Source organism: Collinsella sp. AF16-8 (genome assembly GCF_003462695.1).
Taxonomy (GTDB): domain Bacteria; phylum Actinomycetota; class Coriobacteriia; order Coriobacteriales; family Coriobacteriaceae; genus Collinsella.
Genome location: NZ_QRXX01000002.1, coordinates 244,879 through 302,549, shown reverse-complemented (window position 1 = coordinate 302,549; position 57,671 = coordinate 244,879). Strand labels below are relative to the sequence as shown.

Here is a 57,671-nt window from a genome sequence, read left to right as displayed (position 1 = left end):
GCACGTAGTGCGCAGCGGGGGTTCTTTCATGTCCGAGGACGTCCGCGAAGGTTAGCCCTCAGATCCTGCGGTGGGAGACCTAGGCCTCGTTGTACACCGTCTTGAGCTTCAACAGGTGAGCGTAGCGGTCCATAGCGGCCTGCTCGTTCTCCTTGAAGAGCTCCTCGGCGCGCTCGGGGAAGGAACGCGTCAGCGAAGCGTAACGGGCCTCGTTCATCAGGAACTCCTGATAACCGCCCGCGGGCTCCTTGGAATCGAGCGAGAACTTCTTGCCGGCAGCAGCCTCGGGGTTGAAGCGGAAGAGGTTCCAGTAACCGCACTCGACAGCCTTCTTCATCTCGGCCTGGCAGTTCTGCATGCCGCCCTTCTTGATGGAGTGCATCTCGCAGGGGCTGTAGCCGATGATGAGGGACGGGCCGTCGTAGGCCTCGGCCTCGTGGATGGCCTTGAGGGTCTGAGCCGGGTTGGCGCCCATGGCAACCTGTGCCACGTAGACGTAGCCGTAGCTCATGGCGATCTCGGCCAGAGACTTCTTCTTGGTCACCTTACCGGCGGCGGCGAACTGAGCGACCTGGCCCAAGTTCGAGGCCTTGGAGGCCTGACCACCGGTGTTGGAGTAAACCTCGGTGTCGAAGACGAAGACGTTGACGTTGTGGCCGGAAGCCAGGACGTGGTCCAGGCCACCGAAGCCGATGTCGTAGGCCCAGCCGTCGCCGCCGAAGATCCAGAAGGACTTCTTGGTGAGGTAAGCCTTGTCGGCGAGGATCGCCTTGGAAGCGTCGCAGCCGCACTTCTCGAGCTCGGCAACGTAGGCAGCGGCAGCGGTCTTGGAGACCTCGGCGTCGTTGACGGAGTCGATCCAAGCCTGACCGGCGGCCTTGAGCTCATCGGACGGACCATCGGCAGCGATGATGTCCTGGGTAGCGGCGATCAGCTTGTGCTGAACGGCCTCATAGCCAACGGCCATGCCCAGACCGTGCTCGGCATTGTCCTCGAACAGGGAGTTGTTCCACGCCGGGCCGTGACCGTCCTTGTCCTTGCAGTAAGGAGCGGTGGCAGCGGGGTTACCCCAAATGGAGGAGCAGCCGGTGGCGTTGGAGATGAACATGCGGTCGCCGGCGACCTGGGTCACCAGACGTGCATAGGCGGTCTCGGCACAGCCGGCGCAGGAGCCGGAGAACTCCAGGTAGGGCTGCTTAAACTGGCTGCCCTTGACGTTGGCCGCGATGAGCTCCTTCTTCTCGGAGACGTTCTCGACCATGTAGTCCCAAACGGGCTGCTGGTCCATCTCCTGCTCGGTGGGAACCATCTCGAGGGCGCCCTTGGGGCAGACCTTGACGCAGTTGGTGCAACCCATGCAGTCGAGCGGGGACACAGCCATGGTGAACTTCATGCCCTTGGCCTTGGGGCCCATGGCGTCGAGCGTGCGGGTAGCCTCGGGCGCGGCGGCAGCCTCGTCCTCGGTCATCGCGAACGGACGGATGGTGGCATGCGGGCACACGTAGGCGCACTGGTTGCACTGGATGCACTTGGTCTCGTCCCAGTGGGGAACGACCACGGCGACGCCGCGCTTCTCGTATGCGGAGGCACCCAGCTCAAACTGGCCGTCGGCGCAACCGACGAAGGCGGAAACGGGCAGGCTGTCGCCATCCATGCGATCGATGGGCTCGAGCAGGTTCTTGACCTGCTGGGCGATGGCGGACTTGGTCTCCTCGGAGAGCTCGACGGGAGCGGCATCCTCGGCGGTAGCCCAGTCGGCCGGAACCTCGAACTTACGGAAAGCAGTAGCGCCGGCATCGATGGCCTTGTGGTTGGCGTCGACGATAGCCTGGCCCTTCTTCATGTAGGACTTGGTAGCCGCGTCCTTCATGTACTGCAGGGCGTTCTCGGCGGGCAGGACCTTGGCCAGCGCGAAGAAGGCGGACTGGAGCACCGTGTTGGTGCGCTTGCCCATGCCGACCTTGGCCGCCAGGTCGATAGCGTCGATCAGGTAGACGTTGACGTTGTTGTTCGCGATGTAGCGCTTGGCCACGGCGGGCATGTGCTCGGCGAACTCCTCGTCGCTCCACTGGCAGTTGACCAGGAAGGTGCCGCCCGGCTTGACGTCGCGGACCATCTTGAAGCCCTTAACGATGTAGCTGGGGTTGTGGCAAGCGACAAAGTCGGCCTTGGTCACGTAGTACGGCGAACGGATCGGAGAATCACCAAAGCGCAGGTGCGAAACGGTGACGCCGCCGGTCTTCTTGGAGTCGTACTGGAAGTAGGCCTGAACGTACTTGTCGGTGTGGTCGCCGATGATCTTGATCGAGTTCTTGTTGGCGCCGACGGTACCGTCGCCACCCAGACCCCAGAACTTGCACTCGATGGTGCCGGGGGCTGCGGTGTTGGGCGCATCCTCGGCCTCGGGCAGGCTCAGGTTGGTCACGTCATCGACAATGCCGATGGTGAACTCGCGCTTGGGCTCGTCCTTCTTGAGCTCCTCGAAGACAGCGAACGCGGACGCGGGAGGCGTGTCCTTGCTGCCCAGGCCATAACGGCCGCCGACGACCTTGATGCCCGTCTTGCCGGCCTCGTAGAGAGCGGAGACGACGTCCTGGTAGAGCGGCTCGCCGATGGAACCCGGCTCCTTGGTGCGGTCCATGACGGCAATCTTCTTGACGGTCTCGGGGAGAACGTCGACAAAGTGCTTGATGGAGAACGGACGGAACAGGCGAACCTTGACCAGGCCGACCTTCTCGCCGTGAGCGTTGAGGTAGTCGATGACTTCCTCGAGCACGTCGCAGAAGGAGCCCATGCACACGACGACGCGATCGGCATCGGGAGCGCCGTAGTAGTTGAACAGGCCGTAATCGGTGCCGAGCTTCTCGTTGATCTTCTTCATGTAGCCCTCGACGACGGCGGGAAGCTCGTCGTAGACCTTGTTGCAGGCCTCGCGGTTCTGGAAGAAGATGTCGCCGTTCTCGTGGCTACCGCGGGTGTGCGGGTGCTCAGGGTTGAGCGCGTGGTCGCGGAAAGCCTGGACAGCGTCCATGTCGCACATCTCGGCCAGATCCTTGTAGTCCCACATGGCGACCTTCTGGATCTCGTGGCTGGTGCGGAAGCCGTCGAAGAAGTTAAGGAACGGAGTCTTGCCCTCGATGGCGGCAAGGTGGGCCACCGGCGAGAGGTCCATGACCTCCTGGACGTTGCCCTCGGCGAGCATGGCGAAGCCGGTCTGACGGCAGGCCATGACGTCGGAGTGATCGCCAAAAATGTTCAGGGCGTGGGAAGCGACGCAACGCGCGGAGACGTGGAAGACGCCCGGGAGCTGCTCGCCCGCGATCTTGTACATGTTCGGGATCATCAGGAGCAGACCCTGAGAAGCCGTGTAGGTGGTGGTCAGAGCACCGGCGCCCAGCGAACCGTGAACGGTACCGGCTGCACCTGCCTCGGACTCCATCTCGACGACCTTGACCGGGGTGCCGAAGATATTCTTGCGACCCTGGGCCGCCCACTGGTCGACATGGTCGGCCATCGGGCTGGACGGCGTAATGGGATAGATTCCCGCTACCTCGGTGTACGCATACGAAACATATGCGGCCGCCTCGTTGCCGTCCATAGACTTAAACTTACGCGCCATATACCCCTCTCCTCTCATATAGGTATACAGGCCCCGGCGATCGCCGGGATGTTGGCGTGATGGGATTTTCGCTGTTGCTTCCAATCATCTGGCAGGCAGGCTCAGCAGCAGGTACATGGCGTGGAGAGAAGGCATGCCGAGGCGAGGAGGGCTGCACGCGCTCCACAAGCCCAGCTACCCGTCTTGCACATGACCGAGCGCCGCAAAGGCCGCATGCCGGATGCTCCCGGGCACGCCCCGGCGATGGGAAGCGCCCGCAACGGAAATCCGCATGCGGGTTTATTGTACCCCGCCGTCAAGTGTAATTTCGGCAAATATAGGCGGGCGGTAAAGGTTTACCTCGGGTGACTGCCGGGAGCAAAATGATCCCTTGGGGACGGAGGGACCATTTGGCGGGACTGGCTAGAGGGCACCGAAGAGGACGGCGTAGGTAGTGGATTCGCCGAGCTTGAGCTCGTCGCCGGGATTGAGTTGGGCGGAACGGCCGGGCTCGACCTGAATGCAGACGCGCGTGGCCCCGTTTACCACCACGGTTCCGTTGGTGGACGACAAGTCCTCGACGTGCCAGATATTTTGAGCATCGCACCAGATATGGGCATGGCGGGCCGAGACATCGTCGCCGACGTCGGTAATATCGCCCTCACCAGTGGCCAGCGCGCCAATCTCAACACCCTGCTCGCTCGGCTGAATCCAACGCGGGGCGCTCACGACAAAACTGTTTTGCACGCGCAGCAAGCCCAAGGGATGCGCCGGGGCGGGTTCGCGCTCGCCCGCGGTCATCGACATGCCAAGCGAACGCGGCGTGGAGGTGCCTCCGCCACAGGTCGCGTGCGCGTAGTCGATGGCATAGTTCACCGAGGACCGCACATCCGCCGAACAACCGACGGCGACAAACAGCACCAGCACGGCCTCGGCGCGCTCGGCGGGCATGAGTTCCGCCGCCTGGGACAGGCGATCGAGCGCGTTGCGATAGAGATTCGTGTCCTGGTGGCACTCTTCGAGCGCGCGCACCATCGGTTCACCTGCAGGACCGCACACCATATTGATCACAGCCGTGGAGTCCATGGGATTGCGCTGGCGCAGGGCCAGTTGCGACATAATACGCGCAGCCGAGGTACCGTATTCGGCAAAGTAGCGCTGCTGAAGCGTGCCGACCGGCGCGCGAACGATAAAGCGGGAAACCCAAGAGCGATCGGCGGCTCGGCTCTGCGGGCTGCGGCCGTCGGCGAGCGGACGGGACGAAAGCACCAAGCCGCACAGCTCGATATGGCTCAGATGCGCCGCGCGCTTAAAGATGTCAAACATGGCCCCGCATGGGGTGAGCTCAACTTGAGATGCCATGACCTAGGCCTCCTTGGTCGTAGAAATAGAATCGGACGATACTTCGACAGGTCCGCCAAAAGTACGGGCAGCTGCGGCTCCACCGGCAAGCGGAGTCGCCATCTGGGCTTTTGTGCGTCGCGGTGCCGAAACGGAAAGTTCAAAGGCAAAGCCCATCGCAAGCAAAAACCACGTAAGCGTATAGGTTGCAACCAGAGCGGCAACAAGGCCGCCCATCACGGCGCGTTGGGAAAATACGCTACATGCAGCCACAACCAGCACCGGAACCTCGCAGGCAGAAAGCGCAAGCACACCCTGCAGGAAGCCCGAGCGCCGATTGCGCGCAAGTGCCCCCGCGACAACGCCGGCTATGCCTGGCAGCGCCAACGCCAGTGCGGCAATAATACCCGGTAGCGACCCAGACCACACGAGCGATCCCAAAGTCGCCGTCACGCGAGCGCCCGACGCCAGCAGCGCGGCCGAAACCACGACCACAGCCCAAACCACGCCACAGACGACCGTCGCGCCGACCATCAGCGCGCGACGAACCGCGCGGCCAGACGCATCCATGGGGCACGGCGTGAGCGGCTCGCCGCGGAGCGAACGACCGACATTTTGCGCATAGTGGTCACAAAACGCCGAGAGCGCCGCCTCGACCGCCGCCGGCTCGGGACGATCTTTTTGATGGCTGGACAGACAGGCCATCACCACGTCGAACAGCTGGGCATCGACAAACGCCAGCGCATCGCGTAGCTCCTCGGAATCCGGCTCAAGCCCCAGCTGCTGGGCCTGCTCGGCCGCAGCGAGCGCCACATCGGGCTCACGACGAAGCAGCTGAGTCAAATCGCAACCGGGCGCATGGGCACCAATGGGATAGTCGGGCAGCGTGTCCATCTTGAGACGGTAGGGGCTGGCGATGTCGCGCGTCTTTTTGCGCGAACCCGAGGTGCCCGAAGTGCTCGGCGCGGCTTCGTATGGCGCGGCGCCGGCAATGAGCTCGTAAACCGCGCTTGCTGCGGCATAGACGTCGATCGCCGGCGACATACGCAAAGCGCGCAGGTCGGGAATATCGTCGGTGAGCATCTCGGGCGGGGCATAGGCAACCGTCGCGCGACGCAGCGTGGCATAGCGCTCCGTAAACGACGCCTTGCCGCCGGTACCGGCCACGGCCGACGCAGGCTCGAGCGCCAGCGACGAGCCAAAGTCGATCAGGCACAGGTCAAAGGTGCCCTCGGCAAGCTGCCGGTCAAGCGGTAGACGCGCCGTACGCACCATAATATTAGCGGGCGAGATATCGCGATGGACAAAGCCCTCCCCCACCAGGCTCATGCGGCAGAGCAGGTCGAACAGGTCGCGCCCCAAGCGCGCCGCCACAAGCGGCGATAGGCGGCCGGCATCGTCCACGGCAAGTCGCGAACGCAAGCGGGCAAGCGTCTCGCCCTCGACCCATTCCATGACAATTGCAGGCACACCGTCAACCTCGCCCCAGCCATAGAGGCGGGGAAAGCCCTTAAGGCCCGAAAGGGCGCGATGGCATTCATATTCCTCGCGAAATGCCGCTTTGAACTTGGCGACCAGCGCCTCATGGGCGGCATCGTCGTCAAACTCATCGCGCGTCGGCAAGATGAGCTGTTTGAGTGCTACGGCCTCGCCTTGGGCGTTGACGGCACGCGTCACGCGGCCGATACCGCCACGGCGCATGGTGGCATCGTCGGCAAACAGCATCGTAAAACGACGCAGATAGGCAGGCAGTTCGTCCTGACCGAGCGCAATGGCCGGCTCAAACCCGTCGACACGCGCCAGGCGCAGGCCGACCATGGGATCGCGACCGAGCGATTGTGGTGTGGTGGATGCAAGATCGGTCATCATAGGGCAAGCGCCGCCATGTTATTGTTGAAGTTACCGAGCGCAACGTCATCATCGCCGTAATGGCCGACCCATTGACATAGGTTGGTGTAACAGCCCCACAGATTGGCATACTGCTGATACCACTTTGACCGGGGCGAGAATGTCTGACGACCGAACTCGGCTCGAATGACAAACATCTCCCCGACCAGGCTGTCGCACGGCCTGGGATCTCCCGTAGAGTTATAGGTCGAAACCACGTCATTGGCACGAGAAACATAGCCGTCGAGCATGTTGTACTTGGTCACAAGCCAACTGTGAATGCTCTCTTCCTCAGCAGCGGAAAGGCCACCGGAGTTCGCATCGTTGTCAGTGTTGCCGCCCGTCGAGCCGCCGTTTCCAGACCCTCCGGCAGAGGAACCCGATCCAGAACCGCCGCCCGAACTCGACGAATCCGAGCCGGAGCCAGAAGTATCCGAGTTACCGGGCTTTCCGGACTGCTGGGCGTCCTGCTCCTTCTGCTGCTCGACCTTATTCACCGTTGCCGCCACGCTATTGTTGGACAACCGATCGATGATCTTGGTGTTGGTGAGCACGATGGTTTTGCCATTGGCAAGCGTGACTTCGTTGTCCGGGGCCTCGGCGCCGTCCGCGTCGTCGGTGCCAAACACAATATGCGCGACCACACTTGCCCAAGCATATCCAGTCGTGGTGCCCAGATCACTTTTGACCTCATGCCCCACGCGCGGTTCGCGTGCGGCATGTGCCTGCATCATGGACGGCACGGTCATGCCATAGGCAGAAACGCCAGCTATGACCAGCACCAGCGAGCAAGACAGCAGTGCGTACGCCCGCGGCGCCAAGCCCAGTCGGCGTCGCATGCGCACCGCGGCGCCGCGCTTTGTCTGAGTGCCACCGGGCCGCATGCGTTCTCCTCCAACAAAAACACGCCGCTCGGGAGCGGCGCATTCATTCGAATCCATATTTGAGTGTATCAGCGAACCCAAAAGGTTGCGCAACGAATGAGCAAATTAAGGATGCGAGTGGAAGCATCCATGCGATAAGCGGATACAAAGTATCTTTGTTGCACAACAAACTTATAGTCGCACGGGGAAATTATGACTGCCCCGTGCGTCGCCAGGAAAACATACGGCAGGAGCAGGCTCGCCACCTAAATCGTGCGACGGGCCTCAATGGCGCGCCCAAGCGTAAGCTCGTCGGCATACTCCAGGTCGCCGCCCACGGGCAGGCCGCTCGCCAGACGCGACACCTCGACGCCCAGCGGCTTGATAGTGCGGGCCAGGTAGCTCGCCGTGGTCTCGCCCTCAATATTGGGGTTAGTGGCGATGATGACCTCATGGATATCCTCGTGGCCCAAACGCGCCAGCAGCTCGCGGATGTGCAGCTGCTCGGGACCAATCTTGTCCATGGGGCTGATCACGCCGCCCAGAACATGGTACAGGCCATGGTAGCTGCCCGTGCGCTCGATTGCCTGGACGTCGCGCGGCTCGCCCACCACGCAAATGCGAGTAGTGTCGCGCATCGAATCCTGGCAGATGGAGCACTCGTCGGCCGTGGCGTAGTTAAAGCAACGGCTGCAAAAGTGGACCTCCTGCTTAACCTCCAGGATGGCCTCGGCCAGGCGGCGGGCCTCCTCGGCATCGGCCTCGAGCAGGTAATAGGCGATGCGCTGGGCCGACTTGGGACCAATGCCCGGCAGACGGCCCAGCTCATCGAGCAGTTTTTGCAGACTGTGATTCGCACTCATATATATGCGTGTCTTAGAACGGCATGCCCGGGATGTTGAGGCCGCCGGTGATGGCGCCCATCTGCTTGTTGGCGAGCTCGTTGACGCCGCGGACGGCCTCGTTGACGGCAGCCATGATCATGTCCTGCAGCATATCGACGTCCTCGGGATCGAGGGCATCGGGGTCAATAGTGAGGTTGACGAGCTCCATCTCGCCGTTAACGGTCACCTTGACCATACCGCCGCCGGCAGAGGCGTCGACGGTCTGGGACTTGAGGTTCTCCTGCGCGGCGGCAAGCTGCTCCTGCATCTTGCGAGCCTGCTTCATCATCTGCTGCATGTTCATACCGGCCATGATGGCTCCTTTACGTGCGGCCGCACGCCGAGCTGCAAGGGCAGCCGGAGCGCGGCGGGACTTTCAAACTCAAAAATCGTACCACGGCGCGAAGCCAGAGAGCGGGGGCGGACACGCTACCTCAGTCGATATACATGTCCTCCAATACAAACCACGCGCCAAGATTATGCAAGGCCGAATTATGCAAGGTTGCATAATATCGCATACTCAATCTAGTAGAGCCGAATCCGGCATTTCATGTGTGCCACTAAATAGCTAAATGCCAAACCGCTGCTCGAGGCGGAGCACATGGCGGCAGAGTATAATTTGATTGTCATAGATAGCAATTTTGAGGTGCCCCATGAATGCCCCCGACGCGCTCCAAAACATCCGCTCAAAACACCCCGTTGCATATGTGGTTCTCTATCTCTTTGTCGGCTGGGCATTGCTGATTGTCATCACCCATGCTATAGCCTTTGGAGCAGAACTGCTGATAACCAGCTCGGACCAGCCCACCGTCAAATGGGAAGCGACCGATGAGTGCACCGATGGAACCCGAACCATTTACTACAACAGCCCGTCCCTCTACCAAGAGTTCAAGGTCAAGATAAAGGACTCCAAGATTGTCGGTGCCGAACCAGGCGCTTTCTTGACAATCGGAGCAACCCTCGACGCCGAGCAAGTCGAGTACACGGACAGCCGCGCGACGTATCGTGTCGACCTCAGCACCCTAGGCCGACCGTCACGCATCTGCCTGCTCGAATGCGAGACACGCGGCACCACGCTACACATGTACGAAATACAGATGCGCCCGGACAAAAGAAAGTGATATATGGCCGAGTCGGAAAAGACTAGGCATAGACTCGTCCGCCTTCGTAAGCAAAACGCAAGATGAGCGGGTCGTTGTTGCGCACAAAATCATCGAGTTCTTTGAGGTCCGCTTCGCTAAAGCCCTCGTGTGACACCCAATTGAATGCCGGCAAGATGCACTCCGCCGTGTCAAAACCCCAATCGCGCGGGCGCTCCACAACAACCTTCACCGTGTTGTCCTCACGGACTTCGGAATACGAAACTTGCGTATCGTCCTCAAGGCGGACATATTCCCACATCATAAGCTCGCTCCGTTCAAAGACGTCTCTTCTTGAGCAGTATACCCGCCTGTACAGCTACTCCACCGGTTTGAAGATGGTGGACTGACCGAAGACGCTGCGGATGAGGGCTTTGGCCTCGTCCTCGGTCTGCGGGATGCTTGGGGCTGCGCCCTGATGGCCGAAGGGACTGCCCGCGCCGGGGTTGGACTCCCAGGGAGCTGCAGGAGCGTCCTCCTCTTTGGGGGCAGTTGCAGCGGGCTTGGGCGCGGGCGTCGCACCCGGCACGTCGAACGGAGGCAGATCGTCCCCGCTCGCATCGCCTGCAAAGCCGCCGACCATGGCGTCATCGTAGGGCACCTGCTCGGATTCCCACGGTGCAGACTGCGCAGACGGCTGAGCCTTGGGAGCGGACGCGCGCTCGGGCGCTCGGGGTGCGGGCTCGGTCGGGAGCTTGCCCGTGGCAGGAGCGCCAGCGGGGTTGTCGGAGCGCAGCCAGGGGGCTTTGCCCAGGTCGGATGACTTGGGCGCAGGCGCGGCGGCGGGCTTGGGCACGGGGACCGGAGCAGCCTGTTTGGGCGCAGCGGGTTCAGGCGCCGACGGGGTCGGTGCCGCTACCGGTGCCGCTTTTGGCTGCGTCGCGCTGACGTTCGAGGATGCAGGGGCCGCCGAGGACACGGGTTGCGGGTCCGCAGATGCCGCAGCCCGTGCAGATGGAGAATGCTCCTCATGTTGAGGAGCCAGCGTGCCACCTCCATCCAGGACGTAGTCGACGGTGCGACGACCGAAGACCGCACTGACTGTCGGCAGGACCACCGACTGCGTGTCGGCGCGTCCGAGCATCTTGATGGCAAAGGTCGAGCCCGCGGGGAACGAGACCGTGAGCTTGGAGCCGTCGTCTGCTGTGGCGCGGGCATTGAGCAAAAGCCCTGCGTAGGAGGCCTGACGAGCCTTGACGCGTTCGACGACCTCGGCCCATTTGCGCTGGAGCTCACCGGCATCCTCGACCGCGGGGGTCTCGGCGGCACCAGCGGCAGCAACCTGGGCGGCGGTGTTGGGCTGGGGCTTAGGTGCCGGAGCGGTGGCAGGCGCGGGGGCTGCAACGGGCTGAGGCGTCGGAGCCGGCGCAGACTGAGGTGCAGACGCTGCAGGCTTGGAAGCCGACACGGACGCAGAACGGGGCGCAGGCTGAGCCGCCGGAGCGGCAGCACCACGGTCCCAAGGCATACCGCCCTGGCGCGCGGACGTATCAGCGGTGGTAGCAGATGCCGCCGGAGTAGCGGCTCGGGCACCCGAGATCAGCGTCGGCTGCTGGGCAGCAGCGGGTACGGATGCTGCAGGCGCGGTGGCCTGAGCAGCAGCCACGCTCGCCGGCACGGCGCCGTTGGCAACCATGGCCTCCAGACGCGCCACGCGCTCGGCCAATGCCTCAATCGTTAAATCAGCCTCGGGACGTGCCAGACGCGTACAGGCAATCTCGAGCACCAGGCGCACGTCGCTCGCGCCCCTCATCTCCAGTGCGGCATCGTCGAGCACCGTCAGCACGCGGGCCAGGCGGTCGGCAGGATGCTCGCCAAAGGCAGCGGCCTCGGCAGCAAGCGCCTCGGCCTGCTCGGAGCCGCCCTCAAACAGCTCGGCACGGGCACCGGCAACGCAGGCAACGTACACGTCACGCACATGCGCTACCAGGTCGCGCGTCAGCTCCAGCAGGTCGTTTCCTTCCTCGACCTGCGCACGGATCAGTCCATAGAGCTCGGCAACATCGCGATCGGCAATGGCGCGGGAAAACTCGCCCAGAATCTGGTCCGAAACCTCGCCTAAAAGCGAGCGGGCATCGTCCGCATGCACAGAACCGTTGCCAAAAACGCTCAGCTGCTCCAGCGTGGAGAGCGCGTCGCGCATGCCGCCCTTGGCATGGCGCGCCACGATGGCGAGCGCCTCGTCGTCGTAATCGAAGCCCTCCTGCTCGCACACGTATGCCAGGCGACGCTCGATATCCTCGTTGCCGATGCGGTGGAAATCGAAGCGCTGGCAGCGCGAGAGGATGGTCTCCAGAATCTTTTGCGGGTCAGTGGTGCACAGCACAAAGATCACGTGCGCCGGCGGCTCCTCGAGCGTCTTGAGCAGCGCGTTGAACGCCGCCGTCGTGAGCATGTGGACCTCGTCGATGATATAGATCTTGTACTTGCCGCGTACCGGGGCAAAGTTGACGGAGTTGATGATTTCCTCGCGCACATTGTCCACGCCCGTGCGGGAGGCGGCATCGAGCTCGTAGACATCGGGGTGGTTACCCTCGGCAATGAGCTCGCACTCCTCGCAAGTACCGTCGGGCATGCAGCCGCTTGCACCCTCGGCGCGCGCCGCCTCGGCATTGCGGCACAGCAGCGCCTTGGCCAGAATGCGCGCCATGGTGGTCTTGCCCGTGCCGCGCGGTCCGCAGAACAGGTAGGCGTGAGACAGGCGCCCCTCGGTGATGGCGTGCTCGAGCGTCGAGACGATATGCTGCTGGCCCACCACGGAGTCAAAGGTGAGCGGGCGATACTTTCGGTACAACGATTCCATGGGTGCTCCCCCGGGTATACTGAGTCCTGTTGCCGCGGCGGCCATGCGGTCGCACGGCATACTGCATCCATAATAACCCGTACGGCGAGCCCGCCGCGATAGGAGTCCAAAGAGCATGGCAGACGCAGAGAGCAACCTCGTTCCCTCCGAAGCAGCCGACCAGGTCGAGGTCGCGCTCGAGGCGCAGGCAGCAGCCGATGACGGCATCCTGTACCTCAACGAGTATCAGTACGAAAACGATCTGGTCACCGACTTCGCCCGCCTGGTCGCCTCGCCCAGGCGTCGCGGCTCGCTGTATGTCGCCGCGGCAATTGCCGCGCTGCTCGGTATTGGCATGCTGTTGGCCGGCGGTAACTGGATCAAGTTTGGCGTCGTCCTGATCGTATTCGGCGCCTTTTTGGCCTGGTGGAGCAAAAACCTGCACCACACCCTCGCCCGCGACTTTATCGATGCCGTTGAGGCCGACGAGTCCATGGGTGGCCGCTACCGCCGCGTCGCCGCCAACGAGGACGGTCTGATGGTCTGGGGCAAGAGCGGCAAGTCGCAGTTCTTCCCGTTTGAAAAGCTCGACCACGTGCTCGACGGCGAGCGCATCTTTGTTGCCATGTTCGCCGACCAGGGCGTGGCGATCCCTAAGGACACCTTTGTTCGCGGCGATGCCGAGCAGTTTGGCGCCTTCCTTAAGGCGCGCATCAACAAAAAACTCCGCATCGAGACCAAACGCAAGAAGATGAAGGCAGAAAAGGCCGCTGCCGAAGCAAAACAGGCCGACAAGCCCCAGGGCAACAAGGGCAAGCAGCGCAAGCAGAAGAAGAACAAGAAGAAGAAGCGGTAATCCGGCCGACACCGAAGGTGCCTCGTCCCGCGCCCGATTCCGAGTCGGAGCGCCTGAAATCGGGCGCGGGTACCGCCGATGGACCCATTTTGCCTAACTCTCGAGCTACTTCACTTCAAACCTTAAGAGCCTTCTCTCTGGCAGATCGGTCATCTTCATCGTATAAGTCCCAGGAAAAGCCTTCTCAAAACGGACGGTCTCGTAACCTTCGAAATAGTCGTTGGTGTTTTGCATCATGAATGGGACAAGCAACTCGTTTTCCGCTCCAACCTGCACGGCAAATGCTGCAAGTCCGTCTAAAGCCGGCATTGCCTGCGCTATCAGATCGGTATTGACCATAAAGTCATAGTTTGGCGCAGACTCCGGCACCAAATGCCAAACATACGTTTTGATTCCGCCTTCGACATTGTCCTTATTCCTGACACGCATCTTTACGGCGATAACACACGTGATGTCGGCGTCCTTCAATTTCGTTTTCGTATCCACGATGCCATATTTTGAATAATCATCATGCGCACGCTTGAGATACTCGCGCGGCGTGAGCAGCTCTGCCCCGTCTATGCAAAACGAATACCCGTCAGTCGCCACATCCTTCGACCCCAGAAACGCCCCATCCATCGAGAGCCATTCGCCCTCCGCATAATATTTCTCAGGAATGACCGTCCGGTTCCCGTTAACGACGCTCGCCCTCATGCCCGCAAGGCCAGTAACAGCACAGCCGAAAAGCGCAAGCGCCGACCTTCTTGTCCACAGGGTCTTCTTCATCGCGCTCACGACCTTTCCCGAACTTTCACAACGGCACCGTCGCGCATGCAGTAAACCCGATCGGCCAGCTCCTCGAGCACCTCTCCGTCATGGCTGGACAGAATAACCTCGCGACCCGTTGATGCCGCCATCGCCACAACGCGCTTGAGCATTTCCACGCCCGCTTCGTCGAGGGCATTTGTTGGCTCATCGAGAACAAGCAGCTTCGGCTTTTCCATAATTGCCGCAGCTATCCCCAGACGCTGCTTCATCCCAAGCGAGTATGCTCGGAACTTCTTTTTTTCGTCTGCATCGAGCCCCACGAGCCGCAGGGCAGAGCGAATGTCCTCGCGGGTTGCAACGCCCTTGATCTGAGCAATGAGCTCCAGATTGTCGTAACCAGACAGATAGCCCAAAAAGGAAGGCGCCTCGATCAACATCCCCAGACTCGGCGGGAAAGAGATGTCCGCCCCAAGCCTTTGGCCATCGATAGAGATTTCGCCTTCGGTAGGCTTGATCAATCCGCAGACCGCTCGCATAAGCATGGTCTTACCCGAACCGTTTATCCCCTGAAGACCGACCACAGTCCCAGGGTCAACCTCGATGGACACGTTGCGCAGAACATCGTTTTTGCCTATGCGCTTCGATACGTCCCTAACGATCACGCTCATATCTTGTCCCCCTTTTCTATAAGGTCGGCCCTTCGAAACCACAGTCCACCCAACGATAGGCATAACGACATAATCACAATTGAAAACAAGCCACTCGAGCCCGCCGCGATTCCATCTTTGACAATTCCGCCCCAGCGCAACAGCATCAAGGCGTTACCCAATAGCGCCCAATGCCGTGCATATGCCGAGCAGATCAGGTAGCTCATTAAAACCACAAACGAGACCGACGGCCCAAGTACAAAGCCAATCACTGCCTGCGCAAACGCAAGCGCCTCGAAAGCAAAAAAGAGACCTGTGAAAAACGGCAGCGCATCCGCCTCGCCAGCTTTGAGAAACCACGGCGCCAAATTAGCCAGCTGAAGCGACTCACCATGAATGACCGCGCTGAACGAGGCGCTCACCATCAAGCTCCAAATCACAACAGAGCAAACCACCACGAGCAGCGAAAATGCCGTTACCGCCGCCACCAAGATAAAACGCGAGACCCACCAAAGGGTTCTTGACCGGCATCGAACAAGCGCTTGCAAACCAAACCCGTGCAACGATTCGGTCGGATAATCGAGTGTTGTATAGAGAATAAGCAGAATGACAAATAGCCATCCTAACGGAGGCACAAACATGAGCCCGGGCCTAGGCTCAAACGGAGCGGATCCGGCAAACACGAGCGCGAGATTATCAGCAAACCCCAAGGCATTCGTCCGAACCCCATACACAGAAGACAAGCCGTAGGCGTACACCAAGTTCGCAACGGTCACTGCCGCAATCGCAATAAAAGTAAGGATGTTCTTCTTCAAAACGGTCCTCAGGTCCGCGGCGACCAGCCTAAACAGCATCAGACCACCTCGCGTCTTTTTAAGAATCTCGCGAAAATCAAAGAAAAGACGAACAGCAAAATGATTTCTGCAAACCCTGCTCGAATGTCGGGCCAGTTATTTAGTGATTCCGACCTGATGCTGTTAAGAATGTTGCAGTTAAAGCCGACGCATGAAAGGACGCTAAAAATCCAGTCGTTAACAAAGTGCCATGCAACCATAATCAGATATGGAACGACCATCGCCTTGATTCTGCTGCGAAACACAACCGACAGACCGGTCACGGCCATGGATAGAGCCCCCAGCGTCACCGCATCGAACAGTATATAAACCAGCACGTACAACAGAGGCCGGGAATAAAACAGGCCAGAAAAATAGCTATGCAGATAGAGCCCGACGTAAGTCGATTCGTCGACCCGGGGGAGATACGCGGGAAACAGCATTGAGACAATCAGGAAGTTCACGAGTAGCGGAATAGCCGTGACCGCAAACGCAGAGAGGAAAGCAGACAGCATCTTCACGTTCACGTATGCATTTCTAGAAACACGTGTGCAGATCTGCGCCTCGTAACCGCTCAAACGCTCGGACAGGCATGACCACGACCCGGCCAGCATGGCAAGCAACGGCAGCGCATAGAAAAACACTGATGCCGATAGCGGTGCATTTGCACTCACAACGATCCAGTTACCAAAGCTACTTTCACGCGTTTGGCCGAGGTATGCCTGGGCTTGCAAACCAACGCCATAGCCAAGCGATAACAGCTGCTTGCGCTCAGTCTCGAGCGTCCACCATGCCTCAATGGCAGCCGCCATCGAAATTGCAGTTGCAACCATAAGGGTCAACGCAAATATAGGATTGCCAAATATCTTGGACAACTCGTGCCGCATTAGATTTCTATTCAAGCGACATCACCCTCCCTTCGGCCGGGCCGAGTAGCAACACTCGGCCCGGCCCTAATCACAACAAGAAGCTGCGGATTGGCTAGGAGGGAAGTTTGTTAAAATGGCCGAAGCAATCGGGGCTCCACTTTCCATAGACCGTGCCGTATCCGGACTCGGCCCATGCAGTCAGACGAGCATAGCTGCGTTTATTCTCACGGACGAGATTGTATATCTCCCATTCACGCTCATGGTTGGAGCGATACACGCCCTGCGTGCAATTCAAATTGCCCGTTCCTCTATTGTCATAGGCACCGTCCACGTACAAACGTAACGGCTTTCCTGAATAGCCTTTGATCCAAATGTAGACTGAAGATGAATCTTCTTTCTGGCGATAGCCGGTTGCGCTCGTGCCAGAACATTGAAAAGCGAAATCTCTATCTTCGTTGTTCTTGCATGTGGCAATTCCGGCATCCGCGCTCTGCGAAATGCTAGAAACCTGGGAAGTGTCAAACTCCTCTTGAGCAAATGATGCGGCAGGTGCACCCATCGACAAGCCCGCAACAATCGCCAAGCCGACTCCGATTCGAGCAATAGCGCTCCTTGGCTTAATCATGGCCTTCTCCAATCAAAAGCGGTTAACAATGCGTCGACGCACGGCAACCTTTGCATGAATAGAGAAAGATGTCTGTAAACACCCGCTATTGAGTTGATCGCTCAGGCGTTTACACGTTATCTACCTGCGATAACAATGAAACAAGCTCCGCTTTATTCTTGATCTTCAACTGGCGGTAAGATGCAGACCGCAGTGCTTGCACCGTAGATGCAGCGTAACCGACATCCTCCGCAATGGTCTTTGTCGTTGCGCCTTCTGCCGTCATCAGCAAAATTTGCGACTGAACATCAGAAAGGGAGCGCGACGCAAGCAGGGCAAGCTGGCGCACGCGAGCTGCTTCGGTAAGCCCGTTCGCGCGGTACTCCAAGACGGCCTTCTCGTTCTCAACCGAGCGGGTGAGCGCGATGTGCGTGACGAACATGGGCGCAGACCAGCAGACGATCACCGTTGCCACGACGACATTGACAGCCGAACTTTGCCCCAGCAACGAAGTAAGGAACAACGGCTCGAAAACCATCAGATCCTGCGCCATGTTGAGCAAGACAACCCAAACAGGAGCCGTCGCCCCAAAGCAAAGCATCCATACCCCGAGCATTTTGCGCTGCGGACAGCTACGCAGCACTATATATGTGAACAGTATCCCCGTCAGCACCGCAAGTCCATGGATTCGCCCCCTAGTGGCTGCATAGATTAAAGCGGATACACCTATTAACGCCAACGGCACGATAGCCCGAGTACGGCCACGCGCCTTAAATGAACACAGCCCAACAGCGAGCGAAGCCATAGACGTCATGCCGCAAAACAGGACCGGCACAGCCATCAACGGATCGCGTACGCACCTCCATGCCGCGATATAGACAAAAGACCATTCCACGGCAGACAGTATCGCCCACACGCACGGGCTTCCGAGCCCAATCGCCCCATCCGTTCTAGTCAGTGCAGCTTCACGATTCAGTTTTTCACCCGCGTAGTGCAGTGACAGAAGCAGTCCGAGACCCAATGCATAGCTTGAGAGAGAAAAGGTAACAGCCCATGAAACACCGGATCCCCAATAACTATCCGCCATTACCAAGGGGCCCGCCGCAAGGAGGATAAAAAATAATGTGAGCAGGTATCGAAACAGCCGGCGCGTCCGAGCTGATGCCAACATATCGTCAGCATGCCGCCGCGACAGCTCGGGCCCTACAGCATCACCCTCGTCCACAAACAACGCCACGAGCTCGCGTGAGCCCGCAACCGACGCCTTCCCGTATGCTCGGTGAAGCGTTGTTCGCACCGTCGATGACTTCGTATCCGTCTCCTTGGCAATTTCCGCCGGCGTTTTCCCTTTGAGCAGCAGTCGAACAAACTGCTCTTCTCTAGGCGACAGGGCAGGGGAAAACACCCCCGCATCGAATGGGTCGGACACGCAGGCGATATCCGAATTGTTGTCCCGTTTTCTCTTTAGCAACATGCATACGAAGGCAGCAGCGATAGCGGACCCCATCGCAAGCAATGCAATGATCGCGTCATCGCTTGCAAAGTATGCCGCCTCAACAGCCGGAACAAGGCCAATAGGGACTGCCACGAGCGCAGAACGGGCAAACACGTCGCTCTGTCCCCGACCAAAGGCGCTGAAACAGCAAAACAGCGGGACCGCAACCAATACGAGATAGACCAACGGAATTAAAAGCACAAGACCAATTGACGCGGCCGAAACAGAGAGTGCTCCCCATGGCTCAGGGATGACTCTCCATGAAACTCGACAGCAGAACAGCAGACAAGACATGACGGCTATTGTTTCTGTAAAAATCGCGTCCTGCGGATGACGAGTTTCTCTTTCGTCAGCCCGCGTCGCCCCCCGCGTCAAAGGAGAGCCCGCCGTATCCCAAATTACATATGAGAGGAGCAACGACCCAGCAAAGCACGAGGCGCATGAAACGCCGCGCAACAGCCAGATAGGCGCAAACACGAATGGAATAGAATCTCCGCGAGCATAGAAGGCCAGGTCGGCCCATTCGGGAACCGTTGCAATAGCAGCAAGGAAAATACCGAAGGCGCCAAGGAACCCCGGCCGCCTTATTTCTCTCCCCTTGCGGAGCGCAACACCGTGACCAAACGCCGCGAGGCATGCGCCCAGGATAACGAGCCAGGTCATTGCACCTGACGCCAGGCCGATTGAAGATGAAAACCGGTGATAAGGGGTGACCGCCATTACGACAAGCGCAATGGCGCAGGCAGACGTAGCAGAACGGCGGGAAAAAAGCATATGGCCTCCATAGCGTGTCATTATATCGCTCGAGCCGCTCGTTTATCTCTGTTCTCACACCAGCCAGCATCAATGATTCAGGCGAACTCCAATCCGCGCCAGATCACGGTCCGGCTTTTGTTCGCAGTCCCCACATCAAAGCGGGATGCGGTTTCCTTTTAGACGCCGGTTCGGAAAGCGCATCCCGTTCCAGGGCAATATTCTGGGATGCAGTTTCCGCAGCCCACCCCATTTGGAAGGCGCATCCCATTATTTGGCTGAAAACTGGGGTGCGCTTTCCGAACGAGCCGAAACGGCCCGAATCGATCGGACCACCTCATCCCCGTTTCCTCGCCATCTGCCCGAGCGTGTTACACTAGCAGCATCTATGCCACCGCGAACGGCTCGGCTCCGCGCCCGCCACTCGCAAACGAACTTTAAACGCACGAGGGTTGGCCATGCCGCTTTTCTCGCAACATACCGCCCGGTTCTCGCCGGACGTTCCTTTTGAGGGCACCAGCTCTCGCGAGCTGCTCAAGCGGTACCAGCCGCTCGAGACACTTGCGACCGGCGGTTTTGGCTCCATCGAGATTTGCCGCGACACGCACCTGCGCCGCCGCGTCGCCATTAAGCGCATCCCCCTTATCAACGGCGCCGGCATGCCCGCCAGCGACATCATGGATGTCCTGCGCGAGGCGCATACTGCCGCCATGCTTCAACATCCCAATATCGTGCAGGTCATCGACTTTACGCATGACACCGCCTATGCCTACCTGGTCATGGAGTATGTCGACGGTATGTCACTGGCCGAGTTTTTGCATCGCGTGGACGGCCACTCGCTCACCTTTGACGAGGCCGCGGCCATTGCCGATGCCCTGGGCCAGGCGCTCACCTTCGCCCATAGCAATGGCGTACTCCACCTGGACATTAAGCCCGCCAACGTGCTCATCGACCACTCGGGCAATGTAAAGCTCACCGACTTTGGCATGGCGCGACTGTCGTCCGCCGGTGGCTTTGGCGGCTCGCGCGGCGGCACCATCGGCTACATGCCGCCCGAGCAGCTCGATATCGAGACCGGCACGGTCGACGAACGCGCCGATGTCTTTGCCCTTGCCTGCGTTATCTATGAGGGCTTGTGCGGCAGCGCTCCCTTTATGGCGGCCACGCCCGCCGACTCGCTCGACCGCATCATCGGCGGCGCCACCTATCCCAGCGAGCTGATACCACACTTTCCCCCGGGAGCCGAGGCCGCGCTCATGAGCGCGCTCTCCCCCATGCCGCAGGACCGCCCCAACAGCATCGAGGCATTTTGCGACCAGATCCTTGCCGGTCTGGGCAGCGTGCGCGAGGGCCGTCGCAGTCTGGAGCAAATGGTTGGCGAGCTTTCGGATGACGAGCAGGAGCTCGACGATATCGAGCCGTCGTACTACGAGGACGACGCCATCGAGGTCGACCCCGCGCTCGGCTGGGCGGGCACGCGCTGGAGCCATGCGCGCGACTACACCATGCACGCTATCTCGGCGCTAACGTGCGGCGCCTTTAGCTTTTTGCTGATGCAAACGGCCGGGGTCGCGGCGCTTCCCGGCCTGGTCATTGCGGCTATCGCGATCGGAGCGGCGGCTGGCCTGGCCCCCCAGATCGGCTCGGCCATCTCGGCTGTGGGCTTTTTGGTGCTCATGGCCAACGCCACCATGCAGGCGCAGGGCATCCTGTCGATGTTGCCCGTCGCGGTGATCTTTGCCGCCGCCATGTCCGGTTGGTGGATCGCCTGGGGTCGCACCGAGGCTGCCGCGAGCGCCGCGCTCACCTGTGCACTCGCGCTTGGCTGTCTGACTGGCAATACCTTCCTGGCAGCTGGGGTCGCCGCCGGCGTCGCGTCATTTTGGCTCGGCCCGGCAAGCGCCGCCGCGGCAACGGGCATGGGCGTGCTTTTTGCCCGTCTGGCGACGGTCGCGCTTTCAGCCGGAGGCGTGCTGGGGCTCGGTAACGTTGCCGCAGCGCTGGAAGACCCGCTCCTTTGGGCTGCCTTTGTGCTGGTCGCGACAACTGCTGCAGCGTCATCTGCGCTGCTCAATGCCCATGCCAAGCGTGCCGACCAGGGCTCAAACCTTGCCGCAATCGCCGCTATCGCCGTCACCGGCATCGGCTGCGCAGCGGCATCCTGTCTTGCACACCATATGGAAATTGCCAGCCTTGCAGCCGCGGTCGCCGCCAAGGCGGCGGTTGCGGGAACCCTATCCTCTATAATCGTTGGGATATGCCTATATTTGCTCGGATACCAAAGAACCTATACGGAGAGTGATCTTTCGTGAACTTCCTGAACATCTTCGAGGACCACGTGGCCGGCATCTTCGGTGCCACCCGTGCCCCGTTCTCCTTTAAGAAGCTTGCCAAGCAGGCCGCTCGCGACATGGAGGATCAGACTCTGGTGATCAACGGCGTCAACACGGCGCCGGCACTCTATACCATCCTGATCGCCGCCGACGACGATCCCATGCTCGCCCCGTTCTACCCCGAGCTTTCGCGCGAGGTCCGCGAGTTTGTGAAAGCGCAGGCCGAAAAGCGCCGCTATGTCTTTGTCGGCGAGCCCCTCGTGCGCTTTATGATCGATCCGCAGCTGCGCGCCGGCAAGTTCTCGGTCTTTGCCGAGAACGTCGATGCCCCCACGCTCGGCCGCCTGTACGAAGAAGAGCGCGCCTATCAAAACGGCCTGGGCCAGAACAACTCCGCGGCAAGCCGTGCCGCCAGCGCCCCGCGCGCCGGCCAGCAGCAGTTTGCTGCCCCGCAGCAGCAGCGCCCCGCTGCCATGCCCCAGCAGCAGCCGACGCCTCGCGCCGCCGCTCCCGACCCGCTTGCCGTGGCAGACCCCTTCGCGCCTAGCGTCCCCGACCCCGCCGCCGCACCCATCCCGGTGCCGCAGACCGTCTCGCGCGACGCGCTTGCCGGCATGGGCGGAGCCGCCGCGACCGGTGCCGCCGTGGGCCTAGGCGCCGCAGCCGGCATCGCCTCCAACATGGCGAGCACTCGCGCCCCGCAGCGCCCGCTCGCCCAGCTCGTCGACGTCGTGAGCGGCGAGAGCCATAGCATCACCTCCGCACAGGTGACCATCGGTCGCGAGCGCTCAGTTTCCGACATTGCCCTGCGCGACCCCAACGTGTCGCGCCGCCACGCCCAGCTCACCTTTACTGGCTCGGATTGGTCGATCGAGGACCTCAATTCCACCAACGGCACACTCGTCAACAACCGCCGCATTACGCGCTGCCCGCTGCGCAACGGCGATCTGCTGACGTTTGGCCTGAGCACCTTTGAATTTAGGGGATAGTCGCTTATGAACATCGATATCGTCCTTTTTGCAGGCCGCATCGTCCTGGTCGCCCTGCTCTATATCTTCCTGTTCGCCGTCATGAAGACCGGCGTGGGGCTTGTGCGCGGACAGCGCCGCGACTCGGCTATCTGGACGATCGATGTGGACAAGGGTCCGCGCGGTATCCGCGGCATCCACGTAGACATGCTCGGCCCCGTCATCGTCGGTCGCTCGCCGTCTTCGGACATCTGCATCAACGAACCGTTCGTCTCGGCCTCGCATGCGCGATTTTCGCTGCAGGGCCCGGCGCTCATCATCGAGGATCTCAACTCGCTTAACGGCACGCTCGTCAACGGCCGCCAGCTTGTGGAGCCTGCAACGCTGCGCGAGGGCGACGAAGTCCAGATTGGCGATGTGGTCATGAAGGTGAACCGTCGATGATCGACGAGGAGAACAAGTCCGCAACTATGACCGAGGCACCGGCTGCCGCCACAGCTGCGCCGGCCCACGCCGCTCCGGCGGGCTCCGCACCCGTGGAACCCGAGGACACCGTGTTCTCCCTGCCTCTTTCGCATGTAACGCATGATATTTCGGATCTCGCCGATAACGAGGACGAAGAGAATGCCGTAGCGGCGCCCATCGGCGCACATGCTGCGGAACAGCCCACAGCGTCCGAAGCAACCCCGGCGCCGGCTCACTTTGCAGAGCCCGTAGCCGCGGCAATCAACGAGAGCGCTGCGGTGTTTGCGGCACCCGAGCCCGCCGCGCCGGCGTTTCCCATAGCCCCGGCATCCGAGGTTGCGCCCGTGTCTACGCCGGCGCCCGAGGCAGGGCCATCCCCCGAGGACGGCCCTGCACCCAAGACCCCGCAGCCTGCGCCCGCAAACGAGTCCGATGCTGTGGCTGAGCCCGCCGCCCAGTCGCAAAGCACGCTCGCGCCGTCGCACTTTGCGACGCCCGAGTCTATAGACGTCAGCCCGCAAGACGACGAGTCGACCGCCCGCGTGTCCGAGGAGCCCGACTCCCCGGACACCGGCGATTCCGAATCAAACGCCGAGACCGACACCGTCTCTCCCGGTGACACAGCCGAGATCGACGTAGCCGCCGTTGAAGCCAAGCTCAAAGACCCCGGCTCGACCATGAGCTTTGAGCCCCTGACCGAGGAGCGCATCGAGACCGACTCGACCTATGATGCCGGCACCACCACGCAACTCATGTGGGGCGCCCGCTCCGACGTTGGCTGTGTGCGCCCGCACAATGAGGATTCCTACCTGGTGCAGTCGCCGCTCTTTTGCGTATGCGACGGCATGGGCGGTCACGCCGCCGGCGAGGTAGCCTCTTCCATCGCCGTCGAGACTATTGCCAAGACGGCCCCGCAGTCCGCCGACGCAGCACGCCTGGCCGCAGCCGTCGAGGCAGCTAACGCCGCCGTAATCGAGGCGGCCCTGAACGGCCTAGGCAAGCCCGGCATGGGCTGCACAGCCACTTGCGCCTATATCGAAAACGACACGCTCGCCATCGCCCACGTGGGCGACTCTCGCGCCTACCTGCTCCACGAGGGCACGCTCATCCGCGTGACCCGCGACCACTCCTACGTGGAGGAGCTCGTGGACGCCGGCGAGATCACGGCAGACGAGGCTCGCGTCCACCCCAACCGTTCGGTCATCACCCGTGCGCTGGGCTCAGACCCCGCCATGTATGCCGACCACTTCACTCTGCATATCGAGGAAGGCGACCGCCTGATCCTGTGCTCTGACGGCCTTTCGAGCATGATTCCCGATAGCGATATCGAGAACATCGCCACGCAGTCCTCAACCGCGCAAATCTGCGTCGACAACCTAGTGGACGCGGCGCTTGCCGCCGGCGGCCACGACAACGTGACCGTAGTAGTCGTTGACCTGGTTGACGATGGCGTTATGCGCGAGGCGCAACGCGTGCGTCGCCGCAACGTCACCATCGGCGTCGTCTTAGGTCTCGTCTTGGTGCTGGCGGCTGCCATCTGGGCCTACACGGGTGTCACCGGCTCGTACTACCTGGGTACCTACCAGGGCAATGTCGCCGTCTGGCGCGGCCTGCCCGGCAAGCCGCTCGGACTCAAGCTTCACTGGCTCGAGAGCGAAACCAGCATTAAGCTGTCCGACCTGCCCGAAGACACGCAAAACCGCCTCAAGGCGGGCATTCCGCAAACAAGTGTCGACGATGCGCAGGACACGATATCCAAGTACCGCCACCAGATCGACGAGGAGCAGACCCGCCAGGTGATCGACGCGCAAACGATTCGCGACAACACCGACCAGGGATCGACCTCCGAATCAGATTCCGAGAAAACCGCCGAACAGTCCGCCGAGGCCGAAGCCTCCGATAAGAATTAGAAAGGGAGTGCCGCTTATGAGTCGCCGCAACACCGAACTGCTCTTGCTCATCGCCTCGGCGTTCCCCGTCATCCTGCTGTATGCGATGTACGTCCTCACCGCGGGCGCCGCTATCTCCTTTGAGACGCTCGCCGTACCGATCGGCCTCTTCGCCGCCTTCGCCGCAGCACATATCGCCGTGCGCATCTTGGCGCCTGGCGCCGATCCCGCCATCCTGCCCATCGTATTTATACTTTCGGGCATCGGCATCACGTTCGTGACACGCCTCGCCCCCGCTCTCGCCATCTCACAGCTCATCATCCTGTTTGTCTCGGTGGCGCTCATGGTGGGAACGCTTGCACTGGTCAAAAACCTCGACGTGGTCATGCGCTACAAGTACACCTTTGGCATTATCGGCATCATTCTGCTGATGCTGCCTATCTTTATCGGCACCACGATCTCGGGCTCCAAGCTGTGGATTCGCATCGCGGGCTTTACCATCCAGCCCGGCGAGTTCGCCAAGGTCTTTATCGTGCTGTTCCTGGCCGGCTACTTGGCTGAGAACCGCGAGCTGCTCTCCATCTCCAACCGCAAGATCCTGGGCTTTAAGATCCCTCGCCTGCGACTGCTGCTGCCGCTGTTTGCCGTGTGGGGTGTGTGCCTGCTCGTCGTCGTCTTCGAACGCGACCTGGGTTCGGCCGTGCTGTTCTACACCATCTTCTTGCTGATGCTCTACGTTGCCACGGGACGATTCTCGTATGTCGTTATCGGCCTTGCGCTCTTAGCCGTTGGAGCCGTGGGCGCCTACAAGTTCCTGTCTCACGTTCAGGTACGTTTCCAGGTTTGGGTCGATCCTTTTAAGGACGCCCAGGGCCAGGGCTACCAGATCGTCCAATCGCTCTTCTCGCTTGCCGATGGCGGTCTGGTCGGTGTTGGCATCGGCAACGGCATGGCCAACAACATCCCCGTCGTCGAGTCCGACTTTATCTTCTCGGCTATCGGCGAGGAGATGGGCCTTTTGGGCGGCGGCGCCGTGCTCATCCTGTTTATGCTCTTTGCCGTGCGTGGCCTCACCACGGCCGCCCGCGCTAAATCCGACCTCGCAGCCTTTAGTGCCACGGGCCTTACGGCCGCCATCAGCTTCCAGGCCTTCTTGATCGTTGGCGGCGTAACCCGCCTGATCCCGCTGACCGGCGTCACCCTGCCCTTTATGAGCCAGGGCGGCTCCTCGCTGCTGGCGAGCTTTATCATCGTCGCGCTCCTGCTGCGCGCCGGTGACGAAGCGACCGGACGCGAGGCCGAGCTTACCGGCACCGGCACTATGGCCGCCATCACCGATGATCAGGTCGCATCTGCCGCCGCCCCGACGGGCACGCGCTTTGCCACCTCGTCTTCCTACGGCAGCGGCAGCCATTCCGTCGGCTCGCGCATGCGCCGTCGCCTGCTCGACACGCCTGAATCCGGTGTGCTCGGCCGCGTTGCGCTCGCCAACCGTCTAACCCGTGCGGTGCTCGCCTTTACGGCGCTATTCGCCATCCTTATCGGCAACCTCACCTATGTCCAGGTCATCAAGGCCAAGGACTATCAGGACATGCCGACCAACAACCACACCATCGCCCGCTCCAAGTACATCCAGCGCGGTTCCATCATCACGTCCGACGGCGTGACGCTGGCCGAGTCGCTGCAGCAGGAGGACGGCACCTACGTACGCTCCTACCCCAACGGTAACCTGGCAGCGCACGTGGTTGGCTACGTGAGCCAGCAGTATGGCACCACCGCCATCGAGAGCGTCATGAACGACACGCTCACCGGTTCTAAGGACTACTCCAGCTGGAACAACGCCATCGCGTCGCTCGCGGGCCAGACCCAGCCGGGCAACACCGCCAAGCTCACCATCGACTCGCGCATCCAGACGGCGGCCGAGCAGGCACTCAAGGGCTTTAAGGGCGCTGTAGTGGTCATCGACCCGCGTACCGGCGCGGTGCTCGCATGTGCCAGCTCGCCCACCTACGACAACACCAACATCGACGCCCTACTGCAGGCTGGCGGCGGCGAGGACGGCTCTATGTACAATCGCGCCATGGACGCGCTGTACACGCCGGGCTCCACGTTTAAGGTCGTTACGCTTTCCGCGGCACTCGAGACCGGCACCGCCAGCCTTACCAGCACCTACCAGGCGCCCGGCTCCATGGACATCGGCAACGCACCGGTCACCAACTATGCCAACGAGAGCTACGGCACCATCAGCCTGCAGCAGGCCTTTGCCGTGTCCTCCAACGTCGTCTTTGGCCAGGTGGCAAACGAAGTTGGCGCAAACACGCTCGTGCAGTTTGCCAACGCCTTTGGCTACGGCCAAAAGCTCGGCCAGGACCTGACCTCCGCGGCCTCCATCATGGCAGACCCGTCGCTCATGACCGAGTGGGAGACCGCTTGGGCCGGCGCCGGCCAGCCTGTCGGCATGGACCACACGCCCGGCCCGCAGACCACCGTCATGCAAAACGCCGTGATTGCCGCCGCCATCGCTAACAGTGGCGTGGTCATGGACCCGTACTTTGTAGCCCAGGTACTCGCCCCGGACGGAACTGTGGTCAAGACCACGCAGTCCCGCTCGCTGGGTCAGGCCGTCAGCTCCGCCACGGCCGACCAGGTCAAGCAGGCCATGCTCGCCGTCGTCCAGTCCGGTACCGGCACCGATGCCCAGGTCCCCGGCGTCAAGGTCGCCGGCAAGACCGGCTCGGCCGAGACCGGCGGCACCAACGTCAACTCGATGTTCGTTGGCTTTGCACCTTACGATTCACCCACGGTCGCCATCTCGGTGGCCTTGGAGGATTACGACAAACACGACGTCAAGGCGGCCAAGATTGCCGGCATCGTCCTGACCGCGGCGCTCGCCGCACAGGGAGCGTGATGCCCATGATTGAATCGGACACCCGAGGCGCGCCGCGGCCGAAGAGTTAGCGGCAACGCGCCACACGGCCCCAGCGGCCACATCGTAGGTACTACACACATCGTTGAGCGAATAGTTATGTTAGGAGCAGGAATGGAACAGAGGGTCCTCGGGGGAAGATACCTCCTCAAGGATAAGGTGGGGACAGGCGGCATGGCGACCGTCTACCGTGCACAGGACCAGGTCCTCGACCGCACGGTTGCCGTCAAGATCATGCTGCCGCAGTATGCTGGCGACGCAACCTTCGCCGCACGCTTTAAGCAGGAGGCCCAGGCAGCAGCCGGTCTCTCCTCCCCCTATATCGTGGGCGTCTACGATTGGGGCAAGGACGGCGACACATATTACATCGTCATGGAGTACCTGCGCGGCACTGACCTTAAGAGCGGCATCAAGAGCCACGGCGCCCTCGACCCCAAGAAGGTCGCCCAGATCGGCTCGCAGATCAGCTCTGCGCTTTCGGTCGCCCACAAGCACGAGATCATCCACCGCGACATTAAGCCGCAGAACATCATGGTGCTGCCCGACGGCAACATCAAGGTAATGGACTTTGGCATCGCACGCGCCAAGAACAGCCACCTCACGCAAGACAACAACGTGCTGGGAACCGCCCACTACGTCAGCCCCGAGCAGACCCGCGGTCAGGACCTCGGCCCCACCTCGGATATCTACTCGCTGGGCGTCGTGATGTACGAGTGCGCCACCGGCCGCGTGCCCTTTGACGGTGATGACGCCATCTCGGTCGCACTCAAGCAGGTCAACGAGCTGCCTATTCCGCCGAGCCAGATCAACTCCGGTGTCGACGCCGACCTTGAGCGCATCATCCTCAAGTGCATGGAGAAGGACCCGGCAAACCGCTTCCAGACCGCCGACGAGCTGCGTCAGGTGCTCAACAGCTACCTGTCCGGTCGTGCCGTCAACATCTCGGAGCCCACGCGCATCATCGGTGCCCCCGGCGAGCTTGGCGCCACCAAGACTCGCGAGCTTTCCGATCAGACGCGCGCCATGGTGCGTCCCGTCTCGGGCGTGAGCGGCCAGAATACCGCCCGTAGCTCGGTTTCGGGTTCCACCGGCTCCTACGAGGTCGAAAAGCCCAAATCCAACAAGAACAAGATCATCGCCGCCGTGGTGGCAGCCGTTGCCGTCATCGGCATCGTGGTGGCCTTTGCCACAGGACTCTTTGGCGGCGAGCAGGTCACCGTTCCCGATGTGCTGGGCAAGGACCAGCAGACTGCCGTCGAGCAGATCAAGGAAGCCGGCCTCGAGGTCGGCACCATCGACCAAAGCTACAACGACGATATCGACGAGGGCAAGGTCGCCGAGCAGACGCCCAACGGCAAAACCAAGAAGGCCAAGGGCACCAAGGTGAACCTGGTAATCTCCAAGGGCCCCAAGCCCTCCGAGAAGGTTGAGGTTCCCCGGCTTGTCGGCCTGACCAAGGACCAGGCAGAAGCCGCGCTGGCAAGCGTTGGCCTGAAGGGCAACGCCTCCGAGGAGGCCAACGAGGCCGATGAGGGCCAGGTCTTTGAGCAGGGCACCGAACCCGGTAAGGAAGTCGAGAAGGGCACGACCATCTCGTACAAGGTCTCCAGCGGTCCTGACACCACCTCCGTCCCCGATCTGACCGACATGACCGAGGCCCAGGCGCGCAACGCCCTCGATATGGCAGGCTTTGGCGTCGACGTGAGCTACCAGGAGAACGATTCGGTTACCGAGGGCACCGTGATTAGCTGGAACCCCAGCGGCAAGCAGAAGCCTGGCGCCACGATTACCGTCGTCATTGCCAAGAAGTCCGGCAAGGCCAGCGTTCCGGGCAACCTGTACGGCAAGAGCATCTCCGCGGCCGTCACCGCGCTCAACAACGCCGGGTTCTACAACATCGCATTCTGCGATCAGAACGGCAACCCCGTGAGCGGCAATGAAAACGCCACCGTTACGGGCGTCTCCCCCACCGGCAAACAGTCTACCGACAGCACGATTACGCTGACGGTCGCACTTTCTGGCTCGGGTTCGGGCTCGGGCACGGGCGACGATTCCGGTACGGCCAACTAGTCGCCACCCCACCGCCCATTACGGCTCTCGCCGCAAACATATTCACTCACAGGCGCCCGCTTGCTCCCCCAGCAAGCGGGCGCTTCGTTTTTGATATGGCATGAACCAGAAGAGCCCGGCACCGTGGCGGTGTTCCGGGCTCGATCAATCTCTGGTGCCCCGGGCGAATTCAACCCCCCCCCCGCGGGAAATTGGTGACGCGGGTGTCGACGGCTCGAACCCTGCCCTTAGACCAGAAGAGCCCGGCACCGTGGTGGTACCGGGCTCGACAAATCTCTGGTGCCCCCGGGCGGATTCGAAAACTCCCCCCGCGGGGAAATTGGTGACGCGGGTGTCGACGGTCCGAATCCTGCCCTTAGACCAGAAGAGCCCGGCACCATAGCGGTACCGGGCTCGATATTCCTCTGGTGCCCCCGGGCGGATTCGAACCGTCGACACCCGCTTTAGGAGATATGATTTAATGCTACCCCCTACCATTCATCAAGCATCATTGAACATCATATAACCGCAGATAAACATTGCAGTTTGTGTCTTTTGCCTCCGGTAGCTGCGCCTACGCTTTTACAAACATATTACTAACAGCTTTAGCTAAACTGCACTCAATGAATTGTTGAAAACTATTCAAAGAAACGGAGTGCAAAGATGTCAGAACAACCACTAATTAGCGGAAGAGGCACGTGTTGGAAAGACAAGAGATCACCTAACACCTATCGCTATTATTTTTCCCTTGGGGTCAAGGACCCTAAGACAGGGCGTTACAAACGATCCCCAACTTATACGGTTCGTTGCAAGACTAAAACAGAAGCTAAGGCTGCAATGCAGGCCAAGCTGGCTGAAATCAACTCCTCTGGCACGATCACTAAAACTAAAAAGCCCACTTTGCTTGCGTCCTACTGCTGGGCCTTTCATGAAAATAGGGACACCGAGCTTGCGCCAACGAGCTATGAAAGAGAAGCGTACGATTGCAGGCATATCGAAGACCTATTCGGTGCGTTTCAGACAATTGAGGGGCTAACTCCCGATCTAATCGAAGAAACATATGCCGAAGCTCGTCGTACGGGAAAATACAAACCATCTGAGCTTGTACGAATCAATGCGAAACTGCGCCAGATTCTGTCGAATGCAGTCGCAAAGAGAATAATTGACCGAAACCCCTGCGCTACCGTTCATGTTCGCAGACCACGCAACAAAAGAGAATCACTGACAATCGAGCAAGTAGCTACCCTATGCACACATCTTCAACACATTGAGCTCACCGCCGAAGCTGTTGGTACGCTAGTACTAGTGTATACGGGTATGCGAAAAGGCGAGATGCTGGGCCTCGAATGGCGCGATTGGGACCCTGCCAATAAAACCTTGAAAATTGACAGGCAGTACACCAACGATCATGAACTGAGGGCACCCAAGTCACAAGAAAGCCAACGCAAAATCCCCGTTGGAGAAACCCTGGCCGAACGTCTTCAATCATGGTCAGCCATACAAAAAGAGCTCCTGGCCTCTCTGGGGCTGTCCCAGACTGGCAGCACTCCCATCATTAGCGATATTGCTGTCGAGCAAGGGGTCCCTACTGTCTGTCACATGAAGAACTACATCTTCAACCATTGGTTTCGCGATTTCGCAGTTAGCTGCAATCTTGGAATCTATGAGCCGAATAATTCGACTGGCGGAAAACTATATAAGGGCATCTGCCCGCATCAGCTCAGGCATTGCGTAAGCACTTTTATGCTGGCGAACGGATCGGACGTTAGAAGCGTGCAAGGAATTCTTGGCCACGCGGACCCCAATATCACGCTCAAAACGTATACAAGCCTCGTTCAACAATCAGAAATAAAAGCAGTTAAAGGCTACGAAGACTTCATCAACGCCTATATACAGAGAAGCGAGAAATAGCATGTTTTTCATTCATCGTTTTATTCATAATATTACGGTACTATAATACCGTTTCCGCAGGTAGATGCTATATTTGATTGACAACTAATGAGTTTTAATACATGCTAAAGCTGTCAGATGGCTACGCATGTAGTCATAGAAACCGGCCCCCCAAGTGCTTATGAACCTGGTAAGTCTTACAAGCACAGGGAGGGCCCTCATTGAAAGGATAGCTCATCATGGCTACTCCAAAGATTAGCACTCAGGCGTCCACACCGACTTTCCCCACTGGTGCCGCTCAGTGCGATCGGTTGCTCCGCGTTAACGATATCCGCGAACTCACTGGCTGGAGCGAAAACACCGCACGCAAATTCATGCGCGAGTCCGGCAAGCTCATCCAAATCCATCGCTCGAATTACATGTTTGAAAGCTCGTTTTATGAGCTTTTCAAGCAGCTTGAAGGTCGTACCGCCCACCTTGACTAGGTGGTAAACATGAGCGAGCTACCGTCAATTTCCGACATATTCAACGATGATGTTACCGAGCAACGAAAGATTATAGAGAAAATGGATAAAGCTATTTTTATTTCAGTGCCCGAGTGGGCGTGCTGCGTCACCACCGTTGCCGCCGAGCGTCTCATCCTCGGCCTCGTATGGAAGTTTGGAAAACCTTCCAAAAACAAACGGCCCATGGGCTTTTGCGCTAGAAGCAAATGGATTGAGGATCACTACCACTTGAGCAAGAACACGATATCCCGAGCCTATACTTCTCTAAAGGATAAGGGGTATATTCAAAAAACTGGTGATGGCAGCTGGATGCTTAATTACGCTGCAATCTACCGCGCCGCGATCGAAAACGCTTGGGAGCCCCCGAAATCTTAAGTCCACAGCCCGACTATCGACGTGGGATTCTGTCAAACAACCGAGTTAAAAACCACTGAGCCAGAATCCGCTTCAATAGAAGAGGATTCTGGCTCAAATGATATCCGACCATTCGCGCAGCATGTCTACCGCAATCTGGCAAGAATCGAGGACGGGGAAACCGTCATCGAGGTCGTGAAGGTCGGTAATCGCCAGGCGTCTACAAAAACATGCCGCGGATGTAAAATGAAGCAGGGTCGAACCGAAACAGTTCCCGGACAATTGGCGTCCGGCCAGACACTTCGATTCGACCCTTTCTCATACCTGCATCTAAAATACTCCCATAATCATTCTCGACATCTTTAACGCCATCACTCTCCCGCCACCAGCACGTCGTAGGTGCTATTTTCAACGAATCGATATGACCGCCCATTCATGTTCTTTAAGGCACGTGATACCATGAAAACGTGCGGTATTTCTCCAATCGAAAACCTGCGTGAACGTATGACTTGAGACGCTTTTAGAACTCACCAAGCGCAGGACAAACACAACTCAACAGCGGCCGCGTATTTGTTCCCAGCCGTACGGCATGGCGGAGCCATGCCCATTGTTGATTGGAGTGCCGCACGATGACAGACAACCCGAACGACAGAAAAATCAGCGAGACGCCCGGCGTGAAGGACGTCCTCGATGAGGCCGCCGAGCAGATTGAAAAGGCTTGGCGAGAGAAGCTGCTGCGCGAGACCGCCGATCTCAAGACCGAGAACGCGCTGCTCAGGGCCCAGCTCGACAAATTCAACCGCAAGCTCGCCGAGGCGACGGATCGGAATGAAAAAATTGAGGCCGACTGCAATGAGCGGATTGCCTTTATAGAGGAGAAGTTCGAACTCGATACCGCGAGTCTCGAACTCGAGAACAACGAGCTCCACGCCGCGGGCGTCAGGCACCTTTCCCGTGCTAAGGGGCTCGGCAGGCAGGTCGCCCAGCTCCACGCCGAGGCTGAGGCCATGGCCGATGAGATCGAGCGACTGCGCGGCGAGCGTGACGCTGCGCTGAAAGCCCAGGCCGAGCTGAGCGATGCGCTACTGGCCCAGCGCGACCTGATGGCCGAAGTCGCCGCCCTCAAGGACCGCCTCGCCGCCTCCGAGCGGCGGGCGACCGTGGCCGAGGCCAAGGTCGAGGTCATGACCAAGATGAGGGGCGAGTAGTCCCGCGCCCTTCCTGTCAGGTAACTGATTTCTAGGAACCTTCTAGAGCGCTTTTAGAAGGTTTCTAGAACCGGGCGCAGCATCTTCGATCGGCACGATGTCTCGGTAGATAAGGCGATGCCTGGTGTCGCACCATTTATCGCGATGGTAGTGACCGAAGAACCAGACGCGGTAGCCGAGCCGTCCGTCGAGCTCACCCAGGAAGGTTTGCAGCGGATCCCCGCGGTACTCACGTCCGCGTTCGCGACACAGCCCCTCAGCAAGGGCAGCCGGAGCCTCGTGAGTCACAACGTAGTCGACCTTCCAGCCCACGCGGTCGAGCGAGGAACGGCAGTGTTCCGTCTCTTTCTCGCTCGGCATCTCCTCAGGCCACCAGCTCCTCCCCTCCTTGCGATACTGCCTGTCGTTGCTCGCGGCGCCGCCCATGGCAAGGACTGTGAGCCCGTCGATATCGAACACCTCTCCGCGCATCAGGTGCAGCACGTGCGGTCGTGCCTCATGGACGAGCCCGCCGTTCCACTCCCGCACCGGCAGCCCGGCCAGGGCGTGGTGGTTCTCATGGTTGCCGTCTACGAAACACGTGGTCCAGGGCTTCGACTCGAACCAGTCGAGCCAATACCTCTCAGCATTCGAGCCGTCCCAGACAAAGCCGAAGTCGCCGGCCACGATCACCGCGTCATCGCGCGTCAGGGTCCGGCCCAGCGGCCAATTTTTGAATGCAAACCGGCTGGACCCGTACTCGGCCCTGCCGTGCACGTCGCCTGTCACATAGACCGTCATCAGTACGCACCCCACGGCAGGAGTTTGTCCCCGAGCCTCACGATCCGGTCATACAGCACCGTGTGCCGTTCGTCCGGATTGCCGTCTCGGTGAAAATGGCCGTAATACCAGCGCTTGTAGTCCAGGCGGTCCTCGAGCTCGTCGAGGAATCCGGTCAGCCGGTCCACATCGGGGCGTTCCCAGCCTGGGTCCGGGTAGAGCGTCGGCGAGAGCATGCGCGTGGCGCAGGTATGGGTGATGACGCAGTCGACCTTCCAGCCGACCTCGTCGAGCTTTGCCCGCGCGGCATCGAATTCGCGCTCATCCGGGAGCTCCTGAGGCCACCAGCTGGAATACGGCACGCGGTATTCCCTGTCCACGCTCGTGGCACCGCCCATGGTGAAGATTGTCGAACCGTCGAGCTCGAAGACCTCGCCGCGCGTCAGGCGCCGAATGGGCGAGGTGTCCGACAGGCGCTGCGTCAGCCCGCCATGCCACGGCTCCATGGGGCGCTCCTCCCAGTGATCGAAGCGCTCGTGGTTGCCGTCGACGAACAGTACCGTGTAGGGGCGCGATTCCAGCCAAGCGATGTCGGCGCATTCCTCGGCAGAAAAGCCCCACGGAAAGCCAAAGTCACCGGCAACGATGAGATAGTCGTCGCTGGTAAGACTGTCGCCAAGCTCCCAGTCGCGGAGCTTTTGCATGTCGAGCCCACCGTGGATGTCGCCCGTCACATAGACCGTCATCGGATCGCCTCTTCCCTCTTGTACGCCGCCAGCTCGCGCTCGACCTGCCTGTCGCCGGTCTCGTTGACCCACCAGGGCCATTTCACCCGGCCGCACGGCTCGTCGACTCCGGCGAACCATTCCCTCAGCTCATCGAGGCTCACCGGGGAGTGCCCGTTGGCATCGCAACCGACGTCGTAGCGCAGAAGGCCCTGCTTGCGGTTGAACTCGTTGTACGCGCCGCCGCTGCTGTGGATGTGCCCGTGGAGGTGCCACGATCCATGGCTCATGCCCTGCCAGTCGGCCATGGGGTAATGGCTCAGGACGATCTTCTGCCCGTCGATCTTGAGCACGCAGATCGGCGGCTCCACGGTGAAGGCGCCCGCGACCGCCGGCTGGGTCCAGTCCTTGTCGTGGTTTCCCGGGACGAGGTGGATGCGCCTGCAGGCGATCCGCTTGCGCAGCCCGTAGGCGTCCTGGGCGGTCATCTTGAATGAGAAATCCCCCAGGATGTAGAGCTCGTCGTCCACGGCAACCTTGCCGTTGATGTTGTCGACGATGGCGTCGTTCATCTGCCAAATCGTCTCCCACGGGCGGTCGGTGAACTTCAGCACGTTCTCATGCCCGAAGTGGGTGTCGCTGGTAAACCAGATCATATTTATGTCTCCTTTTATCGCTAAAAAACGTTCTCCTTCGAGGTCAGGAGACGTTTTATGAGCGACATGAGGTGCATATCCCTCATGTTTCAAGCTCCAATCTGCCGGATTTGCCCAACTAAAAGTTTACGCCCACGCGCCCACGCGCGAACAGGATTTGATTTTTGAAATATGGACGAATTCCTCGTCAGGAGGGTAAAATGGTGCCGACGGCAGCCCAAGTTGTAGAGAGCTGGGCAGAGCCGTTGCTTAATGAAGTTGGGTCATCGTCTTAGCGACGGTGGCCTTTCTTTTTGGGCTTCGAACCCTGCTTGAGTGCCTTGGAAAGGCCGACAAGGGCCGTGAGGAGCGAGACCATAGCGGTCAGGAGCTTCACGAGCTCGGTGAAATCAGTCATGGGCATCACCTCCCATCGGATGGAGGGCTCTGCCCGGCACGAGGGCTGCCGCCAGCAAGGACGATTCTATCAGAGCGGCTGACTCCCGCCGATCAATTCATACTCCTCACCCTCGCCGAATTGCGAGCATGAAAGAATCGGCACTGGATGGCAGCGCGCTAGGGCACCGACGATAGGCTTTCCAAAACTAGCGAGGCGTGTCTCCGCGCGAGTAGTCAGCGCGGTCGACGACGCGGTCGTCCAGCTGCCTCGACACAGCGCCGCCGCCGTGCGCCTGGCCCGCGGCGCGAACGCGGTCGTCACCGGCATCGGGAACGGCGCCGGCGTAGCGGTTGCGAATCTCCCTTGCGTAACCGCGACGCGCAAGAAGCTCATCGCGAACCGCCGGATCTTCGAGCAGATCGTCATCACACTTCGGTGCGATGAACTTCGGGAACGAGTTGTAGGCGACGCCCTTGCTCGCCTTCGCCTGCTCGACCCACGCCGAATACGCCTTCTTAAGCCGTTGGATGTAAATCTCACAGCGCCTCTCGTATGGAAGGGCTCGCTCTGCTTCCAGCACGTTATTTTTGAAGGCCGCCTCGAGCTGCTTGATCGCGAACCGCCCGTCAAGACGGGTCAGGTTGAAAGTGCACTTCGGGTTGCCGGCCTCCTTGATATCGAGATCCGTCGCATAGACTCGGTTGTTCTTGATGAAAATGTCTACGCCCCATGAGGCAAGTAATTTTTTGAACTGCTCCATATTCTTCGGGTGGTAGTCGTTGATTGCAATATGGATCAGCTCGCGCAGATTGTTTTTATAACTGTACTCTCCCCGATCGACAATCACCTTTTCAATATCGCGCGGCTGTCGATCTCGAATCTTCGAATTCTTCTTTCCCTTTTCGAGCTGGGCGAGATTCCAGTCCTTATCGAGTTCGCGGACCCATGAGGCGCGTTCGTACTTTCCCTTGCGACCGCCGATGTCGCAACGCTTGCCGGTATCAAGGTTTGTCCGGTTGATTGCCATATGGACCGCGAACCGTTTTCCCGCCTTATCGCTTTCCTCATGCAACGCGAGAATCACTTGTTGATGCGGATAGTGCCTCGCAAGCCATTGCTCCGCGTAGGCCAAACATGCATCGGGGGTCATCTTGCCTCCGTTGCATGAGCATTCTTCCGGAAGGAACGCGAGGATCTGGTGTAGCAGGATTACGTTTTTGGCTCCGGCTCTCGACGGCTTGTCGTGGTGGAAAACCTTTCTGGTTCTATCCATTTTCGAAAACCAGCGATCGCTGTATTCGATGTTCCAGCCACCGCGCACAAGCGCATGTTTTCCGTTGATGTATTTACGGACGTTCTTCGCATACCGTTCACTCGAAACGCTCTTCTGCTTAATGACGGTCATTTTGGTCACCGCCGACGAAATATCGCTTCTCGAGCTCGTCGATGAAACGGTCCAGCTTACGCCCAACTTGGTAAACCTTTTCGAGTGTGCGGAAAACAGCTTTCTCGTTGTACGCGGGAAGCCCCTGGGCGTTCACAAAATACATCAGCTGATTGAGATTCGTTCCTTCCTTCAAGAGCTCGTGATAGATCTTGTCGATCGACGCCCGATCGACATCAATTTTCTCGACATTCCCTTTGAGCAGTACGCGACGTGCATACGCACTGACAGTCATATCGAGGGAATCAGCATTGCTTTCAATTATCTTTTTTTCTTCCGGCGAGACCCGGACGTGAATGTCATCGGTTCGGAATTTCTGGTCAGCGATTTCCGAAAAACCAAAATCGATATCGAGATCGTCGGCATTGCACAAAACGAAGCGGATGAGTTCCGCCTCGCTCATCTCATGTCGCTTTGCGATTGCAGTGATGGCTTTCTTCTCGTCATTTGAAAGAGACGCCTTGACGGTGTGTGGGCGGAGCCTGCTCATGATTCCTCCTCGGAAAACGAATCAGCGATCGGAGAGGCCTCCGATCAAAACCTGCTATGCGATTCGCTTTCCTTTTGATGAGGAACGGCTGGCGTCGTTCCAAAAATGAAGAATCGACTTCGCGATTCTTTATCGCGAAGTTTCAACTTCACAACAACCTTATCGCCGTAGCAGGCGATAAGCAAGGTCTGTGGCGTGGTGTTTTTGGGGTCCGGATGGACCCACAAAAACACCACCCACAGTCATCTTGCAATCGCCTGCTACGGCGATTGGGCGGAGCGCAGCGTAGACACGAAATGAGAGGCCTCGTTTCGAGCGAAAGGCTTCGCGGTGTCGTAGTGTCAGCGAAGACCGTGAGCGGAAGCGAATTTTTAACGCGAAGGATGCTGAGTGTTAGAGATTCGCTGTAGCGAGAGCGGAGCGGTAATGCGAATGCGAGGGATGCAGAGTGTTTGCATTACCGCGCAGCGGACTCCGGGCGAGGGCTGGAACAAGTTGATGGAAGACCTTACCGATTTGCGGAAGGTTTTGCCCGAAGCATCCGGCACCGCCGGATTCTTTTGGAACGGCCTCTCGTTTGATTGCTTTCCTATCGTTTGCTCCCAGATTGGGCGTCTAAAAAAGGCGGCCGAACCGGCCGCCCACAAATAAATAAATATTCACCGAATGGAAGAGAAGAGGAACGATGCCCATTACTCCCAATGACCGGCTACATCGACGACCCAATGCTGCCCCGTAGCCTTCTGTTCATAATGTCCCTGGTCCTCAGATGTGGTATACGAATCGTTTACGACAGATCCTCCGATGCCGCCGTTGTCCATATCATTATGAACCCACGAATAGGCGGCATCTTCGGAATCGAAAGGCCCTACCATAGTACCACCATGGTTGACCCAGAAACGAGGATGGCGCGTATACACTACATTCGGCACCCAGACCTGGCTGTAATCTGTCTCCCAGTGTCCCTGCTCGGCAACCCACTTCTTCTGGCTACCGCCGTTGGAAGAGGAATTGTTGCTGCCGGAACTCTGCGAATTGCCGGAATTCTGCTTGGAGTCGGAGGAGTTTCCCTTGCTGTCAGACTTCGACGAGTCGGAAGACTTATTATCCTCTTTCTTGGAGTCATCGGACTTCTGGTCCTTGCCGTCGGATTCTTTCTTCTCCTCGGTCTTGGATCCAGAGGTTTGCGTCGCCTTTTCTTCGCTTGGCTTCTTTTTGTCTTTATTCTTTACCGCTGTGGCGGCCCTTTCCGTAGAGCCGCTTCCTTGCTTTGCAACGCTGGAACATCCAAGTTGAGGTGCCGAAAGGCACACCAGAAGCGCAACGATAATAGCCTTTGTTCTCACACCGATCTCCCCGTCCATGAAACCGGGCGTTGGACACTAGCCGATATCCAACGCCCGACTCGCTTTTACATCTGCTCGCGGCGCTTCTTTTGATCGAGGAAGATGCCGGCTGCCACGAGGACGGTACCGCCGATGACGAACGTCTCGCCGATGAGTCCCGCGCGGTCACCGGTCTGGGCGAGGCTGCCGGGCTGGGCGGTATCCTTGCCGGCGAGGTGCTTCGGGGTGTATGCCGCCTGCTGCTTTGCGGCCTGCTGCTTTGCGACCTCCTCTGCCTCCTGTCGTGCGATCTCATCGGAAAGCTCCTGCTCCGCCGCGATGCGGTCGGACTTCGCCTGCTCGTAGGCGGCGAGCGCCGTATCATAGCCGGGCTTGAGCCCGTCCACCACAGCCTGCTTTTCGTCCAGGATGACTTTGGCGGGCGCGACCTTGGCACGTGCCTCGACTGCTGCGGCGAAAAGCGCGTTGAGGGAGTCATCCGCGTTCACATCATGGCCAGAAGCGATCGCCGCGCCGGCATCGATGGAGTCCAGCTTCGCCAGCTTGGCGTCTGCCTGCGCCTTTGCCTGTTCGGCAGCGGAGACCAGGGACTCGGCGGCGCCGGCGGCTGCCTTCGCGGCATCGAGCGCGGCCTTGGTGTCATTGACGGCCTTTACTGCATCCTGCTCGCGCTGCTGTGCCTCTGCGAGCTTCGCGGCAAGACCGGTAAGGATGTCGAGGTTCGACTGTGCGTCCTCGAGATCGGTCTGGGAGCCGGTAAGCTTGTCGGCGGCAACGCCGGCGTCGGCCTTTGCGGCATCGACGGCACGCTGGGCATCCGCGAGGGCGCGTGCGGTGCCGTCCGCCTTTTGCTTGGCGGCTGCGAGGACTGCCGCCTTCTCGGCTTGGTCGGCTGCCGCCGCGTCGTGAACGCTCTTTGCTGTATCGACCGCCTTCTTGGCGTCGGCGATGTCCTGGAAGAACTTCGCAAGGTCGGCGTTCGCATCGTCCACGCCCTGCTGCTTAGCAGCGGTGTCCGCCTTGGCGGAATCCAACTTAGACTGTGCGGTCGTTACGGCTGCGTTGGCAGCATCAAAGGCGACCTGCTTTTGCTGGACGGTCGACTTTGCCGTATCGACTGCCGCGTTGGCGGCATCGAGGTCCGATTTCGCCGCATCAAGCTCGGTCTGGGCATCCGTGACGCCCTGTTGCTTGGCGGCGACATCAGCATTGGCGGCATCGACGGCACGCTGGGCATCCGCGACGCCCTGCTTCGCGGCATCGACACCTGCCTGTGCGGAATCCGCTGCGTCCTGCTTCTGCTGGACGGTTTCAGCGGCGTCGGTGGCTGCCTGCTGCTTGGATGCGAGATCGGCCTTGGCTGCGTCGAGTGCGCTCTTGGCGTTCTTGAGACCGTTGATATAGGAGGTCAGCTTTTGCTCGTACTCGTCGACGGAGATGGGGTTCGTGTTCCAACCGGAGCCGGACCAGCCGGAGATCTCTGCGGTGTAGCACTGCGTCTGAAGCCCGGACATGGTGCCCTTGGTGCAGGTTGCCATTCCCATAACGGCGAGTTCGGGATTGATGATGTTCATGTAATGGCCGACGGTGCTGCTGCTGCCGTTCTCCCAGCGGCAGTTGTTTGCAATCCAATGGTTGATTGCGACGCCGTTCTTTGCATAGAAATCATAGGCATCCTTGCCGACAAGACCGGTGACTCCATAAAGGGCCTCCGTTGCCTTGTCGAAAAAGCCCTTCTCCTGCTCGATCCACTGCCCACTCGGATCGATTCCGTAATTCCATGCCAGGTTTTCGGCAAAATTATATTGACGGGCATGATCGAGCACAGTGTCACTGTAGTTGGCATCCGCAATGGCACCGGCGATGAGCTTGTAGGTGACCTGGAGCTCGGACAGGCCGACCGACTTGCGGTAGTCGTTGACGGACTTCATCCACCTGATCGCATTGAGCATGTTATCAAGGGACGTGGCGTCCTTGGAGTTGCCGACTTCGGTCTTTCCGGCATATTTGGCGTTCAGGATGATGTTGACTGCGTCATCGGCACCCATGGCACGGAAGAAGCCGATGGCTCCCTGCTTGAGCTGCGCGTCGGCGGAATCGAGTTTCGCCTGTGCCTCGTCGACCTTCTGCTGGGCGGCGATCACGGCAGCGTCTGCGGTATCCTTTGCGGCCTTGGCGTTCGCGAGCTCTACGTCGGCGGCTGCCTTGGCGGACTCGGCATTCTTGACAGCCTGCTTCGCTGCATCCAGCTTGGCGACGGCGTCGACGTTCGCCTGCTTGGCTGCATCGAGGTCGGCGTTCGCGGCATCGAGTGCGGACTGGGCGGCGTTCACGCCGGATTCGGCATCGGCCGCGGCCTGCTGCTTTGCGGAGAGGGACGCCTGGGCATCATTCAGCTCGGTCTGTGCCGTTGCTGCAGCGGACTGCGCCTGCTCGAGCTCGGACTCGCACTGGGACTGTGCCTCTCGTGCGGCGGCGAGGGCTGCCTCTGCGTCCGCGACCTTCTGTTTCGCCGCATCGTACTCCGGGCCGCTCGCACCGGCCTCCGCTGCGGCGAGGTCGGCTTTCGCCTTCTCGTAGGCGGCGCTGGCGGCTGCGGCCTTCGCATCCGCCGCGTCCTTGTTCTGCTTGGCTGCGGCGAGGACGGAATCGGCGGAATCCTTTGTAGACTGGGCCGCAACCAGCTTGGACTGGGCATCGGCAAGCGTCGCGTTGGCGTTGTCCAGTTCGGCCTGTGCCCTGTCCACGGCAGCCTGGGCGTCGCGCACGGCCTGCTCGGCGGCACTGATTGCCTCCGGGGTGGCGCTTACGGCATCTGCCTTGGCTTTATCGAGGGCATCCTGGGCATCCTGGGCCGCCTTGAGGGCGGACTGGTACGCTTCGTCCTTCTCGGACGCATCCGCCTTGGCGTCTGCGAGACCCGCCTTCGCCTGCTCGAGGTCCTTGCCGGCGGCATCGGCGGCGTCCTTGCCCTCCGCGACCTGACGGGCGTACTCGTCCATCGCCGCTCGGTCGGCTGCCGTGCCGGCGCTGACTGCCGAATCGTAGGATGCCTTGGCCTGGTCGCGGGCGGAAGCCGCCTCGTTGTAGGGACCGGCGGCCTCATCGTAGGATGCCTTGGCGGCGTCCTCCTTCGCCTTCGCCTCGTCGACTGCCTTCTGCAGATCCGCGATGGTCTGTGCGACGGATTTCGCGCCGGTACCGGATGCCGCGCCGGCGTGGGCGGCGATCGGCGACATCACGGCGGGGTGCTGCGTGCCCCCGTCACCGGTCTGGGCGAATGCCGTGAACGGTGAGATGAGGCTCGATCCGGTCATGGCGGCCATGGTCGCCGCGGTGACGGTCAGACGCGCGATCCCCTTCGGGGCGTGAATCTTTTTGTTTGGCAGTGTGGCGAAGTGATCGCCGCCGGCAGCGAAATGCTTTCCCTGAGTCATTGCTATTCCATTCCTTTTCCGTGCCCTATCCGACTGGGCATCAGAGTGCTTTCCAATAGAGATAATTATGCGCCTTAACAGGGATTGTTGTATATAGTCCGTTGGCTTTTATACAACAATCCATGACTCTTTTTGTCATGGATATCTCGCCGCTACAACGATCCTTTGGTCTACGCTGCAAAGAATTAAGATCAAAGTCTGGTTACTCTCAAGTACAATTTGCGAATCGCATCGGCATGGACAGGTCTTACTACGCCTCGATAGAGGTCGGACGAAGAAATGTCAGTCTTTCTAACCTCTGTAAAATTGCTAACGGATTCGACATGACAATCGCTGCACTCATGACTGGTGTGACTGAGAAAACGGATTAGTCCATCAATCAATCAGCGAACGCAGTGAGCGAATCAATCGGCGGCGTAGCCGGCGGCAAGGACACGGTACGTGGCCGCGCAGCGAGCTTCGCGAGCGAAGAGGACGGCATCGCCGTCCCTATATCTTTATAGTATATTTCTCTATTAATTGGTTTCACCAAAATGGGTATTGCGCAAGCTTCTGAACAGGCGTTTTTATCAAAAACTCAAAGCAGCCGAATCATCAAAATGGTGAAATTTTTTACCCAAATTGAGGAAGCGCTTCACCAAAATGGAACCGACTAACGGCTGTTGAAAACTTTTTATCCCCAAAATGGTGATTTCCTGTTTTCAGTAGAAAACTCGGTAAGTTAAATTATTTACTTACCAGATTTACAAACAAAAGCAGTTCTTAACCCTAAAACCAGAACAGGTCAGAAGCAAAATTAACTCCTGACCTGCGATTTTTCTGGTGCCCCCGGGCGGATTCGAACCGTCGACACCCGCTTTAGGAGAGCGGTGCTCTATCCCCTGAGCTACGGAGGCATGTTGTACTAGTGTAGCAGATTTGCGCCACTACCATGCAGCGCACAGCCGCTCTTCGAGATAGTCATCTGCGACGTTCTTTAATGACAAGTCGTTTAAGAACGTCCCAGGCGACTAGTCGCCTTTATGGAAGAGGCTTTTGATGACGGAGGGGATGCTCTTGGCGCCCTTGGCCGTCACATCGATAAAGTCGGGCGAACGAACGAGCTTGTCCTCGTCAATGTACTTACGCACCGCGCGAAGCGTTTCCTTGTCATTGCGCGTCGAAAACGTAAAGTGGCCATTCTCTTTGGTAAAGATGGCAAAACGCGTAATCTTCTTGGTGCCGCGCAAAACCTCGGCGGCAATATAGTCGACCTCGTCCCACGGGATTTGGATATAATCCTCGGGATTACGCTCGTTATAGTACTCAAACGCCTTATTGCCCACCATCACGTTACCGTGACTGGTAAGCCCCATCAGGCAGGTTGCCGGCGTTGCCAAATCGACCGTGCTGTTCTGAGATTGCGCCATACGCGCCTCGCCCTCCAATAAAAACAATCGGACCGCATCCAGTGTACCCACCGGGTGCGGTCCGTTTCAATGGCTCAAAAGCCCTTGCCTAGCAACTCTCGGTCTTAAGCCGAAGCGTGCTTACATGAAGCCGCAGACGCGACCGATGATGCCGACGGCGAAGAGAGCCAGGATGATGACGATCGGGCTGACCTTCTTCTTGAGGAGCTTGCAGACCAGAAGGGTCAGGCACACGGCGGCAAGGCCGGGGATGAGCTGATCGAGGTTGGCCTGAAGCGTGGTGACCTTCACCGGGTCGAGTGCGTTGGCACCGACAGAGCTGTACATCGTCAGTGCCTGCTTGATGCCCTCAGAACCGGCGGGCAGGTTGGCCCAGTCGATATAGGCGCCAGCAGACTGCGTGACCTTGGAGACGACCGGGGTGAAGGAGATGGACACCCAGCGCTCGACCAGGGCGCCGATGATGAACATACCCAGGATGGAAGCACCCTCGGTGACCTTGCCCATCAGACCGCCGGAGAGGTCCTTGGCGATGGAGGAGCCGACCTTGTAGCCAAACTCCTGCGTGTACCACAGGAAAGCGTAACGGATGATGTTCCACGCGAAGAAGAACAGCAGCGGACCGGCGATGCTGCCGGACAGGGCCAGGGAAGCGCCCAGTGCGCCCAGAATCGGGCGAAGGGTGAACCAGAAGGCGGGGTCGCCGACGCCGGCGAGCGGGCCCATCATACCGACCTTGACGCCCTGAATGGCGACATCGTCAATCGGAGCACCGTTGGCGCGCTCCTCCTCGAGGGCGAGGGTAACGCCAATGACGGGGGCGGAAACATAGGGGTGGGTGTTATAGAACTCCAGGTGGCGCTTAAGAGCGGCAATCTGGTCATCCTTGCTGGTGTAGAGCTTCTTGATCGCAGGGATCATTGCGAAGCACCAGCCGCCGTTCTGCATACGCTCGTAGTTCCACGAGCCCTGAAGGAACTGATGACGGAAGCAAACCTTCTTACGGTCAGCCTTGGTGAGCTGAATCTTGTTCTCTGCCATATGTATCACTCCCCTCCTACTCGTAATCGTTCAGAATGTCGCCGAGCGGGTCACCGGAGCCACCGCCCATGCCGCCACCCTGCTTGGCCAGATCCTTAAGGCCAAGGTAGATGAGGGCAAGGGAGATGCCGATGAGGCCAAGGGCGATCAGCGTGAGCTGAGGGATGGCAGCAAGGACAAAGCCGAGGATGAAGAACGGCCAGGTCTCCTTGGTGGCCATCATGTTGATGACCATGGCGTAACCGACGGAAGCGACCATGCCGCCGCCGACAGCCATGCCGCCGGACAGCCAATCGGGCATAGCGTTAAGCGCGTTGGTAACAGCCTCGGCCGGGATGATGCACAGAAGTACTGCCGGGATGGCGATACGAACACCCTGCATGAGGATGCCGGCGTACTGCCAACGCTCGATGCCGGCGAAGTCGCCCTTCTCGGCGCAGGCGTCCATGCCGTGAACCATAGCGGTAGCCAGGGTACGGCAGATCATGGTCAGGAACAGACCAGCGACCGACAGCGGGACGGCGACGGCGATGGCGGCGGTAACGGCCTTGGCCGAATCGGTGGCGCCACCGTTGAGGGCGAGCACCATGATGATCGAAGAAGCGACCGAGGCCAGAGCGGCGTCAGGCGCGACGGCGGCGCCGACGTTAGCCCAGCCAAGGGCCATCATCTGGAGCGAACCGCCCAGGAGGATGCCCTCCTGAAGGTGACCGGTTACGAGACCGATAAGCGTGCATGCCACGAGCGGCTGATGGAACTGGAACTCATCCAGAATGCCTTCCATACCGGCAAGCAACGCGACAATCGCAACAAGCAGAATAGTGATTGCAGACATGTATCGGACCCTCCTTTACTATGCTTGAGCGGCCAGTTCGGCCTTAGCTTTCTTCAACATGGCGTCGAGATCCTCGGAGGAATCCGAAGGAACCTTGCGGACCTCGAACTTGACGCCCTTGGCCTTGAGAGCCTCGATGGTCTTGACGTCGTCATCGCCCATAGCGACAGCGTTAGTGACGACGACCTTGCCCTTGGAGTGGGCCATGGAACCGATGTTGGCTTCCTTGATGTCGACGCCGGCCTCGATGGCCCTGAGCAGATCCTGCGGGTTCTCGAACAGCAGCATCGCCTTGGTGTCGCCAAAGCGCGTGTCCTTGACGACCTCGGCCATCTTCTTGATGGGCACGACGTTGGCGTGGACTCCCGGAGGGGCAGCCTGCTCGATCATGGTCTTGCGGAGCTCGTCGTGAGCAACGCCGTCGGAGACCACGATGATGCGGTTGGGGTTGATCTGCTTGGTCCACGTGGTGGCCACCTGACCATGCAGCAGACGCGTGTCGATACGGACGTGGGCGATCTTGATGTGCCCGTCGCCGATCACCGTTCCCGGAGGAATGGCACCCGCAGGAGCAGCGGCGGCCGCAGCCGGCTTCTTCTCCTCGGGCTCCAGAGACTCGGGCTTGACGCGCACGCCGGCCTTAGCCTCAGTCACGAGATGTTTTGCGATCGCATGTGCAGTGTTCTTTGCGTCAAAGCGCTGCGAATATGCCTCGATGAGCATAGGCAGGTTGACACCGGTGACGATAGCCCAGGAATCATGGCCCTCGATGAGACCGCTGATCTGGTTGAAGGGCGTGCCGCCCCACAGATCAACGAGGAAGAGCACCTGCTCCTGGTCCTCGAAGGAAGCGACTGCTTCCTCGACCTTGGCTCGGAAGTCGTCGGGGCCCATGCTCGGCTCGAGCGAGACCACGGCTACAGACGGCTGATCGCCAAAGACCATCGAGCCCGTCTGCTTGATTCCAGCCGCCAAGTCACCATGGCTAGCAAGAACAATACTTACCATCACATAACCTCCTTTTTGTCTACGTAATTCCTACACGACAGTTATGGAGTATAGCTGCAAATACAGCAGAATTGTTTGAAAAACTGCAAAAGGTAGCATTATTTGTTTAAACGTCTTAATTTGTTACAAGTTGATTACATTCCAGCATCATTGGCTGATCTGCCGCTGATAACTGATACCCAACCAATACTTACACGACGGATATGCGCATGCTGTCATTATTACCGCTTTTAAACAGATGCAAACGTGCTGAGACTGAGGCTATTTCGTTTAAACAGCTATGCCTTGACTAATGGCGAGCGATATGCTCTAGCAAAGTAGTTATTGGGGACGTTCTTAAATGGCTAGTCATTGGGGACGCTCTTTTTCGACTAGTCGTTTAAGAACGTCCCCAACGACTAAGTTAGGCGATGTGGAGGGGGTTGGCGGCGTCGACGGCATCGGGGGCATCGGATAGGCCGTCGGGGGCAGCGTCTGTCGGGTCCTCGTCGGGGGTCTCGATCTGCTTGATCATGACCTCCTGGCCCTGCAGCAGATAGGTCTCGCCGCTACCGCAATGGGGGCAGGTCTTGCCGTGCTCGACCGTCGCGTAGTCGCAGCCGCACGCCTCGCAATGCGTCACGGCCTCGACAGGCTCCACAATAAGCTCCGCGCCCTGCGTGATAGGCTTTTTATCTGCCGCCCAGCGCCAAGCGTCGAGCAGCAAGTCGGGAACGACGCCCGAGACCTCGCCCAACAGCAACGTCACGCTCGAAACGCGACTTACGCCGTTGGCGCGAGCCACATTCTCGACATCGCGAATGATGTGATACACGATTCCGAGCTCGTGCACTTTTAATTCCTTCCGCCGTTCCCGTTATGACTACTTACTTGCGACCAAATTTGATCTTGATGGCACGCTTGAGTGCGTACTTGCCCAGGCTGGGGAGCTTTTGCTCGTATTTGACCATCGTTGAGCACTCGGGGCGGTCGCGATCCAGATGGATGGCGTCAAACGCGCACTTGGTGGTGCACAGGCCGCAGCCGATGCACTTGTTGGGGTCGACGATCGAGGCACCGCAGCCCAGGCAACGGGCGGTCTCGGCGCGCACCTGCTCCTCGGTAAAGGTCTCGACGTACTCGCTAAACGGCGCGGCCTTCTCGCGCTCGCGGTCCACATGGGCAACCTCGCGGCTCGCGTTGTCGTAGCTCTCGAGCACAACGTCGTTGCGGTCGAGCGCGGTGTAGCGGCGCTGGTTGCGGCCGATGGTGAGCGTGGAGCCCGGCTGCACAAAGCGATGGATGGACACCGCGGCCTCGTGACCGGCGGCAATGGCATCGATGGCAAAGCTGGGGCCAGTGTAGACGTCGCCGCCCACAAAGATGTCGGGCTCGGCGGTCTGGTACGTCTGCGGATCGGCAAGGGCACCCTGGCCGCGGCCGAGCTCCACCTTGGAGCCAGCCAGCAGGTCGCCCCACACAATGGACTGGCCAATCGACATGACGACACGGTCGGCATCGACACGGCGCAAGTCGTTCTCGTCATACTCGGGCGCAAAACGGCCCTCGTCGTCAAAGACACGCGTGCAGCGCTTGAAGGTGATACCGCACACACGACCGGCCTCGTCCAGGTGAACCTCCTTGGGACCCCAGCCGCAGCTGATGTGAGCACCATCCTCGATGGCCTCGCGACGCTCCTCCTCGCTGGCAGGCATCTGGGCCTCGCTCTCCAGGCAGAACATCTCAACGTGCTCGGAACCCAGACGGCAGGCGTTGCGGGCAACGTCGATGGCCACGTTGCCGCCGCCCACCACGATGGTGCGGCCGGGCAGCGCGTCAATCTTGCCGCTGTTGACCTCGCGCAAAAAGTCGACGGCCACGGTCACACCCTCGGCGTCCTCGCCCGGAATGTCGGCAAGGCGGCCGCCCTGGCAGCCAATAGCCACGTAGAAGGCCTTAAAACCCTGCGTGCGCAGCTCATCGAGCGTCACGTCACGGCCGACTTCCACGCCATAGCGGAACTCGGCACCCATCAGGCGAATGATCTCGACCTCGGCCTCGATAACATCCTTCTGCAGCTTAAAGCTGGGAATGCCGTAGGTGAGCATGCCACCCGGGCGCTCGTTTTTCTCGAACACGACGGGCTTGTAGCCCTTCTCGGCAAGATGGAAAGCGCAGGACAGACCGGCCGGGCCGGCACCGATGATGGCAATCTTCTGGTCGAAGCCGCCAGCGCGCGTCGGCGTCACCACGGGCGGGACGTAGCGGGTCGCAGCGTCCAGATCGCGCTGGGCGATAAACTTCTTGACTTCGTCGATAGCCACGGCGGCGTCCACACGACCGCGGGTGCAGGCATCCTCACAGCGGCGGTTGCACACACGGCCGCAGATAGCGGGCAGCGGGTTCTCGCGCTTGATGAGCGCCAACGCCTCGTCATAGCGGCCCTGCGCCGCGAGCTTCAAATAGCCCTGAACGGCAACGTGCGCGGGGCAGGCCGTCTTGCAGGGAGCGGTACCGGACTCATGCGTCTCGATGCGGTTGTCGTTGCGGTAGTTGGGCGACCACTTGGTGTGGTCCCACTTGGTGGCATCGGGCAGCTCCTGGCGCGGATACTCGGGCACCTTGCCGCCGGCCTTTTTGCTGCAGAGCTTCTGGCCGAGCTTGGCGGCACCGGCCGGGCACACCTCAACGCAGCGACCGCAGGCTACGCACTTGTCCTTCTCGACCTTGGCGACATAGGCAGAGCGCGACAGGTTGGGCGTGTTGAACAGCTGCGAGGTGCGCAGGGCGTAGCACACGTTAACGTTGCAGTTGCAGATGGCGAAGATCTTATTCTCGCCATCGATGTTGGTGATCTGGTGCACAAAGCCGTTGTCCTCGGCCTGGCGCAAGATGTCGTAGACCTCCTCGCGCGTCACATAGTGGCCGCGGTCGGTCTCGACCACGTAGTCGGCCATATCGCCCACGGCAATGCACCAGTCGTTGGGGTCGTCGGCGCAGCCCTCACCCATCACGCGACGGCTCGCGCGGCAGCTGCAGGTGCTGGCGGCGTATTTGCCCTCGTATTTGTCGAGCCAGTGCTCGATATGCTCAATTGGTACCGAGGTGCTCGTGGCGTCGATAGCCTTCTCGACCGGAATGACATGCATGCCAATGCCGGCGCCGCCGGGCGGCACCATCGGCGTGGCCTTGGACAGCGGTCCCTTGGACGCCTGCTCAAAGAACTTGGCATAGACCGGGTGCTCCTCGAGCTGACTCACGCGCATGTTGAGGAACTCGGCGGAACCCGGCACCAGCATGGGCAGCACCCACTGCTTGGCGCGCTCGGGATTTTCCCAGTTGTACTCGAGCAGACCCGTGTAGCTCATGTCGTCGAGCATCTTCTCGATATCGGCCTCGGGCATGCCGGTGAGCTTGACCATCTCGGGCAGCGTGTAGGGACGGCGCATCTTCATCTTGCAGAGTACCTCGGCCTGCTCGTCGGTTGCGGCCTCGGCAAACGACCAGTACTCGTAGCCCAGCAGCTCGTCGCGATGCAGCAGGCGGTTGGTGCAATGCTCGCACAGCTTGACAATGGCCTCGCGCGGATGCTCCGGCAGCGGCGGCACGAACTCCGCGCCGATATCGGGCTCGGTGTAGCTAATTCCCGGTCCGTTGAGAATCATGGTTGTCCCTTCTCTTGCCACAGCCCGGCGAGACCGCGGCACCCCTCTTTTTTGCAGGCCGGGCATGCCCCCATGCCGTTCACCCGCCATTAGTTGACATTGTGTCAAAAACAGTATTGACGAACCGTCAACAATATTCAAGACTGTTAGGTGAACGGTCAGGCTCAAACGGACGAAAGGCGGCAAGCGCATGAGCGATAACGCATCGAACACCTCTGTGGCTGACGCCGTCCCCGCGCCCGATAGCGCGGCCAAGCGTCTGACGGGCGACGAACGCCGTCGCGAGATCCTCGATGCCGTGCGCACCGTAAGCTCCGAGCTAGGCGTGTCCCACCTATCGGTATCGGCCGTGACCAAACGCGCCGGCTGCACGCGCTCGCTGTTCTACCACTACTTTGCCGATATGGACGCCGCCGTCACCGCCGTCATGGACGAGGCAATCGACGGTTTTATCTCCGAGCTCGAGCAGTGGAATGCCAGCCGCATCGTCGGTGATATCGAGGGCGCGCTCGACACCGTCGCCCCGCTCTTTAAGCGCCTGGTCGCCAGCGGCCACGAGCTGCCGAGTACGCTCACCTCGAGCAGCGGCGCACTCTACGGCGGCTTTCTGCACAACGTGGTTCAGCGCGTGGCTCAGTACATCTGCGACACCACCGTGGTGGACTTTGTCGCCCATCACGAGCTGCGCATCGATCATGTCTACGAGACGTTCTACACCCTCATCATGGGGTTGTTGATGTATATCCGCACGCACCCCGATGTGCCCGACGAGACGGTCAAGGAAATCATCGCCTCGACACTCCACATCGAGGGCTATACCGCCAAGTATCCCGAGCGCAAGCCCCAGAACTGACGACATTTGGCCAAACTGCCCGCGATCGGAAGAGGGGCCGCGGGCGTGTGAAAGGAGAGCAGCATGCTGTTCGATGTTTGGGGTAGCAATACCCTTATCCACTGGGTCGGCTGGGCCATGGTCTTTATTGGCCTGATCGTGCTCAACGAGGTCGGCCGCCGCACCAAGCTGGGCGCGGCAATCATCTTTGGCGTGGCTCCGCTGGCCATGACCATCTACTGCGTCGCCATCGCCATCGGCGTTTCGCAGGGTGCCGAGTGGGCACTCACCAACCCCACCCATGTGTACCAGAACAGCTGGTTCCACTACGCCAAGGTATACGCGGCGCTGGCCGGTTGCTGGGGCTTCATTGCCATTAAGTACCAGTGGGGCAAGATCGGCAAGGCGCATTGGTTCCGCGCGTGGCCGTTTGTGATCGTCGCCATCAACATCATGATCGCCGTCGTGTCCGACTTTGAGAGCGCCTATCACTTCTTTGTCCTGGGCCAGTCCACCTGGGTCACCTCCGAAGGTGCTACGCAGCTGGCCGGCTGGAACAACGTGTTCAACGGCATCGCGGGCATCATCAACATCTTCTGCATGACCGGTTGGTGGAGCGTCTACGCCTCCGAGGACAAGACCGACATGCTGTGGCCCGACATGACCTGGGTCTACATCATCGCCTACGATATCTGGAACTTCTGCTACACCTACAACTGCCTGCCCACCCACTCCTGGTTCTGCGGCTTTGCGCTGCTGCTGGCGCCCACCGTCGCCGCCTTTATCTGGAACAAGGGCGGCTGGATCCAGAACCGTGCCTTTACGCTGGCCATTTGGTGCATGTTTGCCCAGGTATTCCCGTACTTCCAGGAGGAGTCCATCTTTGTGACCCACTCCACGCTCGACCCCGGCGCCGCTACCGCGGTCTCGATCGCCGCACTGGTCGCCAACGTCGCCGCGATCATCTACATCGCCTACCGCGCCAAGAAGCTCGGCCGCAATCCCTACAAGCAGGATGTCTTTGAGGGCACCAGCGATTGGGAGAAGGCCACCGCCCGCCGCGCCAAGGTGGATTACGCGCACGCCGAGTAACATGTTTATTCCGTCCACATTTGAATGTAGGCAAACTTAGCCGATACCGCAATCGCGCGTCATGCGCAGCCCCGGAAAGCGATTCGCCCGCTTTCCGGGGCTTTTTGTTGTTGCGCGCATTCACGCACATATTCCATTCGCACACACATTCAAAACCTCTCGCACAGATAAAATCAGATTTCCGATCGCCTGACAGCTCTATATGACCTTGTTTTTGGGTACATTGTTGTCCCGATATTGAGCTTGGGGGATATATGAAAGATGAGACGATGGGCCAAGAGGATGCGACCCAAGATGCAGAAGCTTGCGCTGAGGCCTTGGAGAGCTTAGACCGGATTTCACTCGATGAGATTGCGTTTGACGATTCGGGCGTTGGTGTGCAGGATGAGCCGGAAGCCGAGGCGCAGTCCGATGATCAGGATGCAGACGACGTTGAGCCTGCCAAAGATGAGGCAGGTCACGAAGACACCGAAAGCGAGGCCGGCAATCAGCTCGAATCCGACACGGGCGAGGAAACCGTCTTGCTCGGCAGCTTGCCGGCCGAGGATTCGCTGACCCGCGAGCTTCCTGGCCTGGGTTCCGCACCAGCCGTGGACGAGACCATCGCCATGGGCGATATTCCCCTTCCGTCCGTCCCCTCGGCACGCGAGGCCGAGGTTCGCCATCGCAAGATGTCGCCCAAGCGCCGCAATCTGATGGTCGCCGGCGTCGTGGCCGTCGCGCTCGTCGCCGGTGGTGCAGGCTATGCTTCCTGGAACGGATATCAGCAAGAGCAGGCTGCCGCTGTCGCCGCCAATGCCCACACGATGATGTCGGTGCAGATTGGTGTACATGCCGCGGGGCTCGACTGTTCCACCGGCTCCAAGATTCCCGTACAGGTGAGTGGCCAGGATTCTGACGGATCCTCCGTAAGCGAAACACTCTATGTTGACGAGCACGGCCGTGGCATCAAACTGCTACCCGGTGACTACACGCTCTCCGTTGCCGCCTCCCCCATCGCGTCCGACGGCACCGTCTATACCGTGCCGACCACCAAGGCGCAGGTCACGATCAAGAGCGACGGACAGGACCTAAGCAGCCAGGCCGCCTTTAAGCTCAAGGTGCCTTCGGCCGACACGGTAACCGACGACCAGATCGATGCCGCCGCCAAATATGCCGAGGAGGGAGGCGCGAGCTCCGCCGCCACCGCCAAGGTGCTCCAGCAGGCGGCAACCGCGCGGCGCGACGTCGCCGTCAATGCCGTGAGCGCGCAAAAGGCACAGGCGGCCCGTGATGCCGACGCCCGTCACAAGGCAACCGACCTCTACCAGCTCGATATCCCCGTCGAGTGGTACGGCAAGGTCGAGACTTGGCAAAATGGCAGCACGCTATGCATCTATCTTGCCGGCGACAGCGATACGCCGATTGTGACGCTCGTCGCGATGCGCGAGGGCGAGAGCTTTACGCCCGATGAGGGCGATACGGTTTTGGGTGCGGCCAACCTAGGCAACGGTTATACCGTCTACGCCAGCGGCCCCGTCTATCCGTACGTGGTGCCCCAGACCATCAACGGACGGACGCAGAATCCCGTGTCGACCTACCCCATGAACACGGCCATTGAGCTTGTCGAGCTCACGACCGGCAACCGCTACACCTATAGCCAGATCAAGAACGTACTGGTCGGCAAAGACGGCAAGGCCGACGCTGCGACCAAACTAGAGACCGACTACCTCGCCCAGATTCTCCTGCCGAGCATCAAGGCCCAGGACTAGCGGACCATGACACCTGAGTCCTGGCCTCGCAAATCCATAGACGATTAGGAAAGGAGCCACTTCCATGCGGGCACAGCATGTACCACGCCGTGTTTGCATGGAATATCGGCCTGCTCATCCATGGTAACGATTACTGACTCGCCAAGATCAAACTGGGCCATCGCGGCATCGAGCGCGGCAATTTCGCGCTCGCGCGTTTTCTCGCTTGTCATATCCACACTTACCTGAATCAGGCCGTAAGCCTGCATGAGCAGTGCATCCCCAGCCACAAAGTCCACCTCATGGCTTTTATTCTTATCTTTAATCAGCAGGCGGCAAACCGAACCGGGCCGCACGGCGGGGGTCCTTCTTCTGAGCGCATTGAACACCGCGGTCTCGAGCCTCTGATCATGATCCAATGCCGATGCGGGGGAGAACGCTCCGAACATCGCAGGATCGACGGCGTAGACCTTAGACGCAGACCGCGTATTATTTGCAAGCGAACGCGTGAACTCCGGCACCGAAAACAGCAGGTAGGCATCCTCGTAATACTCAAGTAAGTCGCTGAGCGTATTTCGACTGACGGATATCTGTCTGCTCTTGAACTCGTTGTACACTTTGTTCACTGACAGCTCTCGTCCCGAAGATGCCATGCACCGCGCCAGAAACAGCGAGGCCAAACGGGGGTTCTTGACGTCGTAACGTTCAACGACGTCCATGGCGACCGTTCGCGACGCATATTCCTGTAGCAGCTGAATCGCGTCTGCGGGCGTCTGCTCAAGTGTCGCGATGAATCCCCCTCGCTCGAGATATCCGACCAGATGGTGTCGGAGCAACGCTGCATCGCTCGAGGAGAAGGGTGCGTTCGACTCAGGAACGCTCCCCGTCTTATATCGGACGTATTCCGAAAAACTCAACGGAAAAAGCTCTCGCACAAGAGAACGGCCCCTGAACTCGCTCTTAAGTTCTGAGGACAGCATCTTAGAAGAAGATCCCGTCACGTAAACGGTCGCCTTCTCCGTATCGACCACGCGTCGCAGAAACGCACCCCATTCGGGTATTTCCTGGATCTCGTCAAAGAAAAGGTAGGCGCCCTCGCCTCGAGCAGCAGGATATAGTGCATAGAATGTATCGAGCACGTCCGCTAGTAGCGATGGCTCATACGGACGCAAGCGCTCATCCTCAAAATTGAAATATAGCATCCGGTCAAGCTCGACGCCTTGGCCCTGAAGCCGCCGTATCTCCTGATACAGGCGATACGTCTTTCCACAACGACGGGCGCCCACAATCACATATACGATGTTGTCGCGCTTTGGCTCCTGCGGGTTGCCCAGATCAAGGTCGCGCTCAAAGACCTGCGGAATCCCCTGTTGCTCAAAGTCCTTTATTTTTTGAGCCACCAAGTCGTTGAATGCCATAATTCTCCAATCTTGCTCTCCTGCTAATCAAGATTATAACGATTCTTGATTAGCAGGAGAGCAAGATTATGCGTATCTTGATTAATGGATAAGCAAGTTTTCTATTAGTGGCCCCTCCCGGAGGATATCGAGCGGCCGAGGGGGGCAGGCATGAACGCCTCTAGCCGAAAACAAAGTAGCTAAAAAAGCCCCGTCCCAAATGAGCTACTTAACGCCAGGGGTCGGCTTCGAAGAGGGGCTCGCGCTCGGGGCGACGATCGCTATAAGGATCGTAGCCGTCGTCATCCTCGTTCTCGGCACGGATGTAGGGGTCGCGCGGCTTGGGCGCCGGCTTAGGCGCAGGCTTGGGTGCGGCGGGTCCGGCATCGGTCGCCGGCGCGCTTGTCTTGATCTCGTCTTTCATCTGCATAGCTCCTTGCATCGCATCCGTTCAGTACCATCGATTGTCGCACGAAAAAGGGCGGCGGACCCAATGGATCCGCCGCCCTTGGCGTTTAGAGACGGCTGGTAGATTTTAAGGCATATCCCAAAAATCTACTCGGCGTCGGGGACCTCGTAGGTGGCCGCCGGCGTGTTATCGCACACGACGGTAAAGCCGCCGTCCTTGTCGACATCGACTGTCACCTGATCGCCCTCGCGCACCGTGCCGTCGATGATAGCGGCGGCGATGGCATCCACGACCTCGCGCTGAACCAGACGCTTGAGCGGACGGGCGCCAAAGACCGGGTCCAGGCCGCCCACGGCGAGCATCTGCTTGGCCGCCGGGGTGATGGCAAGCGTCATGCGCTCCTTGGCCAGACGCGCGCGGACGTCGGCGAGCTGGATGTCGACGATCTTCTCGATCTGCGCCATGCCGAGCGGATGGAACACCACGATATCGTCGATACGGTTGAGGAACTCGGGGCGGAAGGTTTGAGCCATGGCCCCGTCAACCTGATGGCGCATCTCCTCCTCGTCCTTGCCGGACAGATCGGCGATAGCCTTGGAGCCCACGTTGGACGTCATGATGATAATCGTGTTCTTGAAGGACACTTGGCGACCCTGACCGTCGGTCAAACGGCCGTCGTCGAGCACCTGCAGCAGCACGTTAAAGACATCCGGATGAGCCTTCTCCATCTCGTCGAGCAAGATCACGGAGTAGGGACGACGGCGCACGGCCTCGGTGAGCTGGCCGCCCTCGTCATAGCCCACGTATCCTGGGGGCGCACCGATCAGACGCTGGACGCTGAACTTCTCCATATACTCGGACATGTCGATACGCACGAGCGCGCGCTCGTCATCGAACAGGCACTCGGCCAGCGCCTTGGCGAGCTCGGTCTTGCCTACGCCGGTGGGGCCCAGGAAGAAGAAGCTGCCGATGGGCTTGTCTGGGTCGGAGAGACCCGCACGGCTGCGACGCACGGCCGCGGCTACAGCGGAGACGGCCTCGTCCTGACCGATAACGCGCTTATGCAGCTCGCCCTCCAAGCCCTTCAACTTGTCGAGCTCGCCCTGCATCATCTTGGACACGGGCACACCGGTCCAGGCGCTCACGACCTCG

The 57,671-nt window shown here is 59.8% G+C and carries 47 protein-coding genes and 1 tRNA gene (1 of these 48 running past the window's edge); 16 read left to right on the top strand and 32 right to left on the bottom strand.

Annotated features, from left to right (window positions below; translation table 11 throughout):
- Positions 1–79: 79 nt before the first annotated feature.
- The 6 genes from nifJ to DWW73_RS03540 form a co-directional block, all read right to left on the bottom strand.
- On the bottom strand, positions 80–3,619 hold the full coding sequence (nifJ, locus tag DWW73_RS03565; RefSeq protein WP_117778772.1) for a pyruvate:ferredoxin (flavodoxin) oxidoreductase: 3,540 nt from the start codon (positions 3,617–3,619) through the stop codon (positions 80–82).
- Between the two features lie 402 nt (positions 3,620–4,021).
- Entirely contained in the window at positions 4,022–4,960 is a 939-nt protein-coding gene (locus DWW73_RS03560) for an FHA domain-containing protein (protein WP_117778771.1), read from the bottom strand.
- Between the two features lie 3 nt (positions 4,961–4,963).
- A complete protein-coding gene (locus DWW73_RS03555) occupies positions 4,964–6,808 on the bottom strand; it encodes a hypothetical protein (RefSeq protein ID WP_117778770.1) in 1,845 nt (614 codons plus the stop codon).
- Positions 6,805–7,710 (bottom strand): hypothetical protein, encoded by a 906-nt coding sequence (locus DWW73_RS03550; RefSeq protein WP_117778769.1) that lies wholly within the window; start codon positions 7,708–7,710, stop codon positions 6,805–6,807. The genes DWW73_RS03555 and DWW73_RS03550 overlap by 4 nt, the downstream gene beginning before the upstream one ends.
- Before the next feature lie 245 nt (positions 7,711–7,955).
- On the bottom strand, positions 7,956–8,552 hold the full coding sequence (gene recR, locus DWW73_RS03545) for a recombination mediator RecR (protein WP_089573257.1): 597 nt from the start codon (positions 8,550–8,552) through the stop codon (positions 7,956–7,958).
- A gap of 13 nt (positions 8,553–8,565) precedes the next feature.
- Complete coding sequence (locus DWW73_RS03540; protein ID WP_006235174.1) at positions 8,566–8,886, bottom strand: YbaB/EbfC family nucleoid-associated protein; 321 nt, start codon at positions 8,884–8,886, stop codon at positions 8,566–8,568.
- Positions 8,887–9,226: 340 nt separating this feature from the next.
- Between DWW73_RS03540 and DWW73_RS03535 the strand changes: the two genes are divergently transcribed.
- A complete protein-coding gene (locus DWW73_RS03535; RefSeq protein WP_117778768.1) occupies positions 9,227–9,694 on the top strand; it encodes a hypothetical protein in 468 nt (155 codons plus the stop codon).
- Between the two features lie 22 nt (positions 9,695–9,716).
- Here DWW73_RS03535 and DWW73_RS03530 read toward each other — a convergent pair whose 3' ends face one another.
- Together DWW73_RS03530 and dnaX are read right to left on the bottom strand one after the other, a co-directional pair.
- Complete coding sequence (locus tag DWW73_RS03530; RefSeq protein ID WP_117778767.1) at positions 9,717–9,977, bottom strand: hypothetical protein; 261 nt, start codon at positions 9,975–9,977, stop codon at positions 9,717–9,719.
- Positions 9,978–10,031: 54 nt separating this feature from the next.
- Complete coding sequence (dnaX, locus tag DWW73_RS03525; RefSeq protein WP_158563776.1) at positions 10,032–12,515, bottom strand: DNA polymerase III subunit gamma/tau; 2,484 nt, start codon at positions 12,513–12,515, stop codon at positions 10,032–10,034.
- A 115-nt stretch (positions 12,516–12,630) separates the two neighbouring features.
- Between dnaX and DWW73_RS03520 the strand changes: the two genes are divergently transcribed.
- On the top strand, positions 12,631–13,350 hold the full coding sequence (locus DWW73_RS03520; protein ID WP_147343543.1) for a hypothetical protein: 720 nt from the start codon (positions 12,631–12,633) through the stop codon (positions 13,348–13,350).
- Positions 13,351–13,455: 105 nt separating this feature from the next.
- Here DWW73_RS03520 and DWW73_RS03515 read toward each other — a convergent pair whose 3' ends face one another.
- The 6 genes from DWW73_RS03515 to DWW73_RS03490 all read right to left on the bottom strand — a co-directional run bounded on the left by DWW73_RS03515 (position 13,456) and on the right by DWW73_RS03490 (position 19,319).
- Positions 13,456–14,115: a DUF5028 domain-containing protein gene (locus tag DWW73_RS03515; RefSeq protein WP_117778764.1), complete on the bottom strand. Its 660-nt coding sequence runs from the start codon at positions 14,113–14,115 to the stop codon at positions 13,456–13,458.
- Between the two features lie 5 nt (positions 14,116–14,120).
- Entirely contained in the window at positions 14,121–14,765 is a 645-nt protein-coding gene (locus tag DWW73_RS03510; RefSeq protein WP_117640711.1) for an ABC transporter ATP-binding protein, read from the bottom strand.
- Entirely contained in the window at positions 14,762–15,559 is a 798-nt protein-coding gene (locus DWW73_RS03505) for a hypothetical protein (protein WP_147325193.1), read from the bottom strand. The genes DWW73_RS03510 and DWW73_RS03505 overlap by 4 nt, the downstream gene beginning before the upstream one ends.
- Before the next feature lie 38 nt (positions 15,560–15,597).
- Entirely contained in the window at positions 15,598–16,464 is an 867-nt protein-coding gene (locus tag DWW73_RS03500) for a hypothetical protein (protein WP_117778763.1), read from the bottom strand.
- A gap of 94 nt (positions 16,465–16,558) precedes the next feature.
- Positions 16,559–17,071, bottom strand: a complete 513-nt coding sequence (locus DWW73_RS03495; protein WP_117778762.1) for a hypothetical protein — start codon at positions 17,069–17,071, stop codon at positions 16,559–16,561.
- Between the two features lie 109 nt (positions 17,072–17,180).
- Positions 17,181–19,319 (bottom strand): LuxR C-terminal-related transcriptional regulator, encoded by a 2,139-nt coding sequence (locus DWW73_RS03490; protein WP_158549373.1) that lies wholly within the window; start codon positions 19,317–19,319, stop codon positions 17,181–17,183.
- A 437-nt stretch (positions 19,320–19,756) separates the two neighbouring features.
- On the opposite strand from DWW73_RS03490, the gene DWW73_RS03485 reads away from it, so the two are divergent.
- From DWW73_RS03485 to DWW73_RS03435, 10 genes are all read left to right on the top strand, one after another.
- Positions 19,757–21,610 carry a serine/threonine-protein kinase gene (locus tag DWW73_RS03485; protein ID WP_117778761.1) on the top strand — a complete coding sequence of 618 codons (1,854 nt, stop codon included), beginning with the start codon at positions 19,757–19,759 and terminating at the stop codon, positions 21,608–21,610.
- Positions 21,607–22,620, top strand: coding sequence for an FhaA domain-containing protein (locus tag DWW73_RS03480; protein ID WP_035136732.1), 1,014 nt, complete (start codon positions 21,607–21,609; stop codon positions 22,618–22,620). The genes DWW73_RS03485 and DWW73_RS03480 overlap by 4 nt, the downstream gene beginning before the upstream one ends.
- Before the next feature lie 6 nt (positions 22,621–22,626).
- Positions 22,627–23,043 carry an FHA domain-containing protein gene (locus DWW73_RS03475; RefSeq protein WP_006235180.1) on the top strand — a complete coding sequence of 139 codons (417 nt, stop codon included), beginning with the start codon at positions 22,627–22,629 and terminating at the stop codon, positions 23,041–23,043.
- Entirely contained in the window at positions 23,040–24,974 is a 1,935-nt protein-coding gene (locus DWW73_RS03470) for a Stp1/IreP family PP2C-type Ser/Thr phosphatase (protein ID WP_117778760.1), read from the top strand. The genes DWW73_RS03475 and DWW73_RS03470 overlap by 4 nt, the downstream gene beginning before the upstream one ends.
- A 16-nt stretch (positions 24,975–24,990) precedes the next feature.
- A complete protein-coding gene (locus DWW73_RS03465; RefSeq protein ID WP_117778759.1) occupies positions 24,991–27,861 on the top strand; it encodes an FtsW/RodA/SpoVE family cell cycle protein in 2,871 nt (956 codons plus the stop codon).
- 132 nt (positions 27,862–27,993) lie between these two features.
- Positions 27,994–29,949: a Stk1 family PASTA domain-containing Ser/Thr kinase gene (gene pknB, locus DWW73_RS03460; RefSeq protein ID WP_117778758.1), complete on the top strand. Its 1,956-nt coding sequence runs from the start codon at positions 27,994–27,996 to the stop codon at positions 29,947–29,949.
- 642 nt (positions 29,950–30,591) lie between these two features.
- Positions 30,592–31,839, top strand: a complete 1,248-nt coding sequence (locus tag DWW73_RS03455; RefSeq protein WP_117640701.1) for a tyrosine-type recombinase/integrase — start codon at positions 30,592–30,594, stop codon at positions 31,837–31,839.
- 218 nt (positions 31,840–32,057) lie between these two features.
- On the top strand, positions 32,058–32,303 hold the full coding sequence (locus tag DWW73_RS03450; RefSeq protein ID WP_117640700.1) for a hypothetical protein: 246 nt from the start codon (positions 32,058–32,060) through the stop codon (positions 32,301–32,303).
- 9 nt (positions 32,304–32,312) lie between these two features.
- Positions 32,313–32,699 (top strand): hypothetical protein, encoded by a 387-nt coding sequence (locus DWW73_RS03445; RefSeq protein ID WP_117629695.1) that lies wholly within the window; start codon positions 32,313–32,315, stop codon positions 32,697–32,699.
- 608 nt (positions 32,700–33,307) lie between these two features.
- Positions 33,308–33,886, top strand: coding sequence for a hypothetical protein (locus DWW73_RS03435; protein ID WP_117757931.1), 579 nt, complete (start codon positions 33,308–33,310; stop codon positions 33,884–33,886).
- A gap of 42 nt (positions 33,887–33,928) precedes the next feature.
- Here the strand turns inward: DWW73_RS03435 and DWW73_RS03430 are convergent, their stop codons facing one another.
- From DWW73_RS03430 to DWW73_RS03395, 8 genes are all read right to left on the bottom strand, one after another.
- Complete coding sequence (locus DWW73_RS03430) at positions 33,929–34,666, bottom strand: metallophosphoesterase (protein ID WP_117778757.1); 738 nt, start codon at positions 34,664–34,666, stop codon at positions 33,929–33,931.
- Positions 34,666–35,391, bottom strand: a complete 726-nt coding sequence (locus tag DWW73_RS03425; RefSeq protein WP_117757933.1) for a metallophosphoesterase family protein — start codon at positions 35,389–35,391, stop codon at positions 34,666–34,668. Before DWW73_RS03425 ends, DWW73_RS03430 begins: the two co-directional genes overlap by 1 nt.
- The gene (locus DWW73_RS03420; protein WP_117757934.1) at positions 35,388–36,026 is read right to left on the bottom strand and encodes a hypothetical protein; all 639 of its coding nucleotides are present in this window, start codon (positions 36,024–36,026) and stop codon (positions 35,388–35,390) included. Before DWW73_RS03420 ends, DWW73_RS03425 begins: the two co-directional genes overlap by 4 nt.
- 271 nt (positions 36,027–36,297) lie before the next feature.
- Complete coding sequence (locus DWW73_RS10365) at positions 36,298–36,423, bottom strand: hypothetical protein (protein ID WP_255413117.1); 126 nt, start codon at positions 36,421–36,423, stop codon at positions 36,298–36,300.
- Between the two features lie 187 nt (positions 36,424–36,610).
- Positions 36,611–37,810 (bottom strand): relaxase/mobilization nuclease domain-containing protein, encoded by a 1,200-nt coding sequence (locus DWW73_RS03415; protein WP_117778756.1) that lies wholly within the window; start codon positions 37,808–37,810, stop codon positions 36,611–36,613.
- Positions 37,797–38,339 carry a hypothetical protein gene (locus DWW73_RS03410; RefSeq protein WP_117778755.1) on the bottom strand — a complete coding sequence of 181 codons (543 nt, stop codon included), beginning with the start codon at positions 38,337–38,339 and terminating at the stop codon, positions 37,797–37,799. The genes DWW73_RS03415 and DWW73_RS03410 overlap by 14 nt, the downstream gene beginning before the upstream one ends.
- A 692-nt stretch (positions 38,340–39,031) precedes the next feature.
- Positions 39,032–39,703 (bottom strand): hypothetical protein, encoded by a 672-nt coding sequence (locus DWW73_RS03400; RefSeq protein ID WP_233509107.1) that lies wholly within the window; start codon positions 39,701–39,703, stop codon positions 39,032–39,034.
- A gap of 47 nt (positions 39,704–39,750) precedes the next feature.
- A complete protein-coding gene (locus DWW73_RS03395) occupies positions 39,751–43,122 on the bottom strand; it encodes a hypothetical protein (protein ID WP_117778754.1) in 3,372 nt (1,123 codons plus the stop codon).
- A gap of 122 nt (positions 43,123–43,244) precedes the next feature.
- Between DWW73_RS03395 and DWW73_RS03390 the strand changes: the two genes are divergently transcribed.
- Complete coding sequence (locus DWW73_RS03390) at positions 43,245–43,493, top strand: helix-turn-helix domain-containing protein (protein WP_117640691.1); 249 nt, start codon at positions 43,245–43,247, stop codon at positions 43,491–43,493.
- 449 nt (positions 43,494–43,942) lie between these two features.
- Here DWW73_RS03390 and DWW73_RS03385 read toward each other — a convergent pair.
- The 7 genes from DWW73_RS03385 to DWW73_RS03355 form a co-directional block, all read right to left on the bottom strand.
- A tRNA-Arg gene (locus tag DWW73_RS03385) sits at positions 43,943–44,018 on the bottom strand.
- A gap of 114 nt (positions 44,019–44,132) precedes the next feature.
- Positions 44,133–44,531, bottom strand: a complete 399-nt coding sequence (locus DWW73_RS03380; protein WP_117736764.1) for a DUF956 family protein — start codon at positions 44,529–44,531, stop codon at positions 44,133–44,135.
- Between the two features lie 120 nt (positions 44,532–44,651).
- Positions 44,652–45,572 carry a PTS system mannose/fructose/sorbose family transporter subunit IID gene (locus DWW73_RS03375; RefSeq protein WP_117564942.1) on the bottom strand — a complete coding sequence of 307 codons (921 nt, stop codon included), beginning with the start codon at positions 45,570–45,572 and terminating at the stop codon, positions 44,652–44,654.
- 16 nt (positions 45,573–45,588) lie between these two features.
- Entirely contained in the window at positions 45,589–46,407 is an 819-nt protein-coding gene (locus DWW73_RS03370; protein WP_089573274.1) for a PTS mannose/fructose/sorbose transporter subunit IIC, read from the bottom strand.
- Between the two features lie 18 nt (positions 46,408–46,425).
- Entirely contained in the window at positions 46,426–47,415 is a 990-nt protein-coding gene (locus tag DWW73_RS03365; RefSeq protein ID WP_117637934.1) for a PTS sugar transporter subunit IIB, read from the bottom strand.
- Between the two features lie 403 nt (positions 47,416–47,818).
- Entirely contained in the window at positions 47,819–48,247 is a 429-nt protein-coding gene (locus DWW73_RS03360) for a hydrogenase maturation nickel metallochaperone HypA (RefSeq protein WP_117583629.1), read from the bottom strand.
- Between the two features lie 34 nt (positions 48,248–48,281).
- Positions 48,282–51,059: an FAD-dependent oxidoreductase gene (locus DWW73_RS03355; RefSeq protein WP_199413457.1), complete on the bottom strand. Its 2,778-nt coding sequence runs from the start codon at positions 51,057–51,059 to the stop codon at positions 48,282–48,284.
- A gap of 190 nt (positions 51,060–51,249) precedes the next feature.
- Here DWW73_RS03355 and DWW73_RS03350 point away from each other — a divergent pair, with 190 nt between their 5' ends.
- From DWW73_RS03350 to DWW73_RS03340, 3 genes are all read left to right on the top strand, one after another.
- Positions 51,250–51,912: a TetR/AcrR family transcriptional regulator gene (locus tag DWW73_RS03350; protein WP_117778753.1), complete on the top strand. Its 663-nt coding sequence runs from the start codon at positions 51,250–51,252 to the stop codon at positions 51,910–51,912.
- Positions 51,913–51,975: 63 nt separating this feature from the next.
- Entirely contained in the window at positions 51,976–52,983 is a 1,008-nt protein-coding gene (locus tag DWW73_RS03345; protein WP_117778752.1) for a DUF5692 family protein, read from the top strand.
- Between the two features lie 254 nt (positions 52,984–53,237).
- On the top strand, positions 53,238–54,734 hold the full coding sequence (locus tag DWW73_RS03340; RefSeq protein ID WP_117778751.1) for a hypothetical protein: 1,497 nt from the start codon (positions 53,238–53,240) through the stop codon (positions 54,732–54,734).
- A gap of 44 nt (positions 54,735–54,778) precedes the next feature.
- On the opposite strand, the gene DWW73_RS03335 is transcribed toward DWW73_RS03340, so the two are convergent.
- From DWW73_RS03335 to clpB, 3 genes are all read right to left on the bottom strand, one after another.
- On the bottom strand, positions 54,779–56,131 hold the full coding sequence (locus tag DWW73_RS03335) for an ATP-binding protein (protein WP_117778750.1): 1,353 nt from the start codon (positions 56,129–56,131) through the stop codon (positions 54,779–54,781).
- Between the two features lie 208 nt (positions 56,132–56,339).
- On the bottom strand, positions 56,340–56,534 hold the full coding sequence (locus tag DWW73_RS03330; protein ID WP_233509106.1) for a hypothetical protein: 195 nt from the start codon (positions 56,532–56,534) through the stop codon (positions 56,340–56,342).
- Positions 56,535–56,665: 131 nt separating this feature from the next.
- On the bottom strand, positions 56,666–57,671 hold the 3' end of the coding sequence (gene clpB / locus DWW73_RS03325; RefSeq protein ID WP_117778748.1) for an ATP-dependent chaperone ClpB. The gene runs 1,622 nt beyond the window's last position; 1,006 of the gene's 2,628 nt are visible here — the last part of the coding sequence; its start codon lies off the right edge, out of view; the stop codon is at positions 56,666–56,668.

Excerpts from the sequence above, each read along its gene's own strand:
- DWW73_RS03445 (WP_117629695.1), top strand. The coding sequence starts at position 32,313 with ATGAGCGAGCTACCGTCAATTTCCGACATATTCAACGATGATGTTACC.
- pknB (WP_117778758.1), top strand. The coding sequence starts at position 27,994 with ATGGAACAGAGGGTCCTCGGGGGAAGATACCTCCTCAAGGATAAGGTG.
- DWW73_RS03510 (WP_117640711.1), bottom strand. The coding sequence starts at position 14,765 with ATGAGCGTGATCGTTAGGGACGTATCGAAGCGCATAGGCAAAAACGAT.
- DWW73_RS03330 (WP_233509106.1), bottom strand. The coding sequence starts at position 56,534 with ATGAAAGACGAGATCAAGACAAGCGCGCCGGCGACCGATGCCGGACCC.
- DWW73_RS03355 (WP_199413457.1), bottom strand. The coding sequence starts at position 51,059 with ATGATTCTCAACGGACCGGGAATTAGCTACACCGAGCCCGATATCGGC.
- DWW73_RS03495 (WP_117778762.1), bottom strand. The coding sequence starts at position 17,071 with ATGATTAAGCCAAGGAGCGCTATTGCTCGAATCGGAGTCGGCTTGGCG.
- DWW73_RS03515 (WP_117778764.1), bottom strand. The coding sequence starts at position 14,115 with ATGAAGAAGACCCTGTGGACAAGAAGGTCGGCGCTTGCGCTTTTCGGC.
- DWW73_RS03350 (WP_117778753.1), top strand. The coding sequence starts at position 51,250 with ATGAGCGATAACGCATCGAACACCTCTGTGGCTGACGCCGTCCCCGCG.
- DWW73_RS03455 (WP_117640701.1), top strand. The coding sequence starts at position 30,592 with ATGTCAGAACAACCACTAATTAGCGGAAGAGGCACGTGTTGGAAAGAC.
- DWW73_RS03415 (WP_117778756.1), bottom strand. The coding sequence starts at position 37,810 with ATGACCGTCATTAAGCAGAAGAGCGTTTCGAGTGAACGGTATGCGAAG.
- DWW73_RS03370 (WP_089573274.1), bottom strand. The coding sequence starts at position 46,407 with ATGTCTGCAATCACTATTCTGCTTGTTGCGATTGTCGCGTTGCTTGCC.
- DWW73_RS03365 (WP_117637934.1), bottom strand. The coding sequence starts at position 47,415 with ATGGTAAGTATTGTTCTTGCTAGCCATGGTGACTTGGCGGCTGGAATC.
- DWW73_RS03555 (WP_117778770.1), bottom strand. The coding sequence starts at position 6,808 with ATGATGACCGATCTTGCATCCACCACACCACAATCGCTCGGTCGCGAT.
- DWW73_RS03535 (WP_117778768.1), top strand. The coding sequence starts at position 9,227 with ATGAATGCCCCCGACGCGCTCCAAAACATCCGCTCAAAACACCCCGTT.
- DWW73_RS03530 (WP_117778767.1), bottom strand. The coding sequence starts at position 9,977 with ATGATGTGGGAATATGTCCGCCTTGAGGACGATACGCAAGTTTCGTAT.
- DWW73_RS10365 (WP_255413117.1), bottom strand. The coding sequence starts at position 36,423 with ATGACTGATTTCACCGAGCTCGTGAAGCTCCTGACCGCTATGGTCTCG.
- nifJ (WP_117778772.1), bottom strand. The coding sequence starts at position 3,619 with ATGGCGCGTAAGTTTAAGTCTATGGACGGCAACGAGGCGGCCGCATAT.
- DWW73_RS03410 (WP_117778755.1), bottom strand. The coding sequence starts at position 38,339 with ATGAGCAGGCTCCGCCCACACACCGTCAAGGCGTCTCTTTCAAATGAC.
- DWW73_RS03485 (WP_117778761.1), top strand. The coding sequence starts at position 19,757 with ATGCCGCTTTTCTCGCAACATACCGCCCGGTTCTCGCCGGACGTTCCT.
- dnaX (WP_158563776.1), bottom strand. The coding sequence starts at position 12,515 with ATGGAATCGTTGTACCGAAAGTATCGCCCGCTCACCTTTGACTCCGTG.
- DWW73_RS03470 (WP_117778760.1), top strand. The coding sequence starts at position 23,040 with ATGATCGACGAGGAGAACAAGTCCGCAACTATGACCGAGGCACCGGCT.
- DWW73_RS03400 (WP_233509107.1), bottom strand. The coding sequence starts at position 39,703 with ATGGACGGGGAGATCGGTGTGAGAACAAAGGCTATTATCGTTGCGCTT.
- DWW73_RS03450 (WP_117640700.1), top strand. The coding sequence starts at position 32,058 with ATGGCTACTCCAAAGATTAGCACTCAGGCGTCCACACCGACTTTCCCC.
- DWW73_RS03420 (WP_117757934.1), bottom strand. The coding sequence starts at position 36,026 with ATGATCTGGTTTACCAGCGACACCCACTTCGGGCATGAGAACGTGCTG.
- DWW73_RS03375 (WP_117564942.1), bottom strand. The coding sequence starts at position 45,572 with ATGGCAGAGAACAAGATTCAGCTCACCAAGGCTGACCGTAAGAAGGTT.
- recR (WP_089573257.1), bottom strand. The coding sequence starts at position 8,552 with ATGAGTGCGAATCACAGTCTGCAAAAACTGCTCGATGAGCTGGGCCGT.
- DWW73_RS03340 (WP_117778751.1), top strand. The coding sequence starts at position 53,238 with ATGAAAGATGAGACGATGGGCCAAGAGGATGCGACCCAAGATGCAGAA.
- DWW73_RS03345 (WP_117778752.1), top strand. The coding sequence starts at position 51,976 with ATGCTGTTCGATGTTTGGGGTAGCAATACCCTTATCCACTGGGTCGGC.
- DWW73_RS03395 (WP_117778754.1), bottom strand. The coding sequence starts at position 43,122 with ATGACTCAGGGAAAGCATTTCGCTGCCGGCGGCGATCACTTCGCCACA.
- DWW73_RS03540 (WP_006235174.1), bottom strand. The coding sequence starts at position 8,886 with ATGGCCGGTATGAACATGCAGCAGATGATGAAGCAGGCTCGCAAGATG.
- DWW73_RS03435 (WP_117757931.1), top strand. The coding sequence starts at position 33,308 with ATGACAGACAACCCGAACGACAGAAAAATCAGCGAGACGCCCGGCGTG.
- DWW73_RS03560 (WP_117778771.1), bottom strand. The coding sequence starts at position 4,960 with ATGGCATCTCAAGTTGAGCTCACCCCATGCGGGGCCATGTTTGACATC.
- DWW73_RS03475 (WP_006235180.1), top strand. The coding sequence starts at position 22,627 with ATGAACATCGATATCGTCCTTTTTGCAGGCCGCATCGTCCTGGTCGCC.
- DWW73_RS03550 (WP_117778769.1), bottom strand. The coding sequence starts at position 7,710 with ATGCGGCCCGGTGGCACTCAGACAAAGCGCGGCGCCGCGGTGCGCATG.
- DWW73_RS03500 (WP_117778763.1), bottom strand. The coding sequence starts at position 16,464 with ATGCGGCACGAGTTGTCCAAGATATTTGGCAATCCTATATTTGCGTTG.
- DWW73_RS03490 (WP_158549373.1), bottom strand. The coding sequence starts at position 19,319 with ATGCTTTTTTCCCGCCGTTCTGCTACGTCTGCCTGCGCCATTGCGCTT.
- DWW73_RS03430 (WP_117778757.1), bottom strand. The coding sequence starts at position 34,666 with ATGACGGTCTATGTGACAGGCGACGTGCACGGCAGGGCCGAGTACGGG.
- DWW73_RS03390 (WP_117640691.1), top strand. The coding sequence starts at position 43,245 with ATGACTCTTTTTGTCATGGATATCTCGCCGCTACAACGATCCTTTGGT.
- DWW73_RS03335 (WP_117778750.1), bottom strand. The coding sequence starts at position 56,131 with ATGGCATTCAACGACTTGGTGGCTCAAAAAATAAAGGACTTTGAGCAA.
- DWW73_RS03520 (WP_147343543.1), top strand. The coding sequence starts at position 12,631 with ATGGCAGACGCAGAGAGCAACCTCGTTCCCTCCGAAGCAGCCGACCAG.
- DWW73_RS03380 (WP_117736764.1), bottom strand. The coding sequence starts at position 44,531 with ATGGCGCAATCTCAGAACAGCACGGTCGATTTGGCAACGCCGGCAACC.
- DWW73_RS03465 (WP_117778759.1), top strand. The coding sequence starts at position 24,991 with ATGAGTCGCCGCAACACCGAACTGCTCTTGCTCATCGCCTCGGCGTTC.
- DWW73_RS03425 (WP_117757933.1), bottom strand. The coding sequence starts at position 35,391 with ATGACGGTCTATGTGACGGGCGACATCCACGGTGGGCTCGACATGCAA.